The organism is Streptomyces sp. NPDC055506 (assembly GCF_053643595.1).
This window is the reverse complement of record NZ_JBSHKH010000052.1, coordinates 1-52,448: the sequence shown is the minus strand read 5'-3', so window position 1 is coordinate 52,448 and position 52,448 is coordinate 1. Positions and strand designations below refer to the sequence as shown.

Genomic DNA, 52,448 nt, shown 5'->3' with positions numbered 1-52,448 from the left:
ACAGCCGCTGCACCCTCGGCGGCATGATCGGCAACGACGCGTGCGGCAACCGGTCGGTGCGCGACGGCCGGACCAGCGGCCATGTCGAGGCCCTGGAGATCGTCACGGCCGACGGAGTGCGGGCCGTCGCCGACCGCTCCGGACTGCACCCGGTCGAGCCGAGCGACGCCGAAGTCATCGCGCGGCTCGAATCCGTCCTCCGGAAGCTGATCGCCGACAACCTGGAGCCCATCCGCACCGAACTGGGCCGGATCCCGCGCCAGGTCTCCGGCTATCAGCTGCACCACCTCCTGCCGGAGAACGGTTTCGACATGGCCCGCGCACTCGTGGGCACCGAAGGCACCTGTGCGGTCGTCACCGCCGCGACGGTCCGCCTGGTGGCGACCGCACAGGCATCGGCGCTGCTGACCCTCGGCTACGACGACGTCGTCGACGCGGCCGAGGACGTGCCGGAGATCCTGCGCTTCTCGCCCAGCGCCGTGGAGGGCATGGACGAGGCGATCGTCGCCACCATGCGCGTACGCCGCGGCCCGGACTCCGTCACCGGGCTGCCCGAGGGCCGCGCCTGGCTCTACGTCGAACTCGAAGGCGAGGACCAGGCCGCGGTCGACGGCCGCGCCGCCGAGCTGCTCGACGTGCTGAAGGCACAGGGCCGGCTGACCGGCGGACGGGTCGTGGAGAGCCCGGCCGAGCGGCGCTCGCTGTGGCGGGTCCGCGAGGACGGGGCCGGGCTCGCCGCCCGGTTGGTGGACGGCGGGGAGTCCTGGCCCGGCTGGGAGGACGCGGCCGTCGCACCCGAGAACCTCGCCGCCTATCTGCGCGACTTCCGCAAGCTGCTGGCCGCGCACGGGCTGACCGGTGTGCTGTACGGGCACTTCGGCGCGGGCTGCGTCCACGTACGGGTCGACTTCGACCCGGCCACGGACACCGGCCGGGCCGTCATGCGGCGCTTCCTCTCCGAAGCGGCCACGCTGGTCGTCTCGCACGGCGGCACCCTGTCGGGCGAGCACGGCGACGGACGGGCCCGCAGCGAACTGCTGGAGGTCATGTACAGCCACCGTATGATCGCCGCGTTCGCCGCGTTCAAGCGGATCTTCGACCCGGACGGGCTGCTCAACCCCGGGGTCATCGTCGAACCGGCTCCGCTGGACGCCGACCTGGGCTTGCGTGAACTCCCGCTCGTGGACACGTCGTTCACCTTCCCGCACGACACGGACGGTTTCACGGGCGCGGTGCGCCGCTGTGTCGGCATCGGCCGCTGCCGCAGCGACTCCGGCGGGGTGATGTGCCCGAGCTACCGGGCCACGGGGGAGGAGAACGACTCCACCCGCGGCCGGGCCCGCCTGCTCCAGGAGATGGTGCGCGGCGAGGCCGTCCAGGACGGCTGGCGCTCGACCGAGGTCAAGGACGCCCTCGATCTGTGCCTGTCCTGCAAGGCCTGCTCCAGCGACTGTCCGGTGGGCGTCGACATGGCGACCTACAAGGCGGAGTTCCTCCACCAGCACTACAAGAACCGCCTGCGCCCCCGCTCCCACTACTCGCTCGGCTGGCTGCCCAGGACCTCGGCCCTCGCCGGATATGCGGCCCGCCCCGTCAACCTCCTGCTGCGCGGACCGCTCGGCAGGCTCCTCGCCCGCCTCGGCGGCGTGACCACCGAGCGCCGGATCCCCGCCTTCGCCTCCCGGCGCGCCCTGCGGAAGACCCTGCGCGCGGCGAAGACCCCGGGGCCGGCGAAGGCCCTGCTGTTCGTCGACAGTTTCACCCGCGCCTTCCGCCCCCAGGTCGCGGGAGCGGCGAGCCGCGTGCTCGCCGACGCCGGCATCCCGAGCACACCGCGGGACGGCCTGTGCTGCGGACTGACCTGGGTCAGCACCGGCCAGCTGTCCGTGGCCCGCAGGGTCATGGCCCGTACGGTCGCCGCCCTCGACGACGGCGACGACCGGCCGATCATCGTCGCCGAGCCCAGCTGCGCCGCCGCCCTCAAACGCGACGTGCCCGAACTGCTCGGCACCGAGGCGGCACAACGCGTCGCCGAGCGCGTCCACACCTTCACCGGAGCCCTCACCGACCTCGCCGACCAGGACTGGACCCCGCCGCCGCTGCCCGGGGACGTCGTCCTGCAGACCCACTGCCACGAGTACGCCACCTTCAAGGGCCGCCGCCCCGCCGACCTGCTGCGCCGCCTGGGCGTGCGGAAGGTCGACGAGGCCGAGGGCTGCTGCGGGCTCGCCGGGAACTTCGGCTTCGAGGCGGAGCACTACGACACCTCGATGGCGGTCGCGGACCTGGCCCTCAAGCCCCGCATCGACGCCCTCGACGGACGGCCCGTGGTCGCCGACGGCTTCAGCTGCGCCACCCAGATCGACCACCTCGCCGGTGACCGGGACATTCGCGCCCTGCACCTCGCGGAACTCCTCGACCCCTGCGCCGATCGACCAGGAGAGACATCATGACCGAGGTACTGAACCAGTTGTTCATCGGCGGTGCCTGGGTGGACGCCGCGGACGGCGCCACCATGCCCGTCGACGACCCCGCCACCGGCGAGATCATCGGCCATGTCGCCGACGGGGGCGCCAAGGACGCCAGGCTCGCCGAGGAGGCGGCCGTCCAGGCCCAGGCCGAATGGGCCCGTACGGCGCCCCGGGCGCGCAGCGAGACCCTGCGCCGCGCGCACGAGCTCATCCTCGAACGCACCGACGAACTCGCCCGCCTGATGACCTCCGAGATGGGCAAGCCCCTCGCCGAGGCCAGGGGAGAGGTGGCGTACGCCGCCGAGTTCTTCCGCTGGTTCTCCGAGGAGGCCGTGCGCATCGACGGCGGCTACGGCACGCTGCCCGACGGCCGCAACCGCATGCTGCTCTCCCGCCGCCCGGTCGGCCCCTGCCTGCTGATCACGCCGTGGAACTTCCCGCTGGCCATGGGCACGCGCAAGATCGGCCCGGCGATCGCGGCGGGCTGCACGATGATCCTCAAGCCGGCCCCGCAGACTCCGCTGTCCAGCCTCGCCCTCGCCGGGATCCTCAAGGAGGCGGGCCTCCCGGACGGCGTGCTGAACGTCGTCACCACCTCCCGGGCCGGGGAGGTCTGCGAACCCCTGCTGCGCGGCGGCCGGATCCGCAAGCTGTCCTTCACCGGCTCCACCGCCGTCGGCAGGCTGCTGCTCGCGCAGTGCGCCGACACCGTCGTACGGACGTCGATGGAGCTCGGCGGCAACGCGCCGTTCATCGTCTTCGACGACGCCGACCTGGACGTGGCCGTGGACGGCGCGATGGTCGCCAAGATGCGCAATATGGGCGAGGCCTGCACCGCCGCGAACCGCTTCTTCGTCCACCGGCCGGTCGCCGAGGAGTTCGGACGGCGGCTCGCCGAGCGGATGGGCGCGCTCGAGGTCGGCCCCGGCACCCGGGACGGCGTGGACGTCGGCCCGCTGATCGACACCGTCGGGCGTGCCAAGGTCGAGGAACTGGTCGCCGACGCGGTGGAGCGCGGCGCCCAGGTGCTGGTCGGCGGCCGTACGCCCGAAGGGCCCGGCTGTTTCTACCCGCCGACCGTGCTCGCGGACGTCTCACCCCAGAGCCGCCTCATGGACACGGAGATCTTCGGCCCGGTCGCCGCGATCCTCACCTTCGACGACGAGGACGAGGTCCTGCGCCGGGCGAACGACACGCCTTGGGGTCTCGTCGGCTACGTCTTCACCCAGGGGCTCGACCGAGGCCTGCGCGTCAGCGAGGGCCTGGAGGTGGGCATGGTGGGCCTGAACACCGGCCTGGTCTCCAACCCGGCCGCGCCCTTCGGCGGTGTCAAGCAGTCCGGGCTCGGCCGCGAGGGCGGCAGGGTCGGCATCGACGAGTTCCTGGAGTACCAGTACATCGCGGTGCCCATCTAGAACGGCACCGCCTGGTTTCCCGCCGTTCGGCTCGACGTACATGAAGGTATGAAGGGGTCTTCATGTGTTCCTGTATGGTGAGGGCCCCAAGCGTCCCCGCCAGAAGGACCCCTGTTGACTTCCACCCTCACGCCACGGCCGGTCCGGGAGGCAGAGCCCGCACGCCCCGGGACCGTGCCGAGGAGGCGCACCCGCGTCCTCGCGCTCCCCGAGGCGCGCTGGGCCGCGGCGGCCACCGCCTTCTTCCTGCTCGCGCTGCCGCTCCAGCTGACCGGCGCCCCCGCCTGGACCTGGGGCCCGCTGTACGCGGCGGCGTACGCCACGGGCGGCTGGGAGCCGGGCTGGGAGGGGCTGAAGGCGCTCAAGGACCGCACCCTCGACGTCGACCTGCTGATGGTGGTCGCCGCACTGGGCGCGGCCTCGATCGGGCAGGTCATGGACGGCGCCCTGCTCATCGTCATCTTCGCCACCTCCGGAGCCCTGGAGGCACTGGCCACGGCCCGTACCGCCGACTCCGTCCGCGGCCTGCTCGACCTGGCCCCCGCCACCGCCACCCGGCTCTCTCCCGACCACGGCGAACAGGTCGTCCCCGTCGAGGAGCTGACGGTCGGCGACACCGTTCTCGTCCGACCCGGAGAGCGCGTCGGGGCCGACGGCCGGGTACTGGACGGGGCGAGCGAGGTGGACCAGGCGACCATCACCGGCGAGCCGCTCCCCGTCCCGAAGGAGCCGGGCGACGAGGTCTTCGCGGGCACCCTCAACGGCACCGGCGCCCTGCGGGTCCGGGTCGAGCGTGACGCGTCCGACTCGGTGATCGCCCGGATCGTCCGGATGGTGCAGGAGGCGTCCGAGACCAAGGCGCCCACGCAGCTGTTCATCGAGAGGGTCGAGCAGCGCTATTCGCTCGGCATGGTGGCCGCGACCCTGGCCGTCTTCCTGGTACCGCTCGCCTTCGGAGAGCGGCTCACCGACTCGCTGCTGCGCGCCATGACCTTCATGATCGTGGCCTCGCCCTGCGCGGTCGTACTGGCCACCATGCCGCCCCTGCTCTCGGCCATCGCCAACGCCGGGCGGCACGGTGTGCTGGTGAAGTCGGCCGTGGTGATGGAACGGATCGGCCAGGTGGACGCGGTCGCGCTGGACAAGACCGGCACCCTGACCGAAGGCAGTCCGCGCGTCACCGACGTCCGGCCGCTGCCGGGATCCGGCTTGGACGAGGACGGCTTGCTGACCCTCGCTGCGGCTGCCGAGCGGCCCAGCGAGCATCCGCTGGCCCGGGCGGTCGTCGAGGCCGCCCGTGAGCGCGGCCTCGATCTGCCGGAAGCGGAGGACTTCACCTCCGCGCCCGGTGTGGGAGTGACCGCGGTCGTCGACGGCCGTACGGTCGCGGTGGGTGCTCCGGCCCGGCTGACGGACGACGCCTTCGAAGGTGTCGCGGAACTGGAGGAGTCCGGCCGTACCGCCGTCCTGGTCGTCGTCGACGGAGCCCCCGCAGGACTGCTCGGCATCGCCGACCGGCCGCGCCCGGACGCCGCCGCCACGGTCACCGCTCTCACCACACTCACCGGCACCGCCCCGGCACTCCTCACCGGCGACAACCCCCGGGCCGCCGCGCGCCTCGCCGCCGAGACCGGTATCGACGACGTGCGCGCCGGGCTGCTGCCACAGGACAAACTGGCCGCCGTCCAGGAGATGGAGGGCGCGGGCCGCAAGGTGCTGGTCGTCGGGGACGGCGTCAACGACGCACCGGCCCTGGCCGCCGCCCACACCGGCGTCGCCATGGGCCGGGCGGGCTCCGACCTCGCCCTGGAGACCGCCGACGCCGTGATCGTGCGCGACGAACTCGCCGCCGTCCCCGCCACCGTCGCCCTCTCCCGGCGCGCCCGGCGGCTGGTCGTCCAGAACCTCGTCATCGCCGGGGTGTTCATCACCGGCCTCGTCGTCTGGGACCTGGCAGGCGACCTGCCGCTGCCCCTGGGCGTCGCGGGCCACGAGGGCTCCACGGTCCTCGTCGGACTCAACGGCCTGCGGCTGCTGAGGGAGTCGGCCTGGCGGAAGGCGGCCGCCGAAGGGAGTGCCTGAGCCCGTCAGCGCACCGGAGGCGGACCGCTGCTCGCGCGCACGACGAGGTCGACGGGGACGAGGCTGTCCACACGGGGCCGCTCGCCCGGGCCGTCGATGCGGTCCAGGAGCAGACGAAGGGACCGGGTGCCGATCTCGGCGAAGTCGGTGCGGACGGTGGTCAGCGGGGGCAGCAGATGCGCGGCCTCGGGGATGTCGTCATAGCCGACGACACTGACCTCCCCGGGGACGGACCGCCCGGACTCGTGCAGGGCGTGCAGCAGGCCCAGCGCCATCTGGTCGTTGGAGGCGAACACCGCCGTCACCTCCTGGCGCCGGGCCAGCCGGCGGCCCAGTTCGTACCCGGAGTCGGCGCCCCAGTCCCCGACCAGAGGAGCCGGGACGTCAGCGCCGGCCGCCTGGAGCGTGGCCTGCCAGCTCGCCAGCCGGTGATCCGCGGAGGTCCAGCCGGTCGGGCCCGCGATGTGCCAGACCGTGGCATGCCCGAGGCCGAGGAGATGCTCCGTGGCCTTGCGGGCGCCGGTGCGGGAATCGCCGGTGACCAGGGGGGTGTCGTCGTCGAGGGGACTCTCCAGCACCACCAGCGGAGTGCCGAGGTCGGTCTCCGCCAGCGCGCGGCCCACCCACTGCTGCGGGGCGATCGCGATCACACCGTCCGCGCCCTCGGCCGACAGCCGGTTCACGGCCTCGACGACGGTCCCGTGGTCGGCCGTGTCCAGGGCGATGGAGCTGACGAGGTAACCGGCCTCCTGGGCGGCGGTGTTGATCGCGGTCAGGATGGAGGCGGGCCCGTACCGTGCGGCGTCGAAGGAGATCACTCCGAGCATCCGGGTCCTGCCGCTGGCCAGGGACCGTGCGCTGCGGCTGGGCCGGTAGCCGAGCGTGCGCATGGCCTCCAGAACCGCCTCGCGGGTCTCGGCGCGGACGGCCGGGTGGTCGTTGAGCACGCGGGACACGGTCTGCTTGGAGACGCCGGCCAGCCGGGCCACGTCGGCCATCACCGGCCGCGTCCCCGCGAAGTTGCGCCTGCTGCGGCCCTTGGGAACCGGGCCGTCGGTGGCGCTCGGTGTCATGGCGGGTGATTCCTCGACGTCGGACAACGGCGGTCCTGAACCCGCCCGGCAGGAGCACAGCATAGGCCGCGCGGTGCCCGTGAGGGCCTCAGCCGGTCCGGACCGCCCACACGCGCCCGACCACCCACTCGGCCTGCTCCACCCCGGCCGCCCGCCAGGCGTCACCCACCTGCCCCGGCACATGCACCGGCGCGTCCGCGGCCAGCGGCAGCACCTTCAGCCGCAGCCCCCGAGCACGCGACTCCCCGGCGGGCAACCGGTCCAGTCCGATGTCCCAGACCCGCCCCGAGTAGAACTGGTCGGCGACCAGGACGTCCCCCACATAGGCGCGTGCCAGATCACCGGTCCAGTGCAGCCGCAGCAGAACACCGGCGGGCGCCCGCAGCAGTTCCTCCGGTACGTCGACCCGGTACTCGGCGGCCACGGTGTCCACGTACGTGTCGGCGGGCATGCTCGCCCGGCCCCGCACACCGGTCACGGGCTCGGGGGCCGGACCGGCGGCCCTGACCAGGGTGACGTGCGCGTCGGTGCCACCGAGGTCCCCGGCCTCGACGGTGTAGCGCGTGCACAGGCCGTCCGCCTCCTCCCGCACCCGTGCCCCCTCCACCACGAGGGCGGAATCGGGCGCGGGCAGCACCGCGAACGACGGGTCGGCCGCCGGGCTGTGCAGCCGTATCTCGTCACCGTCGAAGACGACCCCGTCCCCGCAGAGCACCAGCCGCTCGGCACCCCACGCGACACCCAGGTAGGCGGTACGGGCCGTCGCCGCGTCCAGGACCAGCAGACCGACACGGGAACCGTCGGCCGCGTCCACCTCGACCAGGGCACCGGTGCCCGGCCGAAGACCGGTGACCAGGACCCGGCCGTCGACGGGCGTGACCTCACCGCCCCTGGCCGGCACGGCGACGGACGCCACCGTGTCGGCGTCCAGGGCGAGTTCGGGCGCGATGCCGTCGGCAGCGGCCAGCACCAGGACCGTACGGCCGTCCGCCTCGACCGTGCACACCGGCTGCGCGGAGGCCCACTCCAGCCGCAGCCCGGCCACGTCCAGCCGCAACGGCCAGCAGAAGAAGGCGCCTGAGGGCACGGTGACGGGAACGCTCGGCAGGGTCAGCGATGGCGCGTTCGGGAAGTCGACCCTGAACGTGGTCTCCGGGTGGTCCGGCAGCGGCTCGTGCGGCTGGTGGTTGGTCACGAACAGGAAGCCCGACGTGCCGTCGGTGCGGACGGCCCAGCGCAGCGTGTCACGATCGTGCTGACCGGCCGGCAGCCGCTCGGGCAGCACGGACTCCATGGGCGCGATGCGGTGCCCGAAAGCGGCCAGCAGCAGGTGCTGGAGCCGCAGTTCATGGTACGAGGGTCGCACCTGGCCGTACTCGCCGAGCGGGGCCTGGAAGTCGTAGCTCAGGACCGGCAGATCGTTGGGGTAGCCGGTGGCGTGCGACTCCTGAAGGGTGGTCAGCTCCCCCGGCGGGTTCGTGCCGCCGTGGAACATGTAGTAACCCTGCCACACCGAACCGCAGCCGATCTTGGTCAGCCCGAGCGCGCCCACATCGGCGGCCTCCACACGCGGCCGCCGGTGATAGGCCACCGCCATGCCTCCTCCCAACTCGCAGGTGGCCCAGGGGAACCGGTCCGTCGGGGCCGGGTCGGCGCCGCGCACGGTCGTGGGCCGCAGGTCGGCACCGATGCCCTCGTCGTCGCGCTCGTGCGTGAAGAAGAAGTGCTTGCGGCAGGTCTCGGGCCAGCCGCCCTCCGCCTCCGTCCAGAACGCCTCGGGATAGCCGCCGTACAGCGGAAGCAGCTCCTCGCCCGGAAGCCGCACGCCGCCCCAGGCGGTCGACGTCCACAGCGGTGCGCTCAGCCCGGCCTCCTGGGCCAGGCGCTTGAGCGTGCGCAGATGGCCGGGCTGGTCGTAGAGCTCGTTCTCGACCTGGATCGCCAGGATCGGGCCGCCGTGCGCCCGGTCCAGGCCGCGCAGTTGCTCCGCGACGGCCGTGAACCAGGTGCGCACGGGCTCCAGATAGGCCGGGTCGTCGGTACGCGGTGTGCAGGCGCGGGCGAGCAGCCAGTCGGGCAGGCCGCCATTGCGCACCTCGGCGTGTGACCAGGGTCCGATACGGGGGACGAAGTCCAGACCGTGGCGGGCACAGAGCTGGGCGAAGCGCCGGAGGTCGCGGTCGCCGTCGAAGCGGACCCGGCCCTCGATCTCCTCGTGGTGGATCCAGATGACGTAGGAGGCGACGGCGGTCACCCCGCCCGCCTTCATCTTCAGCAGCTCCTCCTCCCACTCCCCGTTCGGGTAGCGGGAGTAGTGGAACTCGCCGGACACCGGGAACCAGGGGCGGCCGCCACGGGTGAGCCAGCGGCTGGTCACTTGTATCGGGTCGGGCACGCCCGGCGCGTCGGCGAAGGGCAGATGGCCGGTGAGCGGGGGAGCGGAGGGCGCGGGAACGCGCAGTCGGTGCGGGGTCACCAGGTGTTCTCCGGGCCCAGGTCGGGGGTGTCGGTGAGCTGGGCGCGGGGGGTAGTGGTGCCGTGCAGCTCCAGCAGGACCAGCTCGTTGGCGCCCGGCCGCAGCACCGGGGCGGGGACGTACAGGGTCTGCTGCGGGCCCCGGTTCCAGTAACGGCCCAGGTGGAAGCCGTTGACCCACGCCTGGCCCTTCGTCCAGCCCGGCAGGGAGAGGAAGGCGTCGGCGGGCGTGTCCACCTGGAAGGTGCCGCGGTGGAAGGCCGGCACGGTGACCGCGGCCCCGTCGGCCGGGAGGAACGGCAGCCCGTCCACGGCGTCCAGCGGCAGCGGGCGGCAGTCCCAGCCCCGCAGGACGGTGCCGTTGAAGGCGACGGGCCCGAGCAGACCCTTGGGCGCGCCGATACGGGGCCCGTAGTTGACGCCGCCCATGTTCTCGACGAGGACCTCCAGCGTCGCGCCGGAGCGTGGGACGCGCACGGGCAGTGTCTCGTCGTGGCGTTCGCGCTCCAGCACACCTACCGGGGCGCCGTCGAGGAAGACCTGGGCGCGGTCGCCGACACCGCCCGAGAAGTGCAGCAGGCCATCACCGGAAGCGGGCAGGGTGCTGCGGTAGAGCGCGTAGCCGGTGCGCTGTCCGAGCTCGTCCATGGTCACCGGGTCGTTGGCGTGCACGGGGGCGGCGAGCGTGCCGGCGAGCGGAATCAGGGGTGCCCGGCCATCCAACTCGACATCGGTGGGCGGAAGTTTGGGTCCCGGCGCCGGGACCGGTTCGTCGGGAACGCCGGCATGGCGGGCGATGACCTCACGGAAGGCGTGGTACTTCGGCCCCGGGTCGCCGCACTCGGTGAGCGCGGCGTCGTAGTCGTACGAGGTGACGGTCGGGGTGTAGGCGTGCTTGTGGTTGGCGCCGTTGGCGAAGCCGAAGTTGGTGCCGCCGTGGAACATGTAGATGTTGACGGACGCCCCGGCGGACAGCAGCCGGTCCAGGTCCGCGGCGGCGTCGGCCGCGTCCCGCACATGGTGCGGACCGCCCCAGTGGTCGAACCAGCCGATCCAGAACTCCGCGCAGAACAGGGGCCCTTCGCTCCGGTGCTCGCGCAGCCGCCCGAGGCACTGCTCGACGCGGCTGCCGAAGGTGCTGGCCGCCAGGATGCCCGGCAGGCTTCCGGTGGCCAGATGTTCCGGGTCGGCCTGGTCGCAGGTGAACAGCAGCTCCTCGACGCCCCGGGAACGGAACGCGTCGGCCAGGTGCTTCAGATACGCGCTGTCGTCGCCGTAGGCCCCGTACTCGTTCTCCACCTGCACCGCTATGACGGGACCGCCCGCCGCGGCCATGTACGGGAGCAGCGCGGGCAGCAGCAGGTCGAGATAGCGGTCGACGGCCCCGGTGAAGCGCGGGTCGCTGGTCCGCAGCCGGATGTCGGTGTCCGAGGTGAGCCAGTCGGGCAGACCTCCTCCGTCCCACTCGGCGCAGATGAACGGACCGGGGCGCAGCAACACGCGCAGCCCCTCGTCCTGGGCGAGCCGGAGGAACCGGGGCAGGTCGAGGAAGCCGTCGAGCACGAGGGGCCCATCCGGATCCGGCTGGTGGTGGTTCCACGGAAGGTACGTCTCCACCGTGTTGAGGCCCATCAGCCGGGCCTTGCGCAACCGGTCGGCCCACAGCTCGGGGTGGACACGGAAGTAGTGCAACGCGCCGGAGAGGATCCGGAACGGCTCGCCGTGCAGCAGGAATCCGTCGGACGTCGTCGTCAGAGCGGGCATGCGGAGGCTTCCCTTCGAGGTAGGGGCAGTCACTGAGATCGGGTGGCGCGGATGAGCCAGAGCGTGGCGGCCAGGCACAGCGCGGAGACCCCGCACAACAGGAGCGGCACCGCGCGGATCCCGGACCACTCGATGGCCTTGCCCAGCGCCGGCCCGGCGGCGACACCGCCGACCATGGAGGCCGCGATGACCACGGCACCGGCCCGCCGGGCCTGGGGCGCGGCGCGGTTCAGCCAGGGCAGGCCGGTGGGGAAGATCGGCGCGATGAACAGGCCGACACCGGCGTACGCGTACGGGGCCAGCGCGGGCACGGACGCGGCCAGCAGACACACCGTCATGCCCGCGCACGAGACGGTGATGATGGCGTGGGCGGAGAACCGCAGCGCGAGCGGGGCGACCAGGAAGCGCCCGACGGTCATCATCAGCCAGTACACCGAGGTGGCGGTGGCCGCGACGCCCGCGCCGTAGCCGACGGTCTCCAGATGGGTGGGCTCCCAGCCGCCGACTCCGGCCTCGACGGCGACGTGCAGGACATACAGCGCGACGAAGACGGCGAGCACGGAGCCGAGGCTGCGGCCCAGAACCTGCCCATGGCCGTCTTCGGCCCCGCCCGGCAGGGGCACGTCGTTGCGGACTCCCCTCAGGCACAGCAGCAAGGGCAGATTGGCGAGGGCGAAGCAGAGGAAGACGGCCGGGTAGTGCTCCGAGCCGACCACGCCGATCAGGGCGGGGCCGAGGATGGCGCCGATGCCGAAGTGGGCGTTGAGGATGTTCAGCATCGCGGTCGAACGGTGGCCGAAGCCCACGGCGAACAGCTGGTTGAGGCCGTAGTCGATGCCACCGAAACCGAGCCCCGCGAGCAGGGCCGCCACGAGGGCGGTGGGCCAGCCGGGGGCCAGCGCGAAGCCCGCCGCGCCTACGGCCATGAGCAGATAGGAACTGCCGAGGATGTGCCGGTTGCCGATCCGGCCGTAGAGCCGGTCGAACAGCAGCACACCGGCCACACCGCCGACGAAGTGGGCGCTCAGCCCCAGCCCCGCGGCGGAGGGCGACAGCCCGAACTCCGCACGGAAGGCGGGGATCGCGGGCCCGTACAGCGCCTGCAAGGCACCGATGAGAACGAAACCGACACAGGACGCCACGACGGCGGCCCTGCTGAAGACCGGGGCGGACGAGTTGGGAGAGGGGCCGGGGGCGAGCTGTGCGATCGGCTGGTCGGTCACACGGATTGATGTTACCGGTAACATTCGAGCCGTCAACATCCCTGGATCTCAACGAACGTATGCTGCGTGTTCACGGCTCGCATCGACCCGAGGGGGAGGGGACCGGCATGGCCGTCATCCACCGCACCACGCTGACACCGACCAAGCTGGAGCTCCTCACCTCCTGGCTGCCCACCCGCCCCTGGTACCGCGGTGGCGCGGCCGAACCGAAGCTGGTCAAGGCCGGCGGATTCCGGCTGGACGATCCGCGCGGCGAGGTCGGGATCGAGTTCCTCGTCGTCACCGACACCTCCGGCCCACGCCCGGCCGGCTACCTGGTGCCGCTCACCTACCGCGGCGCCCCGCTCGAGGGTGCGGAGCATGCCCTCGTCGGCACCATGGAGCACGGCGTACTCGGGCCGCGCTGGGCCTACGACGGCTGCCACGACCCCGTGCTGCTCGCCCAGTTGGCGGCCCTGATCGAGGGACGGGCGCAGGCCCAGGACCAGAACACCAGCGACGTCCCCGACCGCGAGGTCACAGTCTCCCGCACCGGCGAAGGTCCCCTCCCCACGGACTTCACCGCCACCGACGACCGTGACGGCACCCGACTGACCACGCCCCACGGTCCGGCCCTCCACCTGCCCCGAATCCTCCAGCCCGCCCCGGACGGCCCGTCGACTCCCGCCCAGGGAGCGACCGGCCACATCACCGGCTCCTGGCAACTGCCGGACGGCACCCGAGCCCGGGGAGTGCTGGCCGTCCTGCAGGGCGGCCCCACGGCCTAGCCTGCGCGGCTGTCCGAAGGACCTCATAACCGATTGCGCCCGGCTCCGTCTGCCCGCACTACGACAGTGAACCGGGCCGGCGGCCCTCGTACCGTGCGGCCGTGGCGGCGGGGAACCTGCCGGCGGGCTGGGCGGTGGAGGACGGGGCCGGAGTGCTCTTCACGGACGGTGTGCCGACGGAGACCGTCCCCCGGGCGCCGGGAGCAGGGGTGTATCGGGTGGAGGCGGGCGGGAGTGGTGGGGCGCGTGAGCACGGATTTCCTGCCGGGTCCTCGGGCCTGCCCGCTCACTGCCACGGTAGGCGTTCGCCCCCGAACGTGCTGGTGGGGGGGGGAGAGCGGCGGCAGAGGCGCTGATCAGTGTCGGTCGGGCCCGAACAGTCCGTCGACGATGCGCCGCAGTACCGCCTCCTCCTCGCCGCCGGCTTCCGTCCGTTCGTACTCGGTCAGCGCGAGGCCGGCGAAGGTGAACTCTTCAGTCAGCGCCCGCACTGCTGCGAGCAGGTCCTCCACACCGATTCCGCCGGGCTCGGGTGTGCCGACGGCGGGGAATATCCGCGGGTCCAGGACGTCGAGGTCGATGTGGAGGTACACGGCCTCGGCGCCGGTGGCGCGCACCGCGGCCAGGAGCGGCCCCGGTTCTGTCAGCTGCTCGACGCCGACGTGCCCTATGCCGCGGCTCTCGACAAGGGCCTGTTCACCCGGGTCCAGTGACCGCGCGCCCGCCAGTACCACCCGGTCGGCCGACAGGCTCCGCGCGGGCCGCAGGCCCTCCGGCCCGTCGCCGATGAGGGCGCGCAGCACCATGCCGTGGAAGGCTCCGGAAGGCGACGACTCCGGACTGTTGAGGTCTGCGTGCGCGTCGAACCACACCACGGCCAGCCGGTCCCCGAACGTGGAGAGCGCGGTCTCGATCGGGGCGAGGTCGACCCCGCAGTCGCCGCCGACGATCACTGGCCGTTCGCCCGGCGGAACGTCGGCCAATGCCGTGCGCACCGCCAGCAGATGGCGCTCCAGCACATCGGCGTTCCGTACACCGCCCCGCGCAGTGCCCACGCAGTCGTCGAGTGTGACCGTACGCCGTCGGCCTGCGGGTATCAGCTCGGCCAACCAGGCAGCACCACTGGGCAACCGACGGGCCGTGGAGGCACCCGACCCCTGCCACTGCGCCACCTCCAGTACGACTGGACCGGACACGAACGTCCCCCTTCCACGATGATCTACGCAGCCTACGCCGTAGCCCCGGCGGTCTTGCACATCACGCCCGTTGAGCCACACAGGCAGGCGGAGACCGAGCGGTTGACGCACTACTCGCAGACCACCCACGAGGACTTCTGACGGGCCGGGTTCTACCGGGTGCTGCAGCCACGCCGCTACGGCGGTTACGAGTTCGGTCTGCCCGTCTTCTATCGCGTGGTCACCTATCGCGTGGTCACCGAAGTGGCCCGTGGCTGCCCCTCCAGCGCCTGGGCGCTGTCCCTGACCGCCGCCCACGTCCTGCAGGTGGCGTCGGTCTTCGGGGAACGCGCGCAGGACGAGATCTTCGGCGCTGACGGTGAGTTTCGCGCCGCCGCCACTCTCGAACCGGTCGCTGTCGCACAGCCCGACGGCGACCACGTGATCCTCGACGGCACCTGGCCGTACTCCTCCGGCGCCCCCCACTCCACGCATTACGTCGGCCAGACCCTGCGCGCCCCCGAGAAGCCCGGCGACGCCCCGGGCCCGCTCGTGCTGTTCTGCGCACCCCGCGAGGTCTGGACGGTGCTCGACGACTGGCACCGCGTCCTCGGCCTGCGCGGCAGCGACCTCGCCGCCATCATGATCGGCACCGCGTACGCCCTGGGCATCATCCACACCGCGTACGCCGCGCTCCAGCAGACGGCCCCGGAGTGGATGGAGACCTGCCGCAGCAACGTCTCCGGCGCGGCCTCCTTCACCACCGCCGAGGACAACCGCCTCGCGCTGATGTTCCTGCACGCCGGACGCATGGCCTGGGACGTCCTCCAGGGCACACCCTCTTCCGCACGGCAGGTTCCCGGCACGCCCGGTACGGGGAGCGGATGCGCCACTTCCGGGACGCCGCCACCTACTGGACGCACATCGGCCCCAGCATGGCCGAGCCCCTGGCCAGGCAGGTCGGCTGCGACCGCCTCGGGCTTCCCTCCGGCCACATCCCACTGATCCCCTGAACCTCAGTGATCCACCAGGATTGGCCCGGGCCCGATCGGGTACGCGAGCAGGACCGTGCCCGGGGCGGATCATGTCCCGGGTGGGCCGCAAGACCGCCGCTACCAGGGAATCTGCCATGGAGACACCCGCAAACAACCCCACGCCCACGCCCGCCCAGCGGGCTCTGGACGTCCTCGCCGAGAACACCGAGGACGCGGCGGCTCTGAACGCGCTCGCCGACAGCGACGTGCTCATCCCCGTGCCCGACGACGCGAACGACGCCGACGCCGAAAACCCGTCGGCGGTGGCGCTGCCGGTGCTGGAGCAGCCGGGCGGCGAACCGGTGGTGCCCGTGTTCACCTCCGAGGTGGAGATGGCCGGGCTGCTGCCGTTCGTCTCCCGCTACCGCATGGTGCCGCTCGGCGCCCTCGCCGCGCAGTGGCCGGCCGACGACCTGTCGCTCACCATCGACGGCAGCTCGGAGCACCGCCTGACGCTCACCTCGGAGGGAGTCCGCACCCTGCTGGCCCGCCCCTAGGGCGACCGGTCCGGTCCGGGCCTGGGCTTACGCGCCCAGTGTCCGGGCCAGCGCCGCCCGCTGCAGCGGCAGCACCTCGGCGTGCAGGTCACGGCCCCTGGAGGTCAGAGAGACCCACACGCCGCGCCGGTCCTCCACGCACACGGAACGCGTCACCAGACCGTCCTTCTCCAGCCGGGCGATCAGCCGCGACAGCGCGCTCTGGCTCAGATGGACCCGCCCGACCAGATTCTGCACCCGGCACTGCTCGCCCTCCTCGGGCGCGGCGCTCGCCAGCATGTCCAGGACCTCGAAATCGGAGGCACCGAGGCCGTGCGGATGCAGCGCGCGGTCGATCTCGCACATCGTGCGCGCGTGCGCCGACAGGATGTCCCGCCACCGTTCCTCGAGCCGCGCACCAGCCGTTTTCGCTGCCATAACCGAACGGTACACCGGTCCGAGGTTCAATGACTGTGCATGGAGTGGCCTCTTCGGCGCGCCTGTCAGGGGCCGGCGCCTATGTCGACTGCCGCTTCACCAACTCCGTCGGCAGGATCACCGCCGCCGGGTCCTCGCCCCCGATCTGCGCGAGCAGCACCCGCACCATCTCGGTGCTGATGCGGTCCCACGGCTGCCGGATGGTCGTCAGCTCCGGGACGGCGCCCAGCGCGGCCGGTGAGTCGTCGAAGCCGCCGACCGCGACGTCCTGCGGCACGCGGCGCCCCGCCCGCTGGAGGGCCGCCAGCACGCCCTGCGCCATGAGGTCCGAGGCGACGAACACCGCGTCCACATCCGGGGCCTGCCCCAGCAGCCGCTCGGCCCCCGCCTCGCCACTGGCCCGGCTGTAGTCGCCGGAGACGACGAGCCGCTCGTCGAACTCCAGGCCCGTCTCCGCGAGCACCTCCTTGTAGCCGGCGAGGCGCTCCACACCGCCCGGCGTGTCCAGCGGACCGGTCACCATGCCCACCCGCTGCCGCCCGAGCGACAGCAGATGTCGCACCATGTCGCGGGCACCGTCACGGTCGTCCGCGGCCACGTAGCTCACCTTGGAGGCCAGCCCGATCGGCTTCCCGCAAGCCACCAGCGGCACCCCGGCCCCACGCAGCTGCTCGGCGACGGGATCCCCGGAGTGGCTGGAGACCAGCAGCACTCCGTCGACATGCCCGGCGGTGATGTAGCGCGTGATGCGCCGCCGTTCGTCCTCGGTGCCGGCCAGCATCAGCAGCAGCGGGATGTCGTGCGCGGCGAGTGCCTGGGTGCAGCCGCGCAGCAGGACATTGAAGTTGGGGTCCTCGAAGAACCGCTCCTGCGGCTCCGTGAGCAGGAAGCCGATCGAGTCGGACCGCCCGGTGATCAGGGAGCGGGCGTGCCGGTTGACGACGTAACCCGTCCTGCGGATGGCCGCGTTGACCGCCTCCTGGGCCGCCGGACTGACGTAGTGGCCGCCGTTGAGCACCCGCGAGACCGTGCCGCGCGAGACCCCCGCCTCGCGCGCCACGTCGTGGATCGTGGGCGGCCTGCGCCTGCCTCCCGCAGCGTTCATGGTCATGACTTTACGGCTCCGGAGAGCAGATCCAGACTCCAGAAGCGCTGGATGACCAGGAAGAGGGCGACCAGCGGGAACACCGCGAGGAACGCGCCCGTGATCACCAGCGTGTACAGCGCCGGCGAGTTGGCGCCCTGCTCCAGCAACGTGAACAGACCGAGCGTGATCGGGAACTTCTCGTCGTCGCTCAGCATGATGTACGGCAGCAGGAAGTTGTTCCAGATCGCCACGAACTGGAACAGGAACACCGTCACCATGCCGGGGACCATCATGGGCAGCGCGATCCGCGTGAAGATCCGCCACTCGCTCGCCCCGTCCATCCGCCCGGCCTCGACCACGTCGCCGGGCACCGCGGCGGCGGCGTAGATCCGCGCGAGGTAGACGCCGTACGGGAAGAGGACCTGCGGCAGCAGTACGGACAGGTAGGAGTCGGTGAGGTCGACCTTGGCCAGCAGCAGGTACTGGGGGACGGCCAGGATCACCGGCGGCATCAGCACGCCCGCGAGCAGCACGTTGAAGATCGTCTCGCGGCCTCGGAAGCGGTAGGTCGCCAGGGCGTAGCCGCTGATCGCGGACACACAGGTCGACAGCAGGGCACCCAGCCCCGCGTACAGGGCGGAGTTGCCCATCCACGCCCAGTACACGCCGTCGCGGTAGGCGCTCAGGTCCCGGACGTTGTCGGCGAATCCCGAGCCGGGCAGGAACGTGAACGTGGAGAACAGCTCACGTCCGGACTTGGTGGCCGCGATGACCACCCAGGCCACCGGCAGCAGGCAGTAGAGCGCACCCAGGAGCAGGGTGACCGTCGGGATCAGGGCGATCCGGCGGCGCAGCGGTTGGCGGCCCCGGTCGGTGCCGGACGTGCTGCCCGCCACCGGCTCGGCCTTCGGGACGGCAAGGGAACTCATCGAGCTACCTCCTGCTTCTGACGACGGTTCGCGGCTCGCAGGAAGCCGAAGGACAGCAGGAGCGTGGCGAAGGCGATGATCACGGCCTGCGCCGCGGCCCCGTGGATGTCGCCCTCGCCGAACGCGTCCCGGTACACCTTCATCAGCGGACTCCACGTCGTGGACACGGAGTTGGTGAGCGGCTTGAGGGTGGTCGGCTCGTTGAACATCTGGAGCGTGGCGATGATGGAGAAGAAGAAGGTCAGCACCAGCGAGGGCGCCACCATCGGGATCTTGATCCGCAGCGCGATCTGCGTCGGTGTGGCACCGTCCAGCTTCGCCGCCTCGTACACCTCCGCCGGGATCGCCTGGAGCGAGGTGTAGATGACGATCATATTGAAGCCGGTGCCGCCCCAGACCGCGATGTTTGAGAGGGCGAGATACAGCGGCCCGCCGTCCAGCAGATCCGGCTGCGGCATGCCCAGCTTGTCGAGCACGAAGTAGAAGGGGCTGACGTCCGGCAGGTACAGGAAGCCCCACAGCAGCGCCGCCACCACACCGGGGATGGCGTACGGCAGGAAGATCGCGAGCCGGGTGAACGGCGCGAGCCGCACCTTCTCGGAGTCGAGCATCAGCGCGAACAGCAGGGCGAGGCCGAGCATGACGGGCACGACGATGCAGCCGTAGCCCAGCACCCGCAGGGCCCCGTGCATCAGCTCGCTGTCGGTGAGGGCGTCGGTGTAGTTCTCCAGACCGGCCCAGACCTCCTTGCGGGCGCCGGAGCCGAGGCCGAGGCCCGAGACCTTCACCTTGCGGAAGCTGAGCCAGATCGCGTAGCCGATGGGCAGTGCGAAGAACAGGGTGAAGAGGAGTGCCGCGGGGACAAGGAAGGCGTACGGGGCGCCCTTGGCCCCGTACGACTGCCGGCGTGCCGTGCTTTTCACGGAGCGACCTCGAAGCCCTGCTTCTTCATGTCGGCGACGGTGTCGTCCTGCATCTTCTTCAGGGCGGCGCCGAAGTCGGACTTGTTCTTGGCGGCGGCGCCGAAGGCGTCCTTGAAGGTGGTGTAGGCGACGTTGACGTTCGGGCCCCAGGTGGACGGTGCCGTGGTCTCCGCGATGTCGGCGGCCTTGGTGTAGAAGTCGGCCTGGTTCGAGAAGTAGGCCGGCGGCTTGAGGAAGGCACCGCTGGTCTGGGCGTTCGTGGCGGCAGGGTAGATGCCGCTCTCCTTCGCCAGGGCGTTGAGGGCCGCGCTGTCGGTGTTCAGCCAGGCGGCGAACTTCGCGGCGGCCCCCTGGTGCTTGGAGTCCGTGGTCACGGCGGTGGAGGAACCGCCCCAGCTGCCGGTGCGGGTCTCGCTCGCGGACCACTGGGGGAGCGGTGCCATGGCCCACTTGCCCTTGGTGTCGGGAGCGGCGGTGGTGAGCGTGCCCGGTGCCCACACGGCGCTGACCCAGGCGATCTGCTTGCCGGTGTTGAGCGCCTTGTTCCAGGCCGGTGTGTACATCGGCTGGTTGTCGATGGCGCCCTCCTCGACCAGGCCGCCCCAGAACTTCGCGACCTTCTGTGTCGCCGCGTCGTCGATGGAGACCTTCCACCGGTCGCCGGAGGTCGTCCACCACTTGGCGCCCGCCTGCTGGGCGAGGCCCGCGAAGAGGCCGGAGTCGTTGGCGGAGAAGGTGGTCAGGTCCTTGTCGGGTGACGCCTTCTTGAGCTTGCGGGCGGTCTCGGCGAACTCGTCCCAGGTCGTCGGCACCGTCAGGCCGTACTCCTTGAACAGGTCCTCGCGGTAGTAGAACATCATCGGCCCGATGTCCTGCGGGACCGCGTACACGGCGTCCGTGCCGAGCGTCGTCTGCTGCCAGACGCCGTCGGCGAAACTGCCCTTGGCGTCGTCCACGTTCTTCGATATGTCCGCCAGTGCGTCATTGCTGACCAGGGTCGGCAGCGCCTGGTACTCCGCCTGCACCAGGTCGGGCGCCTTGCCCGCCTTGTGCGCGGTGAGGATCTTGGTGACCAGCGTGTCGCCGGACGCCTGCTTCTTCACCGTGACGGTGATCTGGTCCTTCTTGCCCGGACCCTTGTTCCACAGGTCCACGACCTTGTCCATGCCGGGCGTCCACGTCCAGTACGTCAGCGAGGCCGGACCCGACTCGGTCCCGCTGTCCGCGTCTTCCGTGCCGCAGGCGGCGAGTGTGGTGGCGCCGAGCGCGACGGCGACGGCGGTTCTCACGAGGCGGCGGCGCTTCGTGTACGGCATGGATCTCTCCCCTGACCTGGGGTCCTCGCCTGCTGCGAAGACCTGCCATGCTTCTGTGAGCGTTCACAGTAGAGAAACATCCCGGACACTTGTCAATGGTTGTTGCTGTGCGGTTATGTTGGGCTCCGCACTGCGCCGCTGTGTGTGCACGTTCCCATTTGATCGATCGACCGGGAGACCATCCATGCCGGAGACCACCCCCAGGGGCCTCACCAGGCTCGCCTTCGGCGGGGACTACAACCCCGAGCAGTGGCCGGAGAGCGTCTGGCAGGAGGACGTCCGGCTGATGCGGGAGGCCGGCGTCACGATGGTGAGCGTCGGGATCTTCTCCTGGGCGCTGCTGGAGCCGTCGCCCGGCGTCTACGACTTCGGCTGGCTCGACCGCGTGCTCGACCTGCTGCACGAGAACGGCATCCGCGTCGACCTCGGTACGCCCACCGTCTGCCCGCCGGTCTGGTTCTACCGCGCCCACCCCGAGGCCCTGCCCGTGACGCCGGACGGCGTGCGCCACGAGTTCGGCTCCCGCGCCGCGATCTGCCACAGCAACGCCGACTACCGCGCTGCCGCTTCAGCCATCACCACCAAGCTCGCCGAGCACTACGGCGACCACCCGGCCCTGGCCATGTGGCACGTGCACAACGAGTACGGCGTCCCCGTCTCGGCCTGCTACTGCGACTCCTGCGCCGCGCACTTCCGCCGCTGGCTCGCGACGACGTACGGCACGGTCGACGCCGTCAACGAGGCCTGGGGCACGGCCTTCTGGGGCCAGCGCTACGCGGACTTCGAGCAGATCAACCCGCCCCGGCTCACCCCGACATCCGTCAACCCCGGACAGGCGCTGGACTACAAGCGGTTCGCCGACGCCACCATGCGCGAGAACTTCGTGACGGAGCGGGACATCCTGCACCGCCTCTCACCGGGGGTCCCGGTCACCACCAACTTCATGACGGCCCTGAGCCAGTGCGACTCCGTCGACTACTGGGCCTGGGGCCGCGAGGTCGACATCGTCACCAACGACCACTACCTGATCACCGACGGCCGCCGCACCCACGTCAACCTCGCGATGGCCGCCGACCTCACCCGCTCCGTCGCGGGCGGTGCCCCCTGGCTGCTCCTGGAGCACTCCACCTCGGGCGTCAACTGGCAGCCCCGCAACCCCGCCAAGGCCCCCGGCCAGATGGCCCGCAACTCCCTCGCCCATGTGGCGCGCGGCTCCGACGGCGCCATGTTCTTCCAGTGGCGCCAGTCCCGGCGCGGCGCCGAGAAGTTCCACTCGGCGATGCTCCCGCACGGCGGCACCGACACCCGCGTCTGGCGCGAGGTCACCGAACTCGGCGCGGCCGTCGAGACGTTGCGCGAGATCCGCGGCACCCGCACCGAGGCCGACGTGGCCGTGCTGTGGGACTGGCACTCCTGGTGGGCGCAGAACCTCGACTGGCGCCCCAGCGAGGACCACGACGCCCGCGAACGCGCCGACGCCTTCTACGAGGCCCTCTACGACCGCCACCTCACCGTCGACTTCGCCCACCCGGAAGCCGACTTGTCGAGGTATCCCCTTGTCGTCGTACCGGCCCTGTACCTGATGACGGAGACGGCCGGGCACAACCTCAAGGCCTACGTCGAGAACGGCGGCACACTGGTCGTCTCGTACTTCTCCTGCATCGTCGACGAGCACGACGCCGTCCACGAGGGCGCCTACCCGGGCCCCCTCCGGGACGTCCTCGGCCTCACGGTCGAGGAGTTCTCGCCGCTCCTGCCCGGCGAACGGGTCCGCGTCACCGGCCCCGACGGCTCCGAACTGAGCGCCGACGTGTGGACCGAGTTCGTGGTGCCGCGCGGCGCCGAGACCGTCTGCACCTACGCCGACGGCCTCACAGCCGGCCACCCGGCCATCACCCGGCACAGCCTCGGCGAGGGCACCGCCTGGTACGTCTCCACCCGGTTCGGCACCGACGGCCTGGACGCGCTGCTCGGACTGGCGATCGAGGATGCGCGCCTCGCCCCGCGCGCCGACCTGCCCCGGGATGTCGAAGTGGTGCGCCGCTCCGGCGACTCGGGCACCTATCTGTTCGCCTTCAACCACACCGGCTCGGACACCAAGGTGCCGCTGGAGACCCCGGGCACCGAGCTGCTGACCGGTGAACCCGCGGCAGGCCGCCTCGCGGTCCCGGCCGGAGCCGTCCGGGTCGTCCGGCTCGACGGCTGAACCGACTCCCTCCGCCCGCGCGAGCCCACGAGCCGCGGGCGGAGGGGCCCTCACCGGCCCCCGGCGAGGAGCACCCCCATCCCCGACGTCGAAGGGACGACGGACGACGATGTTCCATCCCAGACGCACGCTCAGAGCCCTGCTGCTCCCGCTCGCCGCGGGGCTCGCCCTCACCGCCCTGCCCGCGCAGAGCGCCCAGGCCGCGAGCACCCTCACCAACGGAGGCTTCGAGACCGACGGTTCGGGTGCGGCCACGCCGAGCGGCTGGTCCGAGTACGGCGACACCGGCGCCTCGTTCGTCGAGGCCGGCGGTCACGGCGGGAGCCACCGGCTGAGCCACTGGGCCTCCACCGCCTACAAGACGGAGACCTACCAGTACCTGTCAGGACTCACCAACGGCAGCTACAAGCTCACCGCCTGGGTGCGCTCCGGCGGCGGACAGAAGTCCGCGTACCTGGCGCTGAAGAACTGCGGCGGCGCCGAGCAGCGCACCGATCTGCCGGTCTCGGCCAGTGGGTGGATCCGGATCGTCGTGCCGGTCAATGTGACCGGCAACCAATGCACCATCAGCATCAACAGTGACGCGAACGCGGGCAACTGGATCAACGTTGACGACCTGACCTTCACGTCGGGCACGTCCGGTACGTCGATCAAGGGCGCCGACATCTCGTCCCTGGCCAAGAGCGAGGCCAAGGGCGGCGTCTACCGCACCAGCTCCGGAACGGCCGGCGACGCCCTGGCCGTCCTCAAGTCGTCCGGCATGAACTACGCGCGCCTCAAGGTGTGGGTGAACCCGGCCGACGGATACAACAACAAGGCACGTGTCCTGGCCATGGCCAAGCGGGTCAAGGCGCAGGGCATGAAGCTGCTGGTCGACTTCCACTACTCGGACTTCTGGGCCGACCCGGGCCGCCAGGACAAGCCCGCCGCCTGGGCCGGACACTCGTACGGTCAACTCAAGACGGACGTGTACAACCACACGTACGACGTGTTGAACGCATTGAAGGCACAGGGCACCACCGCCGACATGGTCCAGGTGGGCAATGAGATCAACGGCGGCATGCTGTGGAACGAGGGATCCACGTCCAACTGGACGCAACTGGCCGGTCTGCTCAACTCCGGCTACGACGCCGCCAAGACGGTCAACTCGTCCACCACCGTCGCCCTGCACCTCGCCGAGGGCGGTGACCTGGACGGCACCCGCTGGTGGTTCGACAGCGCGCGGTCCAACGGCGTGAAGTTCGACGCGATCGGCCTGTCCTACTACGGCTACTGGCACGGCACCCTGGCCGACTTCCAGACCACCCTCGACGACGCGGCCACCCGCTACGGCAAGCCGGTGTACGTCGCCGAGACCGCCTACCCGTTCCGCCTGGACAGCGAGGACGCGCACGAGAACATCATCGACCTCACCGGCGAGCTGGTCCCCGGCTATCCGGCGAGCGTGGCCGGCCAGACCCGGTGGATGAACGACGTGGCGAGCATCGTGGAGGCCGTCCCGAACGGCCGCGGCCTCGGCATCTTCTACTGGGAGGCGACCTGGACCGCGGTGGGCGGCAACGGCTGGGACCCGACCGACGCGTCCTCCGGCAACGGCTGGGAGAACCAGGCGCTGTTCGGCTACGACGACCGGGCACTCTCGTCGATGTCCTGGTTCCGCCACCGCTGACCTCACGGGGCCGAAGCGGCGCCTGCCCCGAACTCCGCGAGGATGTCCGGCAGTTCGGTATCGGTCAACGATGCCGACTGCCGGACGCGGCGGCTTGGGCTGCGAGACAGTGGGAAGAACGCGGTATGAGAGCGAGAGCCGCGAGGCAGGGGCACGACATGCTGAGGACTCCCACGGACGAGACGCGGCTGCGCATCCTGGCCTGGCTGAAGGAACCCGGCCCCGCCGAGGGCGGGGTCACCGCGGACGCCGTCGCCGAGAGGTTCTCGCTGACCCGCCCGGTCGCCGTCACCCACCTCCGGCTGCTCGAAGCCACCGGCATGCTGCGCACCAGCCGGTCAGCGGGCCGCGTGCACTACCACCGCGACGAGGTGCGGATCGCCGAGGTCGCCCGCATGTTTGAAAAGGGCTGGTAGGCGACTCGGTACCGCGGTATCTCCTCCTGAGGATGAAGGGCATGCGCACCATGGACCGTCCCCCGGCACTCGTCCCACGCCACTACATCGCCATGGGCCACGGCCCCGAGGACGTGGTCGCCGACCCGCGCGGCCGTGTGCTGACCGGCGTGGCGGACGGCCGTATCCTGCGTCTGGACGGTCTGGCGGACCCGGTCGCGGCCCGTACCGAGGTGATCGCCGAGACCGGCGGCAGACCGCTGGGGCTCGAACTCCTCCCGGACGGTGACCTGCTGGTGTGCGACGCCGAACGCGGACTGCTGCGCGTCGACACCGGTGACGGCACGGTCCGCATCCTGGCCGACTCGGTGGCGGGGGAGCCGCTGCGGTTCTGCAGCAACGTCGTGTCCCTCTCCGACGGCACCGTCTACTTCACCGTCTCCAGCCGCCGCCACCCCTTGGAGCACTGGATCGGCGACATCGTCGAGCACATCGGGACGGGCCGGCTGCTGCGCCTGGCTCCGGGCGAGGACACCCCCGAGGTGGTGCTGGACGGGCTGCAGTTCGCCAACGGGATCGCCGTCGGCGCCGACGAGTCCTTCCTCGTCGTCGCCGAGACCGGCGCCTGCCGGCTCATCCGCCACTGGCTCGCCGGGCCCGGGGCCGGACGCAGCGAGCCCTTCGCCGAGAACCTCCCGGGCATGCCCGACAACCTCTGGCGCGGCGCCCCGGACGGGCCGGTCTGGGTCGCGCTCGCCGGACCCCGCGTCCCGCCCCTCGACCTGCTTCACCGCGGCACGCCCTCGGTGCGCCGAGCCGCCGCCCGCGTGGCCCTGCACGCCCCGTTCCGCCCCACCGGCACGATCGCCGTACTGGCCTTCGACGACCAGGGCCGTGTCGTCCACCACCTCGCCCGCCGCCGCTCCGGCTACCGCATGGTCACCAGCGTGTGCGAAGCGGCCGGACATCTGGTGCTGGGCAGCCTCTGGGAGCCCGGCGTGGCCGTCTGCGAGCCGCCCGCGCCGAAGTGACCCGAGCCACCTGCTCGGAAGCGGCACCGGCACACCTCACGGGGTTAACCTGAACCCCGGCCGCGACACCGCTCGCGGCGCGGCGGTGGGGCCCGCCGTACCCGAACCGCGGCGAGGACGCCGCCAACGGTCCTTACTTGCGACGGCACGCGCCCGCACGACCCCGGGCCCCGGCGAGTAGGAGACGTACCCCTGTGACAGCCCCCGAGAGCCTCCGCGTTCAGGTGTCCACTCCACGTCCGCCTTCCTGGCGCGACCAGGTGCCCGTCGTCACCGTGGTGGCGCTCGGCGGGGGAGCCGGGGCGGCCGCACGGTACGCGGCCTCCCTGTGGTGGCCCTCCGCCGCGGGCGACTTCCCCTGGACGACCCTCTGGGTCAACATCGCCGGCTGTGCCGTGATCGGCGTGTTCATGGTGGTCATCACCGAGATCAGGGCCGTCCACCCCCTCGTCCGGCCGTTCTTCGGCACCGGCGTCCTCGGCGGCTTCACCACCTTCTCGACCTACGCCGTCGACATCCGGAAGCTGCTCGAGGGCGGCCACGTCGGCACCGGCCTGGCCTATCTCGCGGCGACCCCGCTCGCGGCCCTCGCGGCGGTGTGGCTCGGGGCCCTGTCGACCCGCCGGATCCTGGGCACAACGGACGCGAAGGGTAAGGAGTCGTTGTGAACTGGTTGCTGGTCATCGGCGGCGCGATCGTCGGCGCCCCGCTCCGCTACCTCACCGACCGGGCGGTCCAGTCCCGGCACGGCTCGGGCTTCCCCTGGGGCACCCTCACGGTGAACGTCACCGGCTGCCTGGTCCTCGGCCTGCTCACCGGTGCCGCCTCGCACCTCCAACTGCTGCTCGGCACCGGTCTGTGCGGGGCCCTGACGACGTACTCGACGTTCTCCTACGAGACCCTCCGGCTGGCGGAGACGGGGGCCCGCCTGCAGGCCGCCGTCAACGTGGCGGCGAGTGTGGTGGCCGGGCTCGGGGCGGCATGCGCGGGAGCCGCACTCGCGCGTATGTGAACCGCGCGCGGACGGGCCGCGTGGCTGAGATCCGTTCTCGCCCGCGTGTAGTAAGACGGTCCTCTCCGCTCCCGCCCCCCGAGCAGAACTGGATCCCATGAGCGTCATCAGCGTCGGTCAGGCCGTCGTCCTCGGAGCCGTCGAGGGGGTGACCGAGTTCCTGCCCGTCTCCTCCACCGGCCATCTGAAGATCGTCGAGGGGCTCATGGGCATCCCCGTCGACGACCATGCCGTGGTCGGGTTCTCGGCCGTCATCCAGGTCGGCGCGATCGCCGCGGTCCTCGTGTACTTCTTCAAGGACATCGTGCGGATCGTCTCCGCCTGGTGGCGGGGCCTGTTCGACCGTGAGGAGCGGTACCACCACGACTACAAGTTCGCCTGGTGGGTCATCTGCGCCACGATCCCGATCGTCGCCGTCGGACTCGCGGCCAAGCCGCTCATCCAGGGCCCGCTCGCCTCACTGTGGGTGGTGGCCGGCTCGCTGATCGCCGGCAGCGGGGTGATGTGGGCCGCGGACCAGATGGGCCGGCACAAGCGCGGCGAGGACGACACGTCCTTCAAGGACGCCATGCTCGTCGGCAGCTCCCAGATCCTCGCCCTGCTGTTCCCCGGTTTCTCCCGCTCCGGCGCCACCATGTCCACCGCGCTGATGCTCGACCTGGACCGTGTCGCCGCCACCCGGCTCTCTTTCTTCCTCGGCATCCCCGCCCTCACCGGCGCCGGCATCTACGAGCTCAAGGACGCCCTCGGCACCGGCGTGGGAGCCGCTCCGCTCGCCGTCGGCACGATCGTGTCCTTCGTCGTGGCCTACGCCTCCATCGCCTGGCTGCTGAAGTTCGTCGCCAAGCACTCCTTCAACGCGTTCGTGATCTACCGGATCGTGGTGGGGGTGCTGCTGTTCGGCCTGCTCGGAGCGGGTGTGATCAGCAGCTGACCGCTCCGCCGAGAGGGCCGTCGTCCGTCTGCGGCGCCTTCGTGGCTGGTCGCGCAGTTCCCCGCGCCCCTATGGGGCGCGGTCTTCCTCACCCCTTGACAGCACCCGCCCTCGCCCGGAGTATCTCTCCCGTGAACCTGTCAGACAGCCGGACAGCCGGACAGCCTCTGCGTCGCGTCAGTGCCATGGAAGCGGTGCTGGCGCACCTGCGCGGTGCCATCGAGCGAGGCGAGTACGCCATCGGTGACAAGCTCCCCTCCGAGGCGGAGCTGTGCCGCACCCTGGAGGTCTCCCGGCCCGTGCTGCGCGAGGCCCTGCGGGCGCTGCAGACCATGGGCCTGACCGTGTCCAGGACCGGCAAGGGCACCTTCGTCGTCGCCAGCACCGTCGAGGACCCCACCTTCGGCGACTACTCGGCGAGCGACCTGCTGGAGGTGCGCCGCCACGTGGAGATCCCGGTCGCGGGCTACGCGGCCCGGCGGCGTAGCCCGGAGAACCTCGACCACCTGGCCCACATCCTGGACCGGATGGAAAAGGAGACGGACACCACCGCCTGGGTCGCCATGGACACGCTGTTCCATCTCGCCGTGGCCGAGGCCGCCCAGAACCCGGTCTTCCGCCGGGTCATCGAGGAGATCCGGGACGCGCTGGCCCGCCAGTCCGCCTTCCTCAACGAGCTGGGCGGCCGCCGCGAGCAGTCCAACCGCGAGCACCGGGCGATCGTCGAGGCGCTGATCGACGGTTCCGAGAACGACGCGGTGGAGGCCATGGCCCACCACCTCGACCGCGTCGAGACCACCCTCACCGACATCGTGCGTTCCCCCCGCACGGACACCACCACGGAAGGCGGAACCGAGGCGTGAGTGAGCAGTCCCTGCACGAAGGCGTGCAGAAACGTTCCAGCCATGTCGATGCCGGAGACGCCGGCTACAGCAAGTCCCTGAAGTCCCGGCACGTCAACATGATCGCCATCGGCGGTGCCATCGGCACCGGCCTCTTCCTCGGTGCCGGCGGCCGCCTCGCCGACGCCGGGCCCTCCCTCTTCATCGCCTACGCGGTCTGCGGCCTCTTCGCCTTCCTCGTCGTACGCGCCCTCGGCGAACTCGTGCTGTACCGGCCCTCCTCCGGCGCCTTCGTGTCGTACGCCCGTGAGTTCATGGGGGAGAAGGGCGCCTACACCGCGGGCTGGATGTACTTCCTCAACTGGGCGACCACCGGCATCGCCGACATCACCGCCGTCGCCACCTACACCCACTACTGGGGCATGTTCTCCGACATCCCGCAGTGGGTGATCGCGCTCATCGCGCTGGCCGTCGTCCTCACCGTGAACCTGATCTCGGTGAAGATCTTCGGCGAGCTGGAGTTCTGGTTCGCGATCATCAAGGTCGGCGCGCTCGTCCTCTTCATGTGCATCGGCATCTTCCTGCTGGTCACCCAGCACCCCGTCGACGGCCACAACCCCGGCCCGTCCCTCATCAGCGACAGCGGCGGCGTCTTCCCGAACGGCCTGCTGCCCATGCTGCTGATCATCCAGGGCGTCGTCTTCGCGTACGCCTCCGTCGAACTGGTCGGCGTCGCCGCCGGTGAGACCGAGAACCCCGAGAAGATCATGCCCAAGGCGATCAACTCGATCATGTGGCGCGTCGGCCTCTTCTACGTCGGCTCGGTCGTCCTGCTGTCGATGCTGCTGCCGTGGAACAAGTACACCGCCGGTGAGAGCCCCTTCGTGACCGTGCTGGGCAACATCGGCATCCCGGCCGCCGGCGACGTGATGAACCTCGTCGTCCTCACCGCCGCGATGTCCTCCCTCAACTCCGGCCTCTACTCCACCGGCCGCATCCTGCGCTCCATGGCCATGGCCGGATCCGCGCCCAGGTTCACCGCCGTGATGAGCCGCAGCCAGGTCCCCTACGGCGGCATCCTGCTCACCAGCGGCATCTGCGTCCTGGGCGTCGGCCTCAACTTCGTGGTGCCCGCCGAGGCGTTCGAGATCGTGCTGAACTTCGCCGCGATCGGCATCCTCGCCACCTGGGGCCTGATCATGATCTGTCACCTCCTCTTCTGGCAGAAGACCCAGAAGGGCGAGCTGACCCGCCCGGACTACCGGCTCCCGGGCTCCCCCTGGACCGAGATCGTGACGCTGGCGTTCCTCGCCTCCGTCCTGGTCCTCATGTACGCCGACGGCGGCGCGGGACGCACCACCGTGCTGTGCCTGCCGCTGATCGTCGGGGCACTGGTCGTCGGATGGTTCGGCATCCGCGGCCGTGTCGCCGCCAAGTCCACCACCGGAGCCGACGCGTGACCGACGCGTCGCTCCCCGAGAAGCAGGCAGTGATGTACAGCAGTTCCCCAGCGGACGCACCCCTTGTCCGTGAACCCGTCCACGCCCCCGTCGCCCACCTCATCCGCGGTGGCATCGTCGAAGGCATCCACTACGGCTCCGTCGTCGTCCTCGGCGCCGACGGAGAGGTACAGCTCCAGCTCGGCGACATCGAAGCCGCCTTCTACCCGCGCTCCGCGCTCAAGCCCCTCCAGGCCGTGGCCATGGCGCGGGCCGGGCTCCCGCTCGACGGCGAGCTGCTGTCGCTGACCGCGGCCAGCCACTCCGGGGAGGAACGCCACCTCGCCGGCTCCCGGCGCATCCTCGAACTCGCCGGGCTCACCGAGGGCCATCTGCGCAACGTCCCTGACCTGCCGTACGACCCGGTCGTCCGGGACGCCTGGGTGCGTGAGGGCCGGATGCCCTCCCGGCTCGCCCAGAACTGCTCCGGCAAGCACGCGGCCATGCTCTACACCTGCATGCTCAACGGCTGGTCCCTGGAGGACTACCTCGACCCGGGCCACCCGCTCCAGCAGGCCATCGCCGAGATCGTCGAGGACCTCACCGGGCAGCGGATCGCCAGGGTGACCGTCGACGGCTGCGGCGCGCCCCTGTTCTCCATCTCCCTGCACGGCCTCGCCCGCGCCACCGCCCGCGTCACCACCGCGGCGCAGGGCACGCCCGAGGCCCGGGTGGCCGACGCGATGCGCGAGCACGCCGAGATGGCCTCCGGCTCCGGCCGGGACGTCGCCGCGCTGATGCGGGCCGTGCCCGGGCTGCTCTCCAAGGACGGCTTCGAGGGCGTGCAGGTCGCCGCGCTGGCGGACGGGCGAGCCGTGGCGGTGAAGATCGCCGACGGTGCGAATCGGGCTCGTGTCCCGGTCACCGCCGCCGCGTTGGCCCGTGCCGGCGTCGACCCGGAACTGCTCACCGAGTTCGCGGGTGAGCCGCTGCTCGGCGGTGGCGAACCGGTGGGCTGTGTGCGGCCGGTGCGTGCGCTGGATCCGGTTCCGTCCACGGCGTGCGTGTAACCACGCCGAACCGATGGGGGACTGCGGGTGGTAGCCGGTCCGCGGGCTGTTCGTGGTTGATCGCGCAGTTCCCCGCGCCCCTGCAGGGGCGCTCACCCACCCCTTATCTCAGAAAGAACTCTCATGACCGCCGCCACCCGCTCCGAACACGATCTGCTCGGTGACCGTGAGGTGCCCGCCGACGCCTACTGGGGTGTCCATACGCTGCGTGCCAAGGAGAACTTCCCCATCACGGGCACGCCCATCTCCGCCTACCCGCATCTGATCGACGCCCTCGCCGCCGTCAAGGAGGCCGCCGCCCTCGCCAACGAGGAACTCGGTCTGCTGGACCCGAGGAAGTCCGCCGCCATCGTCGCCGCCTGCCGGGAGATCCGCGACGGCAAGCTGCACGACCAGTTCGTGGTCGATGTCGTGCAGGGCGGTGCCGGGACGTCGACGAACATGAACGCCAACGAGGTGATCGCGAACCGGGCGCTTGAGCTGCTGGGCCACGCCAAGGGCGAGTACCAGTTCCTGCACCCGAACGAGGACGTCAACCTCGGCCAGTCCACCAACGACGTCTATCCGACAGCGGTCAAGATCGCGACGGTGTTCGCGGTGCGCGGGTTGCTCGACGCGATGTCCGTGCTCCAGGACACGTTCGCCCTCAAGGCCGTCGAGTTCCGCGATGTGCTCAAGATGGGCCGTACACAGTTGCAGGACGCGGTCCCGATGACGCTCGGGCAGGAGTTCTCCGCATACGCGGTCATGATTGACGAGGACCGGTCCCGTCTTGCCGAGGCCGTCGAGCTGATCCATGAGATCAACCTGGGTGCCACGGCGATCGGCACCGGTCTCAACGCCCACGCCGGATACGCCGAGTCCGCCCGCCGCCATCTCGCGGCCCTCACCGGCCTGCCCCTGGTGACCGCGGCCAACCTGGTCGAGGCGACCCAGGACTGCGGCGCCTTCGTCCAGATGTCGGGCGTGCTCAAGCGCATCGCGGTCAAGCTCTCCAAGAGCTGCAACGACCTGCGGCTGCTGTCCTCCGGACCGCGCGCCGGCCTGGGCGAGATCAACCTGCCGCCGGTGCAGGCCGGTTCGTCCATCATGCCCGGCAAGGTCAACCCGGTCATCCCCGAGGTCGTCAACCAGGTCGCCTTCGAGGTGATCGGCAACGACGTCACCATCACCATGGCCGCCGAAGCCGGACAGCTCCAGCTCAACGCCTTCGAGCCGATCATCCTGCACTCCCTGTCGGAGTCCATCACCCATCTGCGCGCGGCCTGCCTCACCCTCGCCGAACGCTGCGTGGCTGGCATCACCGCCAACACCGAGGCACTGCGCGCCACCGTCGAGAACTCCATCGGCCTGGTCACCGCCCTCAACCCGCACATCGGCTACACGGCGGCCACCGACATCGCCAAGGAGGCCCTCGCCACCGGCCGGGGCGTCGCCGAACTCGTCCTGGAAAAGGGCCTGCTGCCCGCAGAGACACTCGCCGGCCTGCTGCGCCCGGAGGTCCTGGCGGGCAGCGGCCCGGCTCCGGCGGTCTGACCCAGGGCCTGTCGAGCGCACCGGGACCGGCCCGGAGGGACAATAGTGATCATGACATCGCCGACGACCTTCCAGCCGGTCCTGGAGCGCATCGCCGAGGAGATCGAGCGGACCCCGGGCCGCGGCCGGCCCGCCGACTACATCCCGGCACTCGCCGCCCGCGACCCGCGCCGGTTCGGCATGGCCGTCGCCGAACCCGACGGCAGTGTGTACGGCGTGGGGGACTGGCGGGAGCCGTTCTCCGCGCAGTCCCTCACCAAGGTCTTCACCCTCGCCCTCGATCTGGCCCGCGAGGGCGACGCCCTGTGGGAGCACGTGGGCCGCGAGCCCTCCGGCAACCCCTTCAACTCCCTCGTCCAGCTGGAGTACGAGAACGGCATCCCGCGCAACCCGTTCATCAACGCGGGCGCCCTCGTCGTCACCGACCGGCTGCACACCCGTACCGGCGAGGCCTCGGGCGAACTGCTGGCGTTCCTGCGGGCGGAGAGCGGCAATCCCGGCCTGGACTTCGACGAGGAGGTCGCCGCCTCCGAGACGGCGCACGGCGACCGGAACGCCGCCCTCGGCCACTTCATGGCCTCCTACGGCAACATCGACAACCCGGTGCCGGTCCTGCTCGACGAGTACTTCCGGCAGTGCTCGATCACCGCGTCCTGCGCCGACCTCGCCCTCGCCACGTCCTTCCTGGCCCGCCACGGCGTCCGCGCCGACGGCACCCGACTGCTCACCCGCAGCCAGGCCAAGCAGATCAACGCGATCATGCTGACCTGCGGCACGTACGACGCGGCCGGTGACTTCGCCTACCGCGTGGGGCTGCCCGGCAAGAGCGGCGTGGGCGGCGGCATCATCGCCGTCGTCCCGGGCCGCTGCACGCTGTGCGTGTGGAGCCCGGGCCTGGATGAACGGGGCAATTCGGTGGCGGGTGTGGCAGCCCTCGACCGTTTCACGACGCTGACAGGCCTGTCGGTGTTCTGAAGGCGTCTTGTCGAGCGCCCCTTCAGTGGCGCGGGGCGTGGTCGATTTGCGGCTACCGCCGCGTGGGCGCGACAAGCCCCCCACCGGCCGGCACCTGATCACCGGCCTGTCACACCCCGGCTTCCTTCCGGAGAGCCCCGCGTCGTGTGAACGCCACCCCGCGTTGACAGGCTGCCCGAGTGTTGGCCATGGCTTTCCCCGTCGATCTCCGCCGCTGCCAGATACTCGGTCTGGCCGGTACCGCCTTCCTCGCGGCGGGCGGTGAGACGGCCGGCGCCCTGCCCGTACGGGACCTCCTCCACCCGGCCTCCGCCGGCGCGGCCCTCGGTCTGGTCGGTGTCTACTTCGGCGTCGTCCTGCTGATCGCCGCCTGGGCGCTGCTGGGCAGGCTGGTGCGCGGGCCGCGGCCGCCCACTCCCCGTGCCCTGCTGCTCGTCCTAGCCGTCTGGGCGGCGCCGTTGCTGCTCGCCCCGCCGCTGTTCAGCCGGGACGTCTACAGCTACCTCGCCCAGGGGGCGATGGTCGACGCCCATATGGACGTCTACGCGCACGGGCCGTCCCGGCTCGGCGGCCCGCTCGCCGACGAGGTCGCCCCGCTCTGGCGGCACACCGGAGCCCCGTACGGCCCGGTGTTCCTCGCCGTCGCGGCGGCCCTGTCCGGGCTGACCCGGGGAGAACTGCCCGCCGGGCTGTTCGGGATGCGGCTCGTCGCGCTCGCCGGCGTGGCCCTCATGGCGGCCGCACTGCCCCGGCTCGCCCGCCACAGCGGTGCCGACCCGTCCGCCGCGCTGTGGCTGGGCGCCCTCAACCCGCTCGTCCTGCTGCATCTGGTCGCGGGCGCCCACAACGACGCCGTCATGCTCGGCCTGCTCGGCGTCGGCCTGGTGGCGGCGCTCGGCCGGTGGCCGATCCTCGGCGCCGTCCTCGTCACGCTCGCCGCCCTGGTCAAGGCCCCCGCCGTCCTAGGACTCGCCGCCGTCGTCGTCCTTCAGGTCCGCGCCGGCCGCAGTCCGGCCAAGGCGCTCCTGACCACCACTGTCGCCGCCGCGGGGACGACCGTCGCCGCCACGGCCGTGGCCGGCACCGGATACGGCTGGATAGGCGCCCTGAACACCCCCGTCTCACCCCAGAACTGGGCCCTGACCACCCTGCTCGGCCGAGCCACCGGGGCCCTGCTGGAACACCTGGGCAGCGATCTCGCGCCCCTGGCGATCCCCGCCTGGCACGCGCTCGGCATCGCGGCGGCCGTGGTCGCGATCGTGCTGATATGGCTCCGGCTGCGCCCACGACCGGTCTACGCGCTCGGCCTGAGCCTCGCGGCGGTGGCCGCCCTCGGCCCGGCGATCCGCCCCTGGTACGCCCTGTGGGGCCTGTTCCTCATCGCCGCCGCCACGCCCAGCACCTCCGTACGCCACCGCACGGCGGCCGTGACCGGGGTGCTCGCGCTCTGCGTCCTGCCCAGCGGCGGCGCGGCGGACACGGGACAACTCGTCCTCGCCGTCTCCGGCGGCGCACTCGCGGTGGTCGTGCTGTGGCAGGCCCGCCAGGCCGAACTCGCCCCGGCGCTGGGACGCGCGGCATGACCCCGGCCCTGCCGCGCACCGACCGCGGACGGCTGCTGCTCCTGCTCGCCCTCGCCACGGTGGTGACCGTCTTCACCGCCACCGTGCCCCTGCTGCGCGACTGGTTCGACCTGCGCGTCTACTACGGCAGCATCGACACCTGGGTCCATCACGGCGGCCGGATCTACGACTACCGGGTGCCCGGCACCACGTACGGCTTCACCTACCCGCCGTTCGCCGCGGTCGCCATGCTGCCGATGGCCCTGCTGGACCTGCGCGCCGCGATCGCCGCCGCGCTGCTGCTCAACCTGGCGGCCCTGGCCGTGATCCTGCGCCTGCTCTCCGGCCCAGGATGGCGCCGCCACGGCTGGTACGGCTGGGCCCTGATCGCCTGTCTGCTCGCACTGTTCGAACCGCTCCGCGACACCTTCAGCTTCGGTCAGGTCAACCTGCTGCTGCTGGCTCTCGTGTTCACCGACGCCGCGCTGCTCGCCACCGGACGCGGGCGCCTGGCGGGCGTCGGCATCGGGCTCGCGGCCGCGATCAAGCTCACGCCGGCGCTGTTCATCGGACTGCTGCTGGTGGCCCGGCGGTGGCGCGCCGCGGCTCTCGCCACGGCCGTCGCCCTCGGGGCCACGGCACTCGCGGCCTGGGTCGACGCGGACGCCTCGCGCTTCTACTGGACCGACGCGTTGTGGGACACCAGCCGCATCGGGCGCCTCGGCTACGTCTCGAACCAGTCGGTGCAGGGCATTCTGGCCCGGCTGGGGGAACCGGACCGGGCGGTGTGGGCGGTGGCGGTGCTGCTGATCCTCGGCGTGTGGGCGCTGCGGGTGCGGCGGGCGGTCGCCGCGGAGGACTGGACGGCCGCGTTCGCCCTGACCGGCCTCGCCGCCTGTCTGGTCAGCCCGATCACCTGGGTGCACCATCTGGTGTGGCTGCTGCCGTCGTTCGCCGTGCTGGTCCGTACGGGGCACCCGCGGATCGCGGGCGCCCTGTACGCGGTGCTGTGCACCAGCGTGGTGTGGCTGTGGTTCGACGACGCGTCCGGCGTCGACGGGTTCCTGGGCAGCAACACCTACGCCTGGATCACCCTGGGCCTGCTGCTGTGGCTGCCGGTCGGTCAACTCCCTTCCGACCGGCGGACCGGGAGTCGCAGCACCAGCACCACGACCGCCGCGCCCAGCCCGACGGCACCCACGATCAGGCCAGCCTCGGTCCAGGCGGAGGTGGGTTCCTCCGGCACGGCCGCGGCGGCGGCCGCGGGCAGCGTGGTCGCTCCCGGCCGCGCGGAGGCCCGCCGCGAGGTCTCGAGCGAGCCCACCGGTTCGACCCTCGAGGCTGACCGGAACCCCCAGTCGAGCAGCGAGCGTGCCTCCTCGTAGACGGCGGCCCCGCCGCCCGCCTGAGGGTTCATCACCGTCACGACGAGGGTGCGCCCGCCCCGGCGCGCCGCCGCGACGAGCGTGCTGCCCGCCTTGCTGGTGTAGCCGTTCTTGATACCGATCAGCCCCCGGTACGGCTTCACACCACGGGTGCCGCTCAGCAGCCGGTTGGTGTTGCGGATGGCGTACGACCAGCCGCCGCCGCCCGGGAATCTCGCCTCGACCGTGGCGCAGTACCGGGCGAAGTCCGGGTTGCGCAGCCCCACCCGGCCGAAGATCGCCAGGTCGAACGCCGACGACACCTGGCCCGGCGTGTCGTAGCCGTCCGGCGACAGCACGCGCGTGTCGAGGGCGCCCAGAGAGCGGGCCTCGGCCTGCATCCGCCGGGCCGTGGCCCCCCAGCCGCCGTTCATTTCGGCCAGGACGTGCACGGCGTCGTTGCCGGAGTTGAGGAACACACCGCGCCAGAGGTCGGCGACCCGGTAGGTACGGCCCTCCGCTACCCCGACGAGGCTGCTGCCGGCACCGATGCCCCGGAGTTCCTCCGCACGGACCGTGTGCCGGACGCGCCCCGGCAGCGCGGGCAGCACCGTGAGGGCGAACAGGGTCTTCAGGGTGCTGGCCGGGGGCAGCCTGCGGTGCGCGTTGTGGGCAGCGAGCACCTCGCCGCTGCGGGCGTCGGCCACCAGCCACGACAGGGCGGAGACCTCCGGGAGGCGGGGAACCCCGGCACGCGGGCGGACATGGGTACCGGGGCGGTGCAGCAGCGAGGGGTGCGGGGCCGCCGCCCTCGGCCCGGCCGGCGCACTGGGCTCCGCCCTGCCGGAGACGTCCGCCGCGGCGGGCACCACCGCCAGGAGCCCCACCGCACAGAGCACACCGGCCGATACGGCCATCCGGAAAGAAAGTCCGAGGATCATATGATTAACGTAGAAACGGATGCGCTCCGCATGGCGACGACCGGGCCGTACGTCGTCGGCGAGCACCCGGATGCCACACCAGTGGCGTCCCGGCAGGGGCCGGGCTCCGTCAGCCCGAGGGCAGGGTCGGCTGGACGCGCCGCAGGAACGTCGCGTTGTCCGGTGTCTCGCGCATCCGCTCCAGGAGGGTCTCGAGGCCGCCTTGGCCGTCCCTGTTCTGCAGTACGCGCCGCAGGCCGTGCATGGCCGCCAACTCGGCCGGGGGCAGCAGGAGTTCCTCACGGCGGGTGCCGGAGGGGGTGATGTCGACGGCCGGGAAGACACGGCGGGACGCCGGTTCGCGGCTCAGGCGCAGCTCCATGTTGCCGGTGCTCTTCAGCTCCTCGAAGTAGAAGTCGTCGGCCCGGGAGCCGGTCTCCACCAGGGCGGTGGCGAGGATCGTGAGGGAGCCGCCCTCCTCGGCGGCCCGGGCGGCGCCGAAGAACCGCTTGGGGCCGGTCAGCGCGGACGCGTCGATGCCCCCGGTGAGGATGCGGCCACCGGACGCGGCCGCGTTGTTGTGGGCCCGGCACAGCCGGGTCAGCGAGTCGAGGAGGACGACGACGTCCTCACCGGCCTCGACGAGCCGCTTGGCCCGTTCGATCACGAGCTCGGCGAGCGCGATGTGCTGCTTGGCACTGCGGTCGAAGGTCGAGGCGTACACCTCGCCCCGCACACAGCGCCGCATGTCGGTGACCTCCTCGGGCCGCTCGTCGAGCAGCAGCATCATCAGGCGGCTCCCGGGATGGTTGCCGGCGACGGCGGCCGCGAGCTGTTGCAGGAGGACGGTCTTGCCGGTCTTGGGCGGGGCCACGAGGAGCCCGCGCTGGCCCTTGCCGACCGGTGCGATCAGGTCGACGACCCGTCCGGCCGGCCCGGCGGCCGGGTGCTCCAGGCGCAGCCGCTCGTGCGGGTGCAGAGGTGTCAGGTCCCGGAAGTGACGCCGGCCCCGCAGTTCCCCGGGCTCGCGGCCGTCGACCCGTACCACGTCGGTCAGGGCGCGCCGGTCGCCGCGCACCCCCTCGACGTAGTCGCCCTTGCGCAGGCCGTACCGGCGGATCAGCGCGGGGGAGACCGGGGAGTCGTCGGGTGTGGGAAGGCAGTTCTCGGCGCGCAGATGGCCCTTCCCGGCGGCGTCGATGTCGAGGACACCGGTCGCGGTCCGGGCCTGCGGTTGCTGCTGGACGGGCGGGTTTTCGAGTGTGGTGGTCATGGTGGTGTGTGTCCTTTCACGGACGGAAGGCATGGGACATGCGAAGGGAAGGGGGAGAGAGCCGCGAAGGGAGGGCCTTGGGCACGCCTCCGGGCGGCGAGAACCGCACAGCACCATGGCTACGACGAAGAACGTCCTGCTCAGCGAGGCGGTGCTGGAAGGTGAAACGAGAAAGAGAAGAAATGAACTGGCACCGGCGCCCGAGACCGGGCGTGCACGAGTGCTGTTCGCACACTACCACCGAACGTGATGCCGGGGGAGTGGAATGGACCTCAAGCGTCTCGGCGGCCGGCGAGCAGCCCGTACAGCAGCGGGATCCGCGGCTCGGGCAGCCGCCACCAGCCGGACTCCGTACGGACCATCTGCGGCCAGCGCGGCCAGGGAAGTTCGTCCCCTTCCCGCAGTCGCCGCACGGTGAGTCCTGCCCCGGTCAACGCGTTGACGACCTCGCCCATTCCGTGCATCCACTCGTAACTGTCCGTGGCGCCCTCGACGGCCGGGCCGTCCGTGTAGGTGCGGGTCGCGTCCCGGTGTACCGGACCGCCGCCGCTCAGGTAGTCGTGGCGCAGCAGCAGCTCGGGCCCTTCGCCCGGAGCGGGTTTCGGGCCGAGGGAGTTGAGCAGGGGATGGAACTCGACGATGTACAACCGGCCGCCGGGCCGCAGCAGCCGGCCGACGACCTCCGCCCAGCGGTCCAGGTCGGGCAGATAGCACAGGGCGCCCTTGCCGGTGTAGACGACGTCGAACCGCCGCCCGTCCAGGGCTTCTACGGCGTCGTACACGTTCGCCCGTACGTACGTCACGTCCGCGCCGGCCTTCGCGGCGATGCCGTTCGCCGCCGCCACCGACGCCTCGCTGAAGTCGAGGCCGACGGCACGGGCTCCGCGCCGGGCGAAGGCGATCGTCTCCGTGCCGAGATGGCACTGCAGGTGCAGCACGTCACGCCCGGCCAGCTCGCCGAGGTCCTCCCACTCGAAGGGGGCGAACCAGCGCTCGGGGTCGAGGCTCTGGTCGAGACCGTAGAACCGGCTGGCGAGGTGGACGGGCGTGCGGGCGTCCCAGTTGGCCTGGTTGGCCCGCATCAGCGCGTCGTGCTCGGCGGACGTCATGGGGCCATCCAACCAGAGGAGTTGCTCACACGGAGCGTGCTCGCGCCTCCTCGGCGATCCGCTCGAACTGCGCGCCCATGGCCGCCGCGAGCGCCTGTGCCCCTGACAACGGGCGCACCATCACGGTGAATTCGTCGATCAGCCCGTCCTCGCCGACGTGGATGAAGTCGCAGCCGCTGATCTCCCGGTCGCCCACCCGCGCGGTGAAGACGAGGGCATGGTCACGGCCGTCCGCGTCGTTGATCTCGCGCACGTAGCGGAAGTCCTCGAAGACGCCGGAGACGGCGCGCAGGATCGCCGCCGTGATCGCCTTCCCGGTGTACGGCTTGAACACGACCGGACTGGTGAACACGACGTCCGGCGCAAGGAGCGCCTCGGCGGCGTCGAGGTCGTCTGCCTCGATCGCCTCGCGGAATGCACGCATCGAACCTGCCTTAGTCAATTAATTGAGTAGGTGCGGATGAGATTAATCAACCGCTGCTACCGTGTCCATATGTCTCTGAAGTACGCCGTTCTGGCCGCCCTCCTGGAAGGAGAGGCCTCGGGCTACGAGCTCTCCAAGGTGTTCGACGTGTCGCTCGCGAACTTCTGGGCCTCGACGCCGCAGGAGCTCTACCGGGAGCTGGAGCGCCTCGCGCAGGACGGGCTGATCGAGGCGAGGGTCGTACGCCAGGAACGGCGGCCCGACAAGCGGATGTTCACGCTCACCGGGGCGGGACGTGAGGAGCTGTGCGCGTTCGCCGCCACACCGCCCCGGCGGCCCACCGTCATCCGGGACGAACTCCTCATCAAGATCCAGGCCATGGACGGCGCGGACCCCGAGGTCACCCGCGCCCTGATCGAGGAGCGCGAGACGTGGGCGCGCGGCAAGCTCGCCCGCTACCGGCGCGTCCGCGAACGCCTCCTGGCCGGCCGCAGCGAGGAGGAGTACCTGCGGGAGACCGACCGCGTGGGCCCGTACCTCACCCTGATGGGCGGCATCGGCTTCGAGGAGGAGAACCTCCGCTGGTGCGAACGCGTACGCACGGTTCTCGTGCAGCGAGCTCCCCTAGGCTGAGCCGATGTTCAGCCCCGAAGGCCCCAGTCTGCGCGAGCTCGCCGTCCAGGCGCTGTCGTCCGTCGAGCGCGGCTACGACCTCCTCGCGCCGAAGTTCGACCACACCCCCTTCCGGACACCCGACGCGGTCCTCGACGCCGTCGGGTCGGCGCTGCGGCGCGTGGGGCCCTTCGACGCAGGCCTCGACCTCTGCTGTGGCACGGGCGCGGGCGTCGGCGTGCTGGCGGGGGTGTGCCGGGAGCGCGTCACCGGCGTCGACTTCAGCTCGGGCATGCTCGACATCGCCCGGGAGCGGGTCAGGCCCGAGGGGCCGCCGGTCTCCTGGGTCAGGGCGGACGCTCGCGCCCTGCCCTTCGCGCCCGCCTTCGACCTGGTGGTCAGCTTCGGGGCCTTCGGCCACTTCCTGCCCCGTGAACTGCCCGGCCTGTTCACCCAGGTCCGCTCGGTCCTGCGGCCGGGCGGCAGCTTCGCGTTTCCGCTGGTCGCCCCGCCCCGCCCGGGCTCGCTCGGCTACTGGATGCTGCTCGGCTTCGACACGGTGATGCGGGTGCGCAACGCGCTGTGGCGGCCTCCGTTCGTCATGTACTACCGCGCGTTCCGCTTCGGGGACGTACAGCGCGAGCTGACACGCGCCGGGTTCCGGGTGGACCTCCACACGCTGCCGGAGTTCGGACGGCGACCGGACGGCAGCCCACGGGTACGGCTCGTCGTGGCCCGGTCGCCGGTCTAGCCGGCCCGGCCCGGCAGGGTGAACTCGTAGACCAGTGCGTCCTGCCGGGCGTCCACCACCAGGTCGGTGATCTCCAGCGGGCGTGCGTACTGGTCGTGCACCTGCCGGGTGACCCGCACGGACGGCGTGCTGGTGAGGCGGGTGATGGCGTCGCGGTGGTGCAGGGTCAGACCGGCCCGGCGCATCCAGTCGTAGGCCCGCCGCAGGTGCGCGGTGGCGGTGCCGTCGGCGCGGTCGCGGTAGCGGGCCAGCTCCTCCACTTCCGCCAGTGCCACGGCGGAGAAGGACGTGACGGCGGTCCGCAGTCCATGTCCGTCGGCGGTCGCGTAGCGGTAGTTGTGGACGAGGGTGGGCCGGCCCGGGGCCAGCCCCAGGGCCTCGGCGTGGCCCGGCGGGGGCGGCTCCCAGGTGACGGTGGCGCGGGCGACCGTGCCCGGAGCGGCGGCCGCCGCGCCGACCGGGAAGGCGAGCGAAGCCGGCGCCTCCACCGGCAGGCCGGGCAGGGTGGCGTGGCTGCCGCGCCGGTCGGTGGTGACCAGACCGTCACGGCGCAGCAGCTCCAGCGCCTGCCGTACGGTCTCCCGGCTGACCCCGAAGTGCTCGGCGAGCCGCCGTTCGCCCGGCAGCCGTTCACCGGGCGGGACGGTGCCGTCGCGCAGTTCGCCGAGCAATCGCGTCGCGATCCGCCGGTACAAGGGCTCTTCCTCGGCCGGCGGGTGGTCGTGCGGGGTGGTGCGGTCCATGCCGCGCCTCCTGGTGGTGACGTGCGGTAGTGGTACGGACTCGGTGCGCCACCAGATCTAGCATTGGTCTAAACCAGACGGGAAGGGCGGCCGGGCGGTTCGGCCGAAACCGGACCGCGCGAGCCCGCCGTCACAGCGCGCTGTACAGGGCGTCGACCAGTGCCATCTTCCGCGGGTCGTCCGCGATATGAGGCCCCATACGGTTCATCACATACCCGAGGGACACCTCCGCCTCCGGGTCGGCCAGCCCGCAGGAACCGCCGAAGCCGTCGTGACCGAAAGCGCGCGGGTTGGGTCCGTAGGAGCCGTTGGCTCCGCTGAGCCACAGCCCGAGCCCCACCTCCGTCTCGTTCTCGAACCCGGCGCCGAGCACCAGGTCCCGGCAGCTGCCCTGCCCCTCGCGCACCCGCTCGGCCGCCTCGGGGGACAGGACGCGGTGGTCCCCGTACGACCCGCGCCCCGCGAAGACGCCGTAGAGCTCGGCGATCGCACGCGCGGTGCCGTGCCCGTTCGCCGCGGGGATCTCCGCGGCCCGCCATCCGGGGGTGTTGGCCCCGGCCGCGGCCACCGACGGGTTGGTCAGCGCCGCGATCGCCGCCGGCGCCAACTGGGCGAAGACGGCGGCCTGTTCACTGCTCGCCGTCACCGGCGGCTGGACCAGCTCGGCCACCCGGCCGGAGTCCCTCTCCGGCAGTCCGATGCGGAAGTCGATCCCGAGCGGCGCGGTCACCTCCCGCTCCAGGAAGGCCCCGGGGCGCAGCCCCGAGACCCGCCGTACGACCTCGCCGACCAGATGGCCGTAGGTCAGCGCGTGATAGCCGGACCGGGTTCCCGGTTCCCACCAGGGCTGCGTCGCCGCGAGCCGCTGTGTGGTCAGCTCCCAGTCGCAGAGCTGCTCCAGCGAGTGCGGCTCGCGCAGCCCGGCCAGACCGGCGCGGTGGGACAGCAGATGCCGTACGAGGATCTTCTCCTTGCCCGCCGCCGCGAACTCGGGCCAGTACTCGGCGACCGGGGCGTCGAGGTCCAGCAGCCCCCGGTCGGCGAGGATGTGCGCGCACAGCGCCACCGGGCCCTTGGTCGTGGACCACACATTGACCAAGGTGTCCCGCTCCCACGGCCGGGAGCGCTCCGCGTCGGCCCAGCCGCCCCACAGCTCCACCACCGTCGTGCCGCCGACGGTGACGGCCACCGCGGCGCCCAGCTCGCCCCGCTCCCGGAAGTTCTCCTCGAACGCCCCGCGTACCGCGGCGAACCGCGCGTCGCAGTGCCCGCGCACCTGTGTCTCGTTCTCGGACATGAGCCCCTCCGCCGACCGTCTCGGGGCCGGGCCGCCGAGGAGCGGCCCGGGCGCGAAGAACGTACCGACTGGTCGGGACCGTGCGGAAGCCCGCCGGCGGTGAACGGCCGGATCAGATGTACGAGCGCATCCAGCGCAGCTTGGCCGCCTCCTGGAAGGGACCGCCGCCCTCGTGGTCGTTGAAGTCGTACACCTCGATCTCCTTGTCCTCGTGGCTCCAGGCGTTGAAGACCGCGAAGACCGTCGAGGGCGGGCAGGTCTGGTCCTCCAGGGCCGCCGAGAAGAGCGCGGGGGCCCGGCCGCGGGCGGCGAAGTGGACGGCGTCGAAGTAGGAGAGCGTGCGCAGGGCGTCCGCGGCGCGGCCGCGGTGCGTCTTGAGGTACAGGCCGATCTCCCGGTACGGGTGCCGGTCCGTGAGCGTCGCCGCGCGCGGGTAGTCGCACAGGAACGGCACGTCCGGCGCGATGGCCGCCAGGTCGGGGACCAGGCCGCCCACCGCGATCGTGATACCGCCGCCCTGGCTGGCGCCGACGGCCACGGTGCGCGTGGCGTCGGTGAGGGGGTGCGAACGGGCGGCCTCCACGGCCCGCACGGCGTCCGTGAACACCCGGCGGTAGTAGTAGTTCTCCGGCGCGTCGATACCGCGCGTCATGAAGCCCGGGAAGGCAGGCGCGCCGCCGACCGGGTCCGCCGTGCCGCCGCCCGCGCCCCAGGCGCTGCCCTGCCCGCGGGTGTCCATCACGAAGTGCGCCCGGCCCGAGGACGCCCACAGCAGGTGCTCGTGCGGCAGCCCGCGCCCTCCGCCGTAGCCGATGAACTCCACGACCAGCGGCAGCGGTCCGTCCGCCCCGGCCGGCAGCGTCAGCCAGCCCTTGACCGGATGACCACCGAAGCCGGCGAACGTCACGTCGAACACCTGCACGGTGGACAGGCCCGTGTCGACCGGTTCGAAGCGGGCGTCCAGGTCGTGCTCGCGCGCCTCCTGGAGTGTCTTGGACCAGAACGCGTCGAAGTCCTCGGGCTCGGGGGACGCGCTGCGGTACTCGCGGAGTTCATCGAGAGGAAGGTCGAACAGGGCCATGCAGGACCGCCTTGGGTGAGGAACAGCTGCGGGAGACAGAGCGGATGATCACACTACGGGGGCGGTCGGAGGACTCGCCAGGCATTTTGTGGTAGCCCGGATCCGGGGCGGGCCCCGTCACCTGACGTCCATGGGCGCGTCACGCGCGGCGGTGCGTCCACTCCGGTTCTGTACGGGCCCATGCCTGGTCCCACTCCGCCATCCTGCGGCGCAGCGCCACCCGGCGCACGGCGAAGTGGCCGAGAAGCACCACGAGCACCGCACCGCCCGCGGCACACGTGCCCATGGTGAGGGTGTGCTGCCAGACCGCGGAGCCGTCCACCGGCGGGGGCACGTTCCGCCCCCGGGAGTCGAACCAGACGTCCACGACCTCGCCCTGCCGGGTGCCCGCCGCGACCGGTGCCGTCGCGATGCGCGTCCCCTCGCCCGGCTCCGTCCAGCGCACGGTCGCGCGGAACGCGTGCTGCCCGCCGGACTGGGCCGACGGCAGCGAGTCGCCCTTCCTGCCGACCACCTCGGCGCGGACGCGATGCCGCTCGGCGCGCTGTTCCGCCGAGAGCGACGTCGCCTCGCCATGGGCCCACCAGGCCGCCGCCGCTCCCGCCAGAGGCGCGCCCACGAGCATCAGGACGGCGACCACCAGCACCGTCCACGCCTCGACGACATCGGACCGGCGCCGCAGCGGACTGCTCCGCCAGCGCCAGCCGCGCACCCGGGTTCGCATGTCGACCTCCCGCTCCCTCCGCGTCATGCCACGCGTGCGAGTGCCCACCCGGATCGGGTACCCCTCCGACGCGCATCGATCGCTCGTCATGGCCGGGCCGTCGGTCCGCTCCCCGGCAGCGTCGTCGCGTGCGGGAGTCACTGGCGGTCGTGTGCCGAAGCCCTCCGGCTGGGTGCCCGGGCCGACCCGGGCGAAACACCGGGGGAGAGGGGGCGCCTTCGAGGTCAGCGCGCCTTCGAGATCAGCCGAAACGCTCGATCCGGATGCGGTGCACGGGCTGACCGGCCGTCACCAGCAGCCGGGAGGCGTGCTCGGCGAAGGAGTTGGAGCCGCACACATAGGTCTCCCACCCACCGGACGGCTGCTCGGCCAGGAGCGGCGCCACATGTGCCGCGGCCATACGTCCCACCGGCGCACCCTCCGGCGCGACGCGGGTGAAGACGGGCGTCGTCTCCGCGCCGAACTCCCGGGCGTAGATGAGCTCCTCGGGGCTGCGCGCGGACACCACCAGCCGCAACGGCACGGTCAGGTTCCGCGCCCGGTGGTGCCGGACCATCGACATCAGCGGTACGACACCGGAGCCCGCGCCGATCAGCAGCGCGGGCCGGTCCCCGGGCCAGGCGAAGAAGCCGCTCACCGGGCCCCGTACCTCGACCCGGTCGCCGGGCCGGGCGACAGTGTGGAACCAGCCCGAGACCTCGCCGCCGTCGACGTGGTCCAGGGTCAGCTCGATGTGCCCGGAGTCGTCCGGGGCGGACGCGATCGAGTAGTGGCGCTGGGCCGTGTAGCCGTCCTCGGCGGTCAGTCGCACCATCAGGTGCTGGCCGGGCAGATGCCCCGGCCAGCCGGGCACGGCGAACCGGAAGGTGGCGGCACGCGCGGTCTCCCGGCGGATCTCGGTCAGCGTGGCGGTCTGCCACTCGGAGGAGGCCCGCTCGCTGACGGCGATACGCCCGGGCACGGCGAACCGCGTGGGAGGCACGAAGGTCTCAGTCACCGGAGTACCTCTGCTCCTGCCAGGGGTTGCCCCGCCCGTGGTAGCCGTTCCGCTCCCAGAATCCCGGCTCCTCGTGGTCGAGGATCCGCAGGCCCGCGATCCACTTGGCGCTCTTCCAGAAGTACAGGTGCGGCACCAGCAGTCGCGCCGGGCCGCCGTGCTCGGGGGCGAGCGGTTTGCCGTCGTACTCCCAGGCGATCCAGGCACGCCCGCCGGTGAGGTCGGCGAGCGGGAGGTTCGTGGTGTAGCCGGTGTGCGAGTAGGCGACGGCATGGGTCGCCGACGCATGGGGCCGGGCCACATCGAGGAAGGCGTCCAGGGAGACGCCCGAGAACCGCACCCCGAACTTCGACCAGCTCGTCACGCAGTGGATGGCACCTTCGTACGCCGACGGCGGCAGCCGGTGCGCCTCGTCCCAGTCCCAGGTGCGGGGCTCGTCCACCAGGCCGTCCACGCGGAACGTCCAGTCGGCGGGTGCCAGGTCGGGGGTGACCTCGGCGGACAGGACGGGCCAGTCGTCGCCGGCGTCGTACTGGCCGGGCGGCAGGCCGGGGTCGTCGACGCGCGGTCGTCCGGTGAAGCCTCTGGTGATGTGCATGGGCTGCTGCCTCCGGACCGGGCCGACGGTGCCCCGCAGGGCCCGGGTGATCAGTGATTGCGCATTCAACGGTACGTGCAGTGCGCCTCAGTCGTGTCCACCGGCCTCTGAGCCCGCGTTGTAGCGCACGAGGTAGTCGGCGAACAGCGAAAGATCCTCGGCCGGCCAGTCCGCCAGCCGCTCCCGGAATGCGGCTCGGCGGCTCTCGGTGACCTGGGCCAGGATGCGCCGGCCTGCCTCCGTCGGATGCAGCAGCAGAACGCGCTGGTCCTCCGGGGCGGGGCGGCGTTCGATGAGACCGGCGCGTTCCAGGGCGGCCACCTGGCGGCTGACGGTGGACTTGTCCAGGGCGTAGTGGGCGGCCAGGTCGGTGGCGCGGCAGCCGGCGCTCTCCTCCAGATGCCCGAGCAGCGTGTACGACACCAGCGACAGCTCCGGGTGCATGCGCCCCGCCGCGGCACGGGCACGGCGGGCGAAGACCGTCATCTCCCGCTGGATTGTCTCCACGGCGTCGGCCGCGTTCACCTGGCCTCCCTGGGGGCGTTGCCGCACATCGCTGCTGCTCACCCTCCATGGTTGCACAACCCAACCATTGCCTGTGGGCGGCCGGTTCCGGTCCCGTACCGGGCGGCCGGTCCGTCGGGTAATGTTGCCGTCCGGCTGTGGACCATCCCGGCCGTCGGAAGACGAGGAGGTGAGACCCATTACCGCTGTGTCAGCTCGGGTGCTCACTCCTCGATGTCGCGCGGATCGCCGCCTGTAGGCGACCGCCGGAGCGCCCTTCGGCTCTCGAAAGGCTCTTGGCTTCCATGCCGTCTGTGTCTTCTGTCCCGCCCTCCACGCCGATGTCCCGTACCTCCATGGCCGACGCCCTGCGCACGGCGGGGTGCGTCTTCGCCGAGGACGAGGCCGAGTTGATCCTCTCCACCGCGCGCACCCCGGCCGAAGCGGCCGCCATGGTCGAGCGCCGCGTCGAGGGTCTGCCGCTCGAACTCGTCGTGGGCTGGGCCGGGTTCCGGGGCCTGCGCGTCACCGTCGCCCCCGGCGTCTTCGTGCCGCGCCGCCGCACCGAGTTCCTGGTGGAACAGGCCCTCGCCCAGGCGCCCGGCGCCACCGTCGTCGTGGACCTGTGCTGCGGCTCGGGTGCCGTCGGCGCGGCGCTGGCCGCCGGGCTGGGCCGCGTCGAACTGCACGCCGCCGACATCGATCCCGTCGCCGTGGGCTGCGCCCGCGGCAACGTCGCCACCGCCGGGGGTGACGTCCACCAGGGCGACCTGTTCGAGGCGCTGCCCGGCGAGCTGCTCGGCCGCGTCGACATCCTCGCGGCCAACGTGCCGTACGTGCCCAGCGACGAGATAGGCCTGCTGCCCCTCGAGGCCCGTGACCACGAGCCGCGGGTCGCCCTCGACGGCGGCACGGACGGCCTTGACGTCCTGCGCCGGGTCGCGGCCGAGGCACCCCGCTGGCTCGCCCCGGGCGGCTGCGTCCTGGTGGAGACCAGCCGGCATCAGGCACCGGCCGCCGTCGCCACCTTCGAACACAATGGCCTGACGACCCGCCTGGCCGTCTCGGAGGAGCTGTACGCGCACGTGGTGATCGGGGTGAGGCAGTAGGCGCGGCTCAGTCCGGGGCCGTCGCCCGTGCGATGAGCAGCGCCACGTCGTCGAAGTTGTCCGGCTCGTGGAGCGTGCGCAGGAGCAGGTCGCAGACCTCCTCCAAGGGGCGGTCGGGGCCCTCGAGCATGGACAGGAGGGTGTCGAGGCGTTCGTCGAGCGGGTCGCGGCGGGTCTCGACCAGGCCGTCGGTGTAGAAGACCAGGCGGTCGCCCGGCTCGAGGTCGACGGTGGTCGTCGAGAAGGCGACACCGCCCACGCCGAGTGGCACCCCGGTCGGCAGGTCGAGCAGCTCCGGGGGGTGGCCGGCCCGGACGCGCACCGGTGGCAGATGCCCGGCGTTGGCGATCCGGCACTGCCGCAGATGCGGGTCGTGGACGGCGTAGACGCAGGTGGCGATGGCCTGCTCCAGTCCCTCGGTGATCTTGTCGAGGTGCTCCAGGAGACGGGCCGGGTCGAGGTCGAGGGAGGCCAGGGTGTTGGTCGCCGTACGCAGCCGGCCCATGGTCGCCGCCGCGGGGATGCCGCTGCCCATCACGTCGCCCACGACGAGCGCGGTCGTGCCGCCGTCCAGCGGGATCACGTCGAACCAGTCGCCGCCGACCTCGCTGGTGGCCCCGGCCGGCTGGTAGCGGGAGGCGACCTCGAGACCGCCCGTCACGGGCGGATGACTGGGCAGCAGGCTGCGCTGGAGGGTGAGCGCGGTGTCCCGGGCGCTCTGGTACCAGCGGGCGTTGTCGATCTGCACGGCCGCCCGCGCGGCCAGCTCGCGCGCCAGCAGCAGGTCGTCCTCGGCGAACGGCAGCGGATTGCGGGTGCGCTTGAGATCCAGCGCCCCCAGCACCTCGCCGCGCGCGATCAGCGGTACGGCCAGATAGGAGTGCACCCCGGCCCGGCCCAGCAGCTTCGCCGCCTCCGGGGAACGGGCGATACGCGGCAGATCCTCGTCCGTGACCTGCGGCAGCATCACGGGCCGGGCCGTGCGCACGCATTGGGTGACGAGCCGGTCGGGAGCGTACCGGGCCACCTGCCCCGGAGGGTCTGCCGCCTCCAAGGCCTCGGCCGAGTCATACCCCTGGACCGCCAGCGCACGGATCACGGCCGACTCGGCGGGACCGAGGCTGGTGCGCCGGCCCTGCACCACCGCGTCGAGCAGATCGACGGCCGCGATGTCGGCGAGTTCCGGCACGGCCACGTCGGCGAGCTCGCGGGCCGTCCGGTCCAGGTCCAGCGAGGTACCGATCCGGCCGGACGCGTCCGCGATCAGGGCCAGCCGCCGCCGCGCGGCCTCGGCCTCGATGCCCGCCCGGTACTGCTCGGTGACGTCGACGATCGAGACGGCCACGCCCAGCACGGTCCCGAACGCGTTCTCCAGCCGGTACAGCGAGATCGACCAGGCGTGGTCCTGGTCCGGATCGGCCGGGGTGCGGCCGATCGTGGACTGGTCGACGACCGGCCTGCCGGTGTCCAGGACCCGGCGCGCCGCGGCCTCCAGCGCCTCGACGTCCATCTGCGGCACCACCTCGTGGACGGTACGGCCCAGGTGCTCCTCCGCCGGCAAGCCGTTGAGCTCCTCCAGTGCCGCGTTGACCGAGACGTACCGCAGCTCGGTGTCCAGCACGGCCAGCCCGATCGGGGACTGCGCGATCATCCGCGTCGACAGCGCCACCTCCCGCTCCAGCCGGTGCACTGTCGACTGGTCGGCGCACAGACCGAGCGCGTAGACGTCACCCTCGTCGTCCAGCAGCCGCATGTTGCGGAACTCCACGAGACGTGTGCTGCCGTCCTTGTGGCGGATGGGGAAGGCGCCGGCCCAGCTCTGCCCGGTGCCCATGACGTCCGCGAACAGTTTGACCACGAGGTCGACGTGCTGCTCGTGGACCATGATGCGGGCGGCGTACTCCCCGAGCGCCTCCCGCGCCTCGTACCCGAACAGCTCCTCGGCCTGCGGGCTCCACAGCACGATGCGGCCCTCGGAGTCGAGGACCACCGAGGCCACGCGCAGGACGTCGAGCAGCCCGCTCGGACGCGCCGACCCGCGCGGTGGCTCGTCGCCCTCGGCCACGGGAGACCCGGCTGCACTCATCCCACGCCCCGCCTTCGCCGATCCTCGCGGCACGCCGTCATGGTGCCGACATCCCATGTTCTACCGCGCGGAGCCGTTTTCTCGAGGCCCCTTCCGTCACCTTCCACCATCTCCCAACACGGCGCGTACCGCCCCGCAAACCGGTCACCGTTGCCGGGCCGCCGCCGGTAGTGCTCGTCGGAAGGTGGTGCTTTGCTGGGGTAGGGGCGGATACGGCAGCGTGACCAGTAGAGGAGCGTCACGATGGACCTTGAGCGACCGCACCCCCACTCCGTCTCGGTGGAGATCAGCGGATGCAGCAAGCACGACGCCCGGATCGTGTTCGACACGCTGTGCGCCTGTTTCGAGTCGGACCGGTGCGCCGACGACGTGCCCGAGGAACTGCACGAGACCCGTCCGACCGTGTGGCTCGGCACCTTCGACGTCGCCGACGCGCACGAGGGCGCGCGGCCGGCCCGGCTGTCGTCCTCCGTCGACGCGGACCTGCACGGCGGGTACTGGGCGATCGAACAGTTCCGCTTGAGGCTGGACTCCCTGTTCGCCGTGCAGGACCTGACCACGGTCCCCGGCGACCAGGAGAAGGAACTGCACGTGCGCCTCGAGAGCCGGTGATCCCCTGGTCGTAGCCCTACTGTGCCCTCCATCACCTTATGCAACTAGTTGCATAAACGTCGGTAGTCCTCTAGAACTACGGGGACGACACCGCGCACGGAGGGCCCGATGAGCCGTTACCCGCACCTGCTGACCCCCCTCGACCTGGGCTTCACGACCCTGCCCAACCGGGTCCTCATGGGCTCCATGCATGTCGGCCTGGAGGAGGCCGACGGCGGTTTCGAGCGCATGGCCGCCTTCTACGCCGCCCGCGCCCGCGGGGGAGTGGGCCTGATCGTCACCGGCGGCATCGCACCCAACGACGAGGGGCGCCCGTACGAGGGCGGCGCGAAGCTCACCACCGAGGCGGAGGCCGAGCAGCACCGCGTCATCACCGACGCCGTGCACCACGCGGGCGGGCGGATCGCGATGCAGATCCTGCACTTCGGCCGGTACGCCTACCACCAGGACCTCGTCGCGCCCAGCCCGCTCCAGGCGCCCATCAGCCCCTTCCCGCCCCGCGAGCTGAGCGACGCCGACATCGAGCGGACCATCGACGACTACGCCCGCGCGGCCCGCCTGGCCCGGCACGCCGGCTACGACGGCGTGGAGATCATGGGCTCCGAGGGCTACCTCATCAACGAGTTCATCGCCCGGCACACCAACCAGCGCACCGACCGCTGGGGCGGCTCGTACGAGAACCGCACGCGTTTCCCGCTGGAGATCGTGCGGCGTGTGCGCGAGGCGGTCGGCGAGGACTTCATCGTCGTCTACCGGCTGTCCATGCTCGACCTCGTCCCGGGCGGCTCGACGCTCGACGAGGTGATCACCCTCGCCAAGGCCGTCGAGGCGGCCGGGGCGACGATCATCAACACCGGCATCGGCTGGCACGAGGCCCGGATCCCCACCATCGCCACCTCCGTGCCGCGCGGCGCCTACACCTGGG

46 protein-coding genes and 1 pseudogene are annotated in these 52,448 nt (G+C 71.7%); 25 read left to right on the top strand and 22 right to left on the bottom strand.

What is annotated here, in order from left to right; translation table 11 throughout:
• The 3 genes from ACWIF2_RS20985 to ACWIF2_RS20975 form a co-directional block, all read left to right on the top strand.
• Nucleotides 1-2,453: FAD-binding and (Fe-S)-binding domain-containing protein (locus ACWIF2_RS20985; protein WP_454362094.1), on the top strand; the 2,453-nt coding region annotated here is incomplete at its 5' end.
• Nucleotides 2,450-3,886, top strand: coding sequence for an NAD-dependent succinate-semialdehyde dehydrogenase (locus ACWIF2_RS20980; RefSeq protein ID WP_454362092.1), 1,437 nt, complete (start codon nt 2,450-2,452; stop codon nt 3,884-3,886). The genes ACWIF2_RS20985 and ACWIF2_RS20980, both read left to right, overlap by 4 nt.
• 114 nt (nt 3,887-4,000) lie before the next feature.
• Entirely contained in the window at nt 4,001-5,968 is a 1,968-nt protein-coding gene (locus ACWIF2_RS20975; RefSeq protein ID WP_454362090.1) for a heavy metal translocating P-type ATPase, read from the top strand.
• Nucleotides 5,969-5,973: 5 nt separating this feature from the next.
• On the opposite strand, the gene ACWIF2_RS20970 is transcribed toward ACWIF2_RS20975, so the two are convergent.
• The 4 genes from ACWIF2_RS20970 to ACWIF2_RS20955 form a co-directional block, all read right to left on the bottom strand.
• Complete coding sequence (locus ACWIF2_RS20970) at nt 5,974-7,041, bottom strand: LacI family DNA-binding transcriptional regulator (protein ID WP_454362089.1); 1,068 nt, start codon at nt 7,039-7,041, stop codon at nt 5,974-5,976.
• 88 nt (nt 7,042-7,129) lie between these two features.
• Nucleotides 7,130-9,520, bottom strand: coding sequence for a beta-galactosidase (locus ACWIF2_RS20965; RefSeq protein ID WP_454362099.1), 2,391 nt, complete (start codon nt 9,518-9,520; stop codon nt 7,130-7,132).
• A complete protein-coding gene (locus tag ACWIF2_RS20960; protein ID WP_454362087.1) occupies nt 9,514-11,280 on the bottom strand; it encodes a beta-galactosidase in 1,767 nt (588 codons plus the stop codon). Before ACWIF2_RS20960 ends, ACWIF2_RS20965 begins: the two co-directional genes overlap by 7 nt.
• Nucleotides 11,281-11,309: 29 nt before the next feature.
• On the bottom strand, nt 11,310-12,503 hold the full coding sequence (locus tag ACWIF2_RS20955) for an MFS transporter (protein ID WP_454362085.1): 1,194 nt from the start codon (nt 12,501-12,503) through the stop codon (nt 11,310-11,312).
• Nucleotides 12,504-12,610: 107 nt separating this feature from the next.
• Here ACWIF2_RS20955 and ACWIF2_RS20950 point away from each other — a divergent pair, with 107 nt between their 5' ends.
• Complete coding sequence (locus tag ACWIF2_RS20950) at nt 12,611-13,270, top strand: maltokinase N-terminal cap-like domain-containing protein (RefSeq protein WP_454362083.1); 660 nt, start codon at nt 12,611-12,613, stop codon at nt 13,268-13,270.
• 356 nt (nt 13,271-13,626) lie between these two features.
• Here ACWIF2_RS20950 and ACWIF2_RS20945 read toward each other — a convergent pair whose 3' ends face one another.
• Entirely contained in the window at nt 13,627-14,325 is a 699-nt protein-coding gene (locus ACWIF2_RS20945) for an arginase family protein (RefSeq protein ID WP_454362081.1), read from the bottom strand.
• A gap of 300 nt (nt 14,326-14,625) precedes the next feature.
• Here ACWIF2_RS20945 and ACWIF2_RS20940 point away from each other — a divergent pair, with 300 nt between their 5' ends.
• Nucleotides 14,626-15,450, top strand: a complete 825-nt coding sequence (locus tag ACWIF2_RS20940) for a hypothetical protein (RefSeq protein ID WP_454362079.1) — start codon at nt 14,626-14,628, stop codon at nt 15,448-15,450.
• Nucleotides 15,451-15,574: 124 nt separating this feature from the next.
• Nucleotides 15,575-15,976, top strand: coding sequence for an SseB family protein (locus tag ACWIF2_RS20935; RefSeq protein ID WP_454362077.1), 402 nt, complete (start codon nt 15,575-15,577; stop codon nt 15,974-15,976).
• A 27-nt stretch (nt 15,977-16,003) separates the two neighbouring features.
• On the opposite strand, the gene ACWIF2_RS20930 is transcribed toward ACWIF2_RS20935, so the two are convergent.
• The 5 genes from ACWIF2_RS20930 to ACWIF2_RS20910 form a co-directional block, all read right to left on the bottom strand.
• Nucleotides 16,004-16,393 (bottom strand): MarR family winged helix-turn-helix transcriptional regulator, encoded by a 390-nt coding sequence (locus ACWIF2_RS20930; protein WP_454362075.1) that lies wholly within the window; start codon nt 16,391-16,393, stop codon nt 16,004-16,006.
• A 79-nt stretch (nt 16,394-16,472) separates the two neighbouring features.
• Nucleotides 16,473-17,504: a LacI family DNA-binding transcriptional regulator gene (locus ACWIF2_RS20925; RefSeq protein WP_454362073.1), complete on the bottom strand. Its 1,032-nt coding sequence runs from the start codon at nt 17,502-17,504 to the stop codon at nt 16,473-16,475.
• The gene (locus tag ACWIF2_RS20920) at nt 17,501-18,409 is read right to left on the bottom strand and encodes a carbohydrate ABC transporter permease (protein WP_454362071.1); all 909 of its coding nucleotides are present in this window, start codon (nt 18,407-18,409) and stop codon (nt 17,501-17,503) included. The genes ACWIF2_RS20925 and ACWIF2_RS20920 overlap by 4 nt, the downstream gene beginning before the upstream one ends.
• Complete coding sequence (locus ACWIF2_RS20915) at nt 18,406-19,332, bottom strand: carbohydrate ABC transporter permease (RefSeq protein ID WP_454362070.1); 927 nt, start codon at nt 19,330-19,332, stop codon at nt 18,406-18,408. The genes ACWIF2_RS20920 and ACWIF2_RS20915 overlap by 4 nt, the downstream gene beginning before the upstream one ends.
• Complete coding sequence (locus ACWIF2_RS20910) at nt 19,329-20,648, bottom strand: ABC transporter substrate-binding protein (RefSeq protein ID WP_454362068.1); 1,320 nt, start codon at nt 20,646-20,648, stop codon at nt 19,329-19,331. Before ACWIF2_RS20910 ends, ACWIF2_RS20915 begins: the two co-directional genes overlap by 4 nt.
• Nucleotides 20,649-20,832: 184 nt before the next feature.
• Here ACWIF2_RS20910 and ACWIF2_RS20905 point away from each other — a divergent pair, with 184 nt between their 5' ends.
• The 14 genes from ACWIF2_RS20905 (at nt 20,833) to ACWIF2_RS20840 (ending at nt 36,704) form a co-directional block, all read left to right on the top strand.
• Nucleotides 20,833-22,854, top strand: coding sequence for a beta-galactosidase (locus tag ACWIF2_RS20905; RefSeq protein WP_454362066.1), 2,022 nt, complete (start codon nt 20,833-20,835; stop codon nt 22,852-22,854).
• 109 nt (nt 22,855-22,963) lie between these two features.
• The gene (locus ACWIF2_RS20900; RefSeq protein ID WP_454362065.1) at nt 22,964-24,523 is read left to right on the top strand and encodes a glycoside hydrolase family 53 protein; all 1,560 of its coding nucleotides are present in this window, start codon (nt 22,964-22,966) and stop codon (nt 24,521-24,523) included.
• A 158-nt stretch (nt 24,524-24,681) separates the two neighbouring features.
• Complete coding sequence (locus ACWIF2_RS20895) at nt 24,682-24,939, top strand: ArsR/SmtB family transcription factor (RefSeq protein ID WP_454362063.1); 258 nt, start codon at nt 24,682-24,684, stop codon at nt 24,937-24,939.
• Between the two features lie 50 nt (nt 24,940-24,989).
• Nucleotides 24,990-25,949: an SMP-30/gluconolactonase/LRE family protein gene (locus ACWIF2_RS20890; protein WP_454362097.1), complete on the top strand. Its 960-nt coding sequence runs from the start codon at nt 24,990-24,992 to the stop codon at nt 25,947-25,949.
• Nucleotides 25,950-26,143: 194 nt separating this feature from the next.
• Nucleotides 26,144-26,617: a fluoride efflux transporter CrcB gene (crcB, locus tag ACWIF2_RS20885; protein WP_454362061.1), complete on the top strand. Its 474-nt coding sequence runs from the start codon at nt 26,144-26,146 to the stop codon at nt 26,615-26,617.
• Nucleotides 26,614-26,961: a fluoride efflux transporter CrcB gene (crcB, locus tag ACWIF2_RS20880; RefSeq protein WP_454362059.1), complete on the top strand. Its 348-nt coding sequence runs from the start codon at nt 26,614-26,616 to the stop codon at nt 26,959-26,961. Before crcB (ACWIF2_RS20885) ends, crcB (ACWIF2_RS20880) begins: the two co-directional genes overlap by 4 nt.
• 97 nt (nt 26,962-27,058) lie before the next feature.
• Nucleotides 27,059-27,895 (top strand): undecaprenyl-diphosphate phosphatase, encoded by an 837-nt coding sequence (locus ACWIF2_RS20875; RefSeq protein WP_454362058.1) that lies wholly within the window; start codon nt 27,059-27,061, stop codon nt 27,893-27,895.
• Between the two features lie 185 nt (nt 27,896-28,080).
• Entirely contained in the window at nt 28,081-28,758 is a 678-nt protein-coding gene (locus tag ACWIF2_RS20870; protein WP_454362056.1) for a FadR/GntR family transcriptional regulator, read from the top strand.
• The gene (locus tag ACWIF2_RS20865) at nt 28,755-30,197 is read left to right on the top strand and encodes an amino acid permease (RefSeq protein ID WP_454362054.1); all 1,443 of its coding nucleotides are present in this window, start codon (nt 28,755-28,757) and stop codon (nt 30,195-30,197) included. Before ACWIF2_RS20870 ends, ACWIF2_RS20865 begins: the two co-directional genes overlap by 4 nt.
• A gap of 32 nt (nt 30,198-30,229) precedes the next feature.
• Nucleotides 30,230-31,246 carry an asparaginase gene (locus ACWIF2_RS20860; protein WP_454362095.1) on the top strand — a complete coding sequence of 339 codons (1,017 nt, stop codon included), beginning with the start codon at nt 30,230-30,232 and terminating at the stop codon, nt 31,244-31,246.
• 123 nt (nt 31,247-31,369) lie between these two features.
• The gene (aspA, locus tag ACWIF2_RS20855) at nt 31,370-32,782 is read left to right on the top strand and encodes an aspartate ammonia-lyase (protein WP_454362052.1); all 1,413 of its coding nucleotides are present in this window, start codon (nt 31,370-31,372) and stop codon (nt 32,780-32,782) included.
• Nucleotides 32,783-32,833: 51 nt separating this feature from the next.
• Complete coding sequence (locus tag ACWIF2_RS20850) at nt 32,834-33,757, top strand: glutaminase (protein ID WP_454362050.1); 924 nt, start codon at nt 32,834-32,836, stop codon at nt 33,755-33,757.
• A 188-nt stretch (nt 33,758-33,945) separates the two neighbouring features.
• A complete protein-coding gene (gene mptB, locus ACWIF2_RS20845; RefSeq protein WP_454362048.1) occupies nt 33,946-35,340 on the top strand; it encodes a polyprenol phosphomannose-dependent alpha 1,6 mannosyltransferase MptB in 1,395 nt (464 codons plus the stop codon).
• Nucleotides 35,337-36,704 carry a glycosyltransferase 87 family protein gene (locus tag ACWIF2_RS20840; protein WP_454362046.1) on the top strand — a complete coding sequence of 456 codons (1,368 nt, stop codon included), beginning with the start codon at nt 35,337-35,339 and terminating at the stop codon, nt 36,702-36,704. Before mptB ends, ACWIF2_RS20840 begins: the two co-directional genes overlap by 4 nt.
• A gap of 35 nt (nt 36,705-36,739) precedes the next feature.
• Here ACWIF2_RS20840 and ACWIF2_RS20835 read toward each other — a convergent pair.
• The 4 genes and pseudogenes from ACWIF2_RS20835 to ACWIF2_RS20820 all read right to left on the bottom strand — a co-directional run.
• Nucleotides 36,740-37,600: pseudogene (locus tag ACWIF2_RS20835) on the bottom strand (D-alanyl-D-alanine carboxypeptidase family protein); the annotation flags it as partial.
• 133 nt (nt 37,601-37,733) lie between these two features.
• Nucleotides 37,734-38,876: a transcription termination factor Rho gene (rho, locus tag ACWIF2_RS20830; protein WP_454362044.1), complete on the bottom strand. Its 1,143-nt coding sequence runs from the start codon at nt 38,874-38,876 to the stop codon at nt 37,734-37,736.
• A gap of 272 nt (nt 38,877-39,148) precedes the next feature.
• A complete protein-coding gene (locus tag ACWIF2_RS20825; RefSeq protein ID WP_454362042.1) occupies nt 39,149-39,985 on the bottom strand; it encodes a class I SAM-dependent methyltransferase in 837 nt (278 codons plus the stop codon).
• Nucleotides 39,986-40,010: 25 nt separating this feature from the next.
• Nucleotides 40,011-40,409 carry a nuclear transport factor 2 family protein gene (locus tag ACWIF2_RS20820; RefSeq protein WP_382488300.1) on the bottom strand — a complete coding sequence of 133 codons (399 nt, stop codon included), beginning with the start codon at nt 40,407-40,409 and terminating at the stop codon, nt 40,011-40,013.
• A 69-nt stretch (nt 40,410-40,478) separates the two neighbouring features.
• Between ACWIF2_RS20820 and ACWIF2_RS20815 the strand changes: the two genes are divergently transcribed.
• Nucleotides 40,479-41,042, top strand: coding sequence for a PadR family transcriptional regulator (locus tag ACWIF2_RS20815; RefSeq protein WP_454362040.1), 564 nt, complete (start codon nt 40,479-40,481; stop codon nt 41,040-41,042).
• A 4-nt stretch (nt 41,043-41,046) separates the two neighbouring features.
• A complete protein-coding gene (locus ACWIF2_RS20810) occupies nt 41,047-41,772 on the top strand; it encodes a class I SAM-dependent methyltransferase (protein WP_454362039.1) in 726 nt (241 codons plus the stop codon).
• Here ACWIF2_RS20810 and ACWIF2_RS20805 read toward each other — a convergent pair.
• The 7 genes from ACWIF2_RS20805 to ACWIF2_RS20775 form a co-directional block, all read right to left on the bottom strand.
• The gene (locus tag ACWIF2_RS20805; protein WP_454362038.1) at nt 41,769-42,515 is read right to left on the bottom strand and encodes a GntR family transcriptional regulator; all 747 of its coding nucleotides are present in this window, start codon (nt 42,513-42,515) and stop codon (nt 41,769-41,771) included. The genes ACWIF2_RS20810 and ACWIF2_RS20805 overlap by 4 nt on opposite strands.
• A gap of 130 nt (nt 42,516-42,645) precedes the next feature.
• A complete protein-coding gene (locus ACWIF2_RS20800; RefSeq protein WP_454362037.1) occupies nt 42,646-43,812 on the bottom strand; it encodes a serine hydrolase domain-containing protein in 1,167 nt (388 codons plus the stop codon).
• Between the two features lie 112 nt (nt 43,813-43,924).
• Complete coding sequence (locus ACWIF2_RS20795) at nt 43,925-44,893, bottom strand: acetylxylan esterase (protein WP_454362035.1); 969 nt, start codon at nt 44,891-44,893, stop codon at nt 43,925-43,927.
• 139 nt (nt 44,894-45,032) lie between these two features.
• Complete coding sequence (locus ACWIF2_RS20790) at nt 45,033-45,617, bottom strand: Rv1733c family protein (protein WP_454362033.1); 585 nt, start codon at nt 45,615-45,617, stop codon at nt 45,033-45,035.
• Nucleotides 45,618-45,858: 241 nt separating this feature from the next.
• Nucleotides 45,859-46,614, bottom strand: a complete 756-nt coding sequence (locus tag ACWIF2_RS20785; protein WP_454362032.1) for a ferredoxin reductase — start codon at nt 46,612-46,614, stop codon at nt 45,859-45,861.
• Entirely contained in the window at nt 46,607-47,212 is a 606-nt protein-coding gene (locus ACWIF2_RS20780; RefSeq protein WP_454362030.1) for a sulfite oxidase-like oxidoreductase, read from the bottom strand. The genes ACWIF2_RS20785 and ACWIF2_RS20780 overlap by 8 nt, the downstream gene beginning before the upstream one ends.
• 87 nt (nt 47,213-47,299) lie before the next feature.
• Nucleotides 47,300-47,737, bottom strand: coding sequence for a MarR family winged helix-turn-helix transcriptional regulator (locus ACWIF2_RS20775; protein WP_454362028.1), 438 nt, complete (start codon nt 47,735-47,737; stop codon nt 47,300-47,302).
• A 284-nt stretch (nt 47,738-48,021) separates the two neighbouring features.
• On the opposite strand from ACWIF2_RS20775, the gene ACWIF2_RS20770 reads away from it, so the two are divergent.
• Nucleotides 48,022-48,825 carry a putative protein N(5)-glutamine methyltransferase gene (locus tag ACWIF2_RS20770; protein WP_454362026.1) on the top strand — a complete coding sequence of 268 codons (804 nt, stop codon included), beginning with the start codon at nt 48,022-48,024 and terminating at the stop codon, nt 48,823-48,825.
• A 7-nt stretch (nt 48,826-48,832) separates the two neighbouring features.
• Here the strand turns inward: ACWIF2_RS20770 and ACWIF2_RS20765 are convergent, their stop codons facing one another.
• Nucleotides 48,833-50,911 carry a SpoIIE family protein phosphatase gene (locus ACWIF2_RS20765; RefSeq protein ID WP_454362024.1) on the bottom strand — a complete coding sequence of 693 codons (2,079 nt, stop codon included), beginning with the start codon at nt 50,909-50,911 and terminating at the stop codon, nt 48,833-48,835.
• A gap of 243 nt (nt 50,912-51,154) precedes the next feature.
• Between ACWIF2_RS20765 and ACWIF2_RS20760 the strand changes: the two genes are divergently transcribed.
• Together ACWIF2_RS20760 and ACWIF2_RS20755 are read left to right on the top strand one after the other, a co-directional pair.
• Nucleotides 51,155-51,523, top strand: a complete 369-nt coding sequence (locus tag ACWIF2_RS20760) for a hypothetical protein (protein WP_454362022.1) — start codon at nt 51,155-51,157, stop codon at nt 51,521-51,523.
• Nucleotides 51,524-51,631: 108 nt separating this feature from the next.
• Nucleotides 51,632-52,448, top strand: an 817-nt coding sequence (locus tag ACWIF2_RS20755; RefSeq protein WP_454362020.1) for a 2,4-dienoyl-CoA reductase FMN-binding domain-containing protein, incomplete at its 3' end; no start/stop codon positions are given.

Excerpts from the sequence above, each read along its gene's own strand:
- ACWIF2_RS20980 (WP_454362092.1), top strand. The coding sequence starts at position 2,450 with ATGACCGAGGTACTGAACCAGTTGTTCATCGGCGGTGCCTGGGTGGAC.
- ACWIF2_RS20970 (WP_454362089.1), bottom strand. The coding sequence starts at position 7,041 with ATGACACCGAGCGCCACCGACGGCCCGGTTCCCAAGGGCCGCAGCAGG.
- ACWIF2_RS20960 (WP_454362087.1), bottom strand. The coding sequence starts at position 11,280 with ATGCCCGCTCTGACGACGACGTCCGACGGATTCCTGCTGCACGGCGAG.
- ACWIF2_RS20950 (WP_454362083.1), top strand. The coding sequence starts at position 12,611 with ATGGCCGTCATCCACCGCACCACGCTGACACCGACCAAGCTGGAGCTC.
- ACWIF2_RS20935 (WP_454362077.1), top strand. The coding sequence starts at position 15,575 with ATGGAGACACCCGCAAACAACCCCACGCCCACGCCCGCCCAGCGGGCT.
- ACWIF2_RS20930 (WP_454362075.1), bottom strand. The coding sequence starts at position 16,393 with ATGGCAGCGAAAACGGCTGGTGCGCGGCTCGAGGAACGGTGGCGGGAC.
- ACWIF2_RS20925 (WP_454362073.1), bottom strand. The coding sequence starts at position 17,504 with ATGACCATGAACGCTGCGGGAGGCAGGCGCAGGCCGCCCACGATCCAC.
- ACWIF2_RS20920 (WP_454362071.1), bottom strand. The coding sequence starts at position 18,409 with ATGAGTTCCCTTGCCGTCCCGAAGGCCGAGCCGGTGGCGGGCAGCACG.
- ACWIF2_RS20910 (WP_454362068.1), bottom strand. The coding sequence starts at position 20,648 with ATGCCGTACACGAAGCGCCGCCGCCTCGTGAGAACCGCCGTCGCCGTC.
- ACWIF2_RS20905 (WP_454362066.1), top strand. The coding sequence starts at position 20,833 with ATGCCGGAGACCACCCCCAGGGGCCTCACCAGGCTCGCCTTCGGCGGG.
- ACWIF2_RS20900 (WP_454362065.1), top strand. The coding sequence starts at position 22,964 with ATGTTCCATCCCAGACGCACGCTCAGAGCCCTGCTGCTCCCGCTCGCC.
- ACWIF2_RS20895 (WP_454362063.1), top strand. The coding sequence starts at position 24,682 with ATGCTGAGGACTCCCACGGACGAGACGCGGCTGCGCATCCTGGCCTGG.
- ACWIF2_RS20890 (WP_454362097.1), top strand. The coding sequence starts at position 24,990 with ATGGACCGTCCCCCGGCACTCGTCCCACGCCACTACATCGCCATGGGC.
- ACWIF2_RS20875 (WP_454362058.1), top strand. The coding sequence starts at position 27,059 with ATGAGCGTCATCAGCGTCGGTCAGGCCGTCGTCCTCGGAGCCGTCGAG.
- ACWIF2_RS20870 (WP_454362056.1), top strand. The coding sequence starts at position 28,081 with ATGGAAGCGGTGCTGGCGCACCTGCGCGGTGCCATCGAGCGAGGCGAG.
- ACWIF2_RS20860 (WP_454362095.1), top strand. The coding sequence starts at position 30,230 with ATGTACAGCAGTTCCCCAGCGGACGCACCCCTTGTCCGTGAACCCGTC.
- aspA (WP_454362052.1), top strand. The coding sequence starts at position 31,370 with ATGACCGCCGCCACCCGCTCCGAACACGATCTGCTCGGTGACCGTGAG.
- ACWIF2_RS20850 (WP_454362050.1), top strand. The coding sequence starts at position 32,834 with ATGACATCGCCGACGACCTTCCAGCCGGTCCTGGAGCGCATCGCCGAG.
- mptB (WP_454362048.1), top strand. The coding sequence starts at position 33,946 with ATGGCTTTCCCCGTCGATCTCCGCCGCTGCCAGATACTCGGTCTGGCC.
- ACWIF2_RS20840 (WP_454362046.1), top strand. The coding sequence starts at position 35,337 with ATGACCCCGGCCCTGCCGCGCACCGACCGCGGACGGCTGCTGCTCCTG.
- rho (WP_454362044.1), bottom strand. The coding sequence starts at position 38,876 with ATGACCACCACACTCGAAAACCCGCCCGTCCAGCAGCAACCGCAGGCC.
- ACWIF2_RS20825 (WP_454362042.1), bottom strand. The coding sequence starts at position 39,985 with ATGACGTCCGCCGAGCACGACGCGCTGATGCGGGCCAACCAGGCCAAC.
- ACWIF2_RS20820 (WP_382488300.1), bottom strand. The coding sequence starts at position 40,409 with ATGCGTGCATTCCGCGAGGCGATCGAGGCAGACGACCTCGACGCCGCC.
- ACWIF2_RS20815 (WP_454362040.1), top strand. The coding sequence starts at position 40,479 with ATGTCTCTGAAGTACGCCGTTCTGGCCGCCCTCCTGGAAGGAGAGGCC.
- ACWIF2_RS20810 (WP_454362039.1), top strand. The coding sequence starts at position 41,047 with ATGTTCAGCCCCGAAGGCCCCAGTCTGCGCGAGCTCGCCGTCCAGGCG.
- ACWIF2_RS20805 (WP_454362038.1), bottom strand. The coding sequence starts at position 42,515 with ATGGACCGCACCACCCCGCACGACCACCCGCCGGCCGAGGAAGAGCCC.
- ACWIF2_RS20800 (WP_454362037.1), bottom strand. The coding sequence starts at position 43,812 with ATGTCCGAGAACGAGACACAGGTGCGCGGGCACTGCGACGCGCGGTTC.
- ACWIF2_RS20795 (WP_454362035.1), bottom strand. The coding sequence starts at position 44,893 with ATGGCCCTGTTCGACCTTCCTCTCGATGAACTCCGCGAGTACCGCAGC.
- ACWIF2_RS20790 (WP_454362033.1), bottom strand. The coding sequence starts at position 45,617 with ATGCGAACCCGGGTGCGCGGCTGGCGCTGGCGGAGCAGTCCGCTGCGG.
- ACWIF2_RS20780 (WP_454362030.1), bottom strand. The coding sequence starts at position 47,212 with ATGCACATCACCAGAGGCTTCACCGGACGACCGCGCGTCGACGACCCC.
- ACWIF2_RS20770 (WP_454362026.1), top strand. The coding sequence starts at position 48,022 with ATGCCGTCTGTGTCTTCTGTCCCGCCCTCCACGCCGATGTCCCGTACC.
- ACWIF2_RS20765 (WP_454362024.1), bottom strand. The coding sequence starts at position 50,911 with ATGAGTGCAGCCGGGTCTCCCGTGGCCGAGGGCGACGAGCCACCGCGC.
- ACWIF2_RS20760 (WP_454362022.1), top strand. The coding sequence starts at position 51,155 with ATGGACCTTGAGCGACCGCACCCCCACTCCGTCTCGGTGGAGATCAGC.